Annotated in this window: 49 protein-coding genes, 1 tRNA gene and 2 pseudogenes (1 of these 52 only partly in view); 25 read left to right on the forward strand and 27 right to left on the reverse strand. The window is 67.9% G+C overall.

Annotation, left to right across the window (positions count from 1 at the left end; all coding sequences use genetic code 11):
• Positions 1-281, forward strand: the final stretch of a protein-coding gene (locus tag Q0938_RS08770; protein WP_299361032.1) for an ABC transporter permease. Its footprint begins 550 nt before the window's first position; only the last 281 of its 831 coding nucleotides appear in the window; its start codon lies off the left edge, out of view; its stop codon occupies positions 279-281.
• On the opposite strand, the gene Q0938_RS08775 is transcribed toward Q0938_RS08770, so the two are convergent.
• On the reverse strand, positions 278-1,657 hold the full coding sequence (locus tag Q0938_RS08775) for an MATE family efflux transporter (protein ID WP_299361034.1): 1,380 nt from the start codon (positions 1,655-1,657) through the stop codon (positions 278-280). The genes Q0938_RS08770 and Q0938_RS08775 overlap by 4 nt on opposite strands.
• Positions 1,658-1,763: 106 nt before the next feature.
• A complete protein-coding gene (gene fmt / locus Q0938_RS08780) occupies positions 1,764-2,657 on the reverse strand; it encodes a methionyl-tRNA formyltransferase (RefSeq protein WP_299361037.1) in 894 nt (297 codons plus the stop codon).
• A gap of 98 nt (positions 2,658-2,755) precedes the next feature.
• Between fmt and Q0938_RS08785 the strand changes: the two genes are divergently transcribed.
• Complete coding sequence (locus Q0938_RS08785) at positions 2,756-3,349, forward strand: thioredoxin family protein (protein ID WP_299361040.1); 594 nt, start codon at positions 2,756-2,758, stop codon at positions 3,347-3,349.
• A 57-nt stretch (positions 3,350-3,406) separates the two neighbouring features.
• On the opposite strand, the gene Q0938_RS08790 is transcribed toward Q0938_RS08785, so the two are convergent.
• Together Q0938_RS08790 and def are read right to left on the reverse strand one after the other, a co-directional pair.
• Positions 3,407-4,114, reverse strand: coding sequence for a glutathione S-transferase N-terminal domain-containing protein (locus Q0938_RS08790; protein WP_299361043.1), 708 nt, complete (start codon positions 4,112-4,114; stop codon positions 3,407-3,409).
• A 129-nt stretch (positions 4,115-4,243) separates the two neighbouring features.
• Positions 4,244-4,771 (reverse strand): peptide deformylase, encoded by a 528-nt coding sequence (gene def / locus Q0938_RS08795; RefSeq protein WP_299361046.1) that lies wholly within the window; start codon positions 4,769-4,771, stop codon positions 4,244-4,246.
• 76 nt (positions 4,772-4,847) lie between these two features.
• Here def and Q0938_RS08800 point away from each other — a divergent pair, with 76 nt between their 5' ends.
• Positions 4,848-6,032 (forward strand): MalY/PatB family protein, encoded by a 1,185-nt coding sequence (locus tag Q0938_RS08800; protein ID WP_299361049.1) that lies wholly within the window; start codon positions 4,848-4,850, stop codon positions 6,030-6,032.
• Positions 6,033-6,052: 20 nt separating this feature from the next.
• On the opposite strand, the gene rfbA is transcribed toward Q0938_RS08800, so the two are convergent.
• Genes rfbA through rfbC form a run of 4 tightly spaced genes read right to left on the reverse strand, consistent with a single transcriptional unit; the run spans position 6,053 to position 9,408 of the window.
• On the reverse strand, positions 6,053-6,922 hold the full coding sequence (gene rfbA / locus Q0938_RS08805; protein WP_299361051.1) for a glucose-1-phosphate thymidylyltransferase RfbA: 870 nt from the start codon (positions 6,920-6,922) through the stop codon (positions 6,053-6,055).
• Positions 6,919-7,800, reverse strand: coding sequence for a dTDP-4-dehydrorhamnose reductase (rfbD, locus tag Q0938_RS08810; RefSeq protein WP_299361054.1), 882 nt, complete (start codon positions 7,798-7,800; stop codon positions 6,919-6,921). The genes rfbA and rfbD overlap by 4 nt, the downstream gene beginning before the upstream one ends.
• A gap of 19 nt (positions 7,801-7,819) precedes the next feature.
• On the reverse strand, positions 7,820-8,857 hold the full coding sequence (gene rfbB, locus Q0938_RS08815; RefSeq protein WP_299361057.1) for a dTDP-glucose 4,6-dehydratase: 1,038 nt from the start codon (positions 8,855-8,857) through the stop codon (positions 7,820-7,822).
• Positions 8,854-9,408 carry a dTDP-4-dehydrorhamnose 3,5-epimerase gene (gene rfbC, locus Q0938_RS08820; protein WP_299361060.1) on the reverse strand — a complete coding sequence of 185 codons (555 nt, stop codon included), beginning with the start codon at positions 9,406-9,408 and terminating at the stop codon, positions 8,854-8,856. Before rfbC ends, rfbB begins: the two co-directional genes overlap by 4 nt.
• A 121-nt stretch (positions 9,409-9,529) precedes the next feature.
• Between rfbC and rsmD the strand changes: the two genes are divergently transcribed.
• Positions 9,530-10,087, forward strand: coding sequence for a 16S rRNA (guanine(966)-N(2))-methyltransferase RsmD (rsmD, locus tag Q0938_RS08825; protein WP_299361062.1), 558 nt, complete (start codon positions 9,530-9,532; stop codon positions 10,085-10,087).
• A 58-nt stretch (positions 10,088-10,145) separates the two neighbouring features.
• Here rsmD and Q0938_RS08830 read toward each other — a convergent pair whose 3' ends face one another.
• From Q0938_RS08830 to Q0938_RS08850, 5 genes are all read right to left on the reverse strand, one after another.
• Positions 10,146-11,231, reverse strand: coding sequence for a glycine betaine/L-proline ABC transporter ATP-binding protein (locus Q0938_RS08830; RefSeq protein WP_299361064.1), 1,086 nt, complete (start codon positions 11,229-11,231; stop codon positions 10,146-10,148).
• On the reverse strand, positions 11,224-12,108 hold the full coding sequence (locus tag Q0938_RS08835; RefSeq protein ID WP_299361067.1) for a proline/glycine betaine ABC transporter permease: 885 nt from the start codon (positions 12,106-12,108) through the stop codon (positions 11,224-11,226). Before Q0938_RS08835 ends, Q0938_RS08830 begins: the two co-directional genes overlap by 8 nt.
• A 91-nt stretch (positions 12,109-12,199) precedes the next feature.
• Positions 12,200-13,189 (reverse strand): glycine betaine ABC transporter substrate-binding protein, encoded by a 990-nt coding sequence (locus Q0938_RS08840; protein ID WP_299361179.1) that lies wholly within the window; start codon positions 13,187-13,189, stop codon positions 12,200-12,202.
• Positions 13,190-13,498: 309 nt separating this feature from the next.
• Positions 13,499-14,035 (reverse strand): molybdopterin adenylyltransferase, encoded by a 537-nt coding sequence (mog, locus tag Q0938_RS08845; protein WP_299361069.1) that lies wholly within the window; start codon positions 14,033-14,035, stop codon positions 13,499-13,501.
• Positions 14,036-14,146: 111 nt separating this feature from the next.
• The gene (locus Q0938_RS08850; RefSeq protein ID WP_299361072.1) at positions 14,147-15,376 is read right to left on the reverse strand and encodes an argininosuccinate synthase; all 1,230 of its coding nucleotides are present in this window, start codon (positions 15,374-15,376) and stop codon (positions 14,147-14,149) included.
• Positions 15,377-15,520: 144 nt separating this feature from the next.
• On the opposite strand from Q0938_RS08850, the gene ilvA reads away from it, so the two are divergent.
• A complete protein-coding gene (gene ilvA, locus Q0938_RS08855; RefSeq protein WP_299361074.1) occupies positions 15,521-16,792 on the forward strand; it encodes a threonine ammonia-lyase IlvA in 1,272 nt (423 codons plus the stop codon).
• 145 nt (positions 16,793-16,937) lie between these two features.
• Positions 16,938-18,182, forward strand: a complete 1,245-nt coding sequence (locus tag Q0938_RS08860; protein ID WP_299361076.1) for a SpoIIE family protein phosphatase — start codon at positions 16,938-16,940, stop codon at positions 18,180-18,182.
• A 96-nt stretch (positions 18,183-18,278) separates the two neighbouring features.
• Here Q0938_RS08860 and Q0938_RS08865 read toward each other — a convergent pair whose 3' ends face one another.
• Positions 18,279-18,935, reverse strand: a complete 657-nt coding sequence (locus Q0938_RS08865; protein WP_299361079.1) for a L,D-transpeptidase — start codon at positions 18,933-18,935, stop codon at positions 18,279-18,281.
• A 251-nt stretch (positions 18,936-19,186) separates the two neighbouring features.
• Between Q0938_RS08865 and Q0938_RS08870 the strand changes: the two genes are divergently transcribed.
• Complete coding sequence (locus Q0938_RS08870; RefSeq protein ID WP_299361082.1) at positions 19,187-19,702, forward strand: CAP domain-containing protein; 516 nt, start codon at positions 19,187-19,189, stop codon at positions 19,700-19,702.
• A gap of 35 nt (positions 19,703-19,737) precedes the next feature.
• On the opposite strand, the gene Q0938_RS08875 is transcribed toward Q0938_RS08870, so the two are convergent.
• Positions 19,738-20,493: a response regulator gene (locus Q0938_RS08875; protein ID WP_299361085.1), complete on the reverse strand. Its 756-nt coding sequence runs from the start codon at positions 20,491-20,493 to the stop codon at positions 19,738-19,740.
• Entirely contained in the window at positions 20,490-21,029 is a 540-nt protein-coding gene (locus Q0938_RS08880; protein WP_299361181.1) for a MarR family transcriptional regulator, read from the reverse strand. Before Q0938_RS08880 ends, Q0938_RS08875 begins: the two co-directional genes overlap by 4 nt.
• Positions 21,030-21,181: 152 nt before the next feature.
• Between Q0938_RS08880 and Q0938_RS08885 the strand changes: the two genes are divergently transcribed.
• Both Q0938_RS08885 and Q0938_RS08890 read left to right on the forward strand, forming a co-directional pair.
• Positions 21,182-22,054 (forward strand): branched-chain amino acid aminotransferase, encoded by an 873-nt coding sequence (locus Q0938_RS08885; RefSeq protein ID WP_299361088.1) that lies wholly within the window; start codon positions 21,182-21,184, stop codon positions 22,052-22,054.
• 86 nt (positions 22,055-22,140) lie between these two features.
• Positions 22,141-23,307, forward strand: coding sequence for a GNAT family N-acetyltransferase (locus Q0938_RS08890; protein WP_299361091.1), 1,167 nt, complete (start codon positions 22,141-22,143; stop codon positions 23,305-23,307).
• Between the two features lie 99 nt (positions 23,308-23,406).
• On the opposite strand, the gene Q0938_RS08895 is transcribed toward Q0938_RS08890, so the two are convergent.
• The 3 genes from Q0938_RS08895 to Q0938_RS08905 are packed head-to-tail and all read right to left on the reverse strand — an operon-like array spanning position 23,407 to position 26,257.
• Complete coding sequence (locus Q0938_RS08895; protein WP_299361093.1) at positions 23,407-24,798, reverse strand: phosphomannomutase; 1,392 nt, start codon at positions 24,796-24,798, stop codon at positions 23,407-23,409.
• 29 nt (positions 24,799-24,827) lie between these two features.
• Positions 24,828-25,853, reverse strand: a complete 1,026-nt coding sequence (locus Q0938_RS08900) for a hexose kinase (protein WP_299361094.1) — start codon at positions 25,851-25,853, stop codon at positions 24,828-24,830.
• On the reverse strand, positions 25,850-26,257 hold the full coding sequence (locus Q0938_RS08905; protein ID WP_299361099.1) for a metallopeptidase family protein: 408 nt from the start codon (positions 26,255-26,257) through the stop codon (positions 25,850-25,852). The genes Q0938_RS08900 and Q0938_RS08905 overlap by 4 nt, the downstream gene beginning before the upstream one ends.
• Before the next feature lie 87 nt (positions 26,258-26,344).
• Between Q0938_RS08905 and gltX the strand changes: the two genes are divergently transcribed.
• Positions 26,345-27,673 carry a glutamate--tRNA ligase gene (gene gltX, locus Q0938_RS08910; protein ID WP_299361102.1) on the forward strand — a complete coding sequence of 443 codons (1,329 nt, stop codon included), beginning with the start codon at positions 26,345-26,347 and terminating at the stop codon, positions 27,671-27,673.
• A 10-nt stretch (positions 27,674-27,683) separates the two neighbouring features.
• On the opposite strand, the gene Q0938_RS08915 is transcribed toward gltX, so the two are convergent.
• Positions 27,684-28,850 carry an HPP family protein gene (locus Q0938_RS08915; RefSeq protein WP_299361105.1) on the reverse strand — a complete coding sequence of 389 codons (1,167 nt, stop codon included), beginning with the start codon at positions 28,848-28,850 and terminating at the stop codon, positions 27,684-27,686.
• A 112-nt stretch (positions 28,851-28,962) separates the two neighbouring features.
• On the opposite strand from Q0938_RS08915, the gene Q0938_RS08920 reads away from it, so the two are divergent.
• Positions 28,963-29,039, forward strand: a tRNA-Met gene (locus tag Q0938_RS08920).
• A gap of 261 nt (positions 29,040-29,300) precedes the next feature.
• On the opposite strand, the gene Q0938_RS08925 is transcribed toward Q0938_RS08920, so the two are convergent.
• Positions 29,301-30,236: a hypothetical protein gene (locus Q0938_RS08925; RefSeq protein WP_299361108.1), complete on the reverse strand. Its 936-nt coding sequence runs from the start codon at positions 30,234-30,236 to the stop codon at positions 29,301-29,303.
• 168 nt (positions 30,237-30,404) lie between these two features.
• Complete coding sequence (locus Q0938_RS08930) at positions 30,405-30,929, reverse strand: ATP-binding cassette domain-containing protein (protein ID WP_299361110.1); 525 nt, start codon at positions 30,927-30,929, stop codon at positions 30,405-30,407.
• Positions 30,930-31,679: 750 nt separating this feature from the next.
• On the opposite strand from Q0938_RS08930, the gene Q0938_RS08940 reads away from it, so the two are divergent.
• Positions 31,680-32,087 (forward strand): hypothetical protein, encoded by a 408-nt coding sequence (locus Q0938_RS08940; RefSeq protein ID WP_299361113.1) that lies wholly within the window; start codon positions 31,680-31,682, stop codon positions 32,085-32,087.
• On the forward strand, positions 32,084-33,184 hold the full coding sequence (locus Q0938_RS08945) for an ankyrin repeat domain-containing protein (protein ID WP_299361116.1): 1,101 nt from the start codon (positions 32,084-32,086) through the stop codon (positions 33,182-33,184). Before Q0938_RS08940 ends, Q0938_RS08945 begins: the two co-directional genes overlap by 4 nt.
• Positions 33,185-33,597: 413 nt before the next feature.
• Here the strand turns inward: Q0938_RS08945 and Q0938_RS08950 are convergent.
• Positions 33,598-33,735 (reverse strand): annotated as a pseudogene (locus Q0938_RS08950) (acetyl-CoA carboxylase subunit alpha / propionyl-CoA carboxylase subunit alpha); the annotation flags it as partial.
• 38 nt (positions 33,736-33,773) lie between these two features.
• On the opposite strand from Q0938_RS08950, the pseudogene Q0938_RS08955 reads away from it, so the two are divergent.
• The 6 genes and pseudogenes from Q0938_RS08955 to Q0938_RS08980 form a co-directional block, all read left to right on the forward strand.
• Positions 33,774-34,082: pseudogene (locus Q0938_RS08955) on the forward strand (ATP-binding cassette domain-containing protein); the annotation flags it as partial.
• Positions 34,083-34,666: 584 nt separating this feature from the next.
• Positions 34,667-35,110, forward strand: coding sequence for a VOC family protein (locus Q0938_RS08960; protein ID WP_299361118.1), 444 nt, complete (start codon positions 34,667-34,669; stop codon positions 35,108-35,110).
• Between the two features lie 2 nt (positions 35,111-35,112).
• Positions 35,113-35,541: a VOC family protein gene (locus Q0938_RS08965; RefSeq protein ID WP_299361121.1), complete on the forward strand. Its 429-nt coding sequence runs from the start codon at positions 35,113-35,115 to the stop codon at positions 35,539-35,541.
• Positions 35,542-35,753: 212 nt separating this feature from the next.
• Positions 35,754-36,563, forward strand: a complete 810-nt coding sequence (locus Q0938_RS08970) for a class I SAM-dependent methyltransferase (RefSeq protein ID WP_299361123.1) — start codon at positions 35,754-35,756, stop codon at positions 36,561-36,563.
• 199 nt (positions 36,564-36,762) lie between these two features.
• Positions 36,763-37,104 (forward strand): metalloregulator ArsR/SmtB family transcription factor, encoded by a 342-nt coding sequence (locus tag Q0938_RS08975; protein WP_299361125.1) that lies wholly within the window; start codon positions 36,763-36,765, stop codon positions 37,102-37,104.
• Positions 37,101-37,577, forward strand: a complete 477-nt coding sequence (locus Q0938_RS08980; protein WP_299361127.1) for an SRPBCC family protein — start codon at positions 37,101-37,103, stop codon at positions 37,575-37,577. Before Q0938_RS08975 ends, Q0938_RS08980 begins: the two co-directional genes overlap by 4 nt.
• A 580-nt stretch (positions 37,578-38,157) precedes the next feature.
• Here Q0938_RS08980 and Q0938_RS08985 read toward each other — a convergent pair.
• Positions 38,158-38,658, reverse strand: a complete 501-nt coding sequence (locus tag Q0938_RS08985; protein ID WP_299361129.1) for a DUF6647 family protein — start codon at positions 38,656-38,658, stop codon at positions 38,158-38,160.
• A gap of 127 nt (positions 38,659-38,785) precedes the next feature.
• On the opposite strand from Q0938_RS08985, the gene Q0938_RS08990 reads away from it, so the two are divergent.
• Positions 38,786-39,079, forward strand: coding sequence for a winged helix-turn-helix domain-containing protein (locus tag Q0938_RS08990; protein ID WP_299361132.1), 294 nt, complete (start codon positions 38,786-38,788; stop codon positions 39,077-39,079).
• A 169-nt stretch (positions 39,080-39,248) separates the two neighbouring features.
• On the opposite strand, the gene Q0938_RS09000 is transcribed toward Q0938_RS08990, so the two are convergent.
• A complete protein-coding gene (locus tag Q0938_RS09000; protein WP_299361134.1) occupies positions 39,249-39,923 on the reverse strand; it encodes a D-Ala-D-Ala carboxypeptidase family metallohydrolase in 675 nt (224 codons plus the stop codon).
• Between the two features lie 73 nt (positions 39,924-39,996).
• A complete protein-coding gene (locus Q0938_RS09005) occupies positions 39,997-40,299 on the reverse strand; it encodes a DUF6127 family protein (RefSeq protein ID WP_366942743.1) in 303 nt (100 codons plus the stop codon).
• On the opposite strand from Q0938_RS09005, the gene Q0938_RS09010 reads away from it, so the two are divergent.
• From Q0938_RS09010 to Q0938_RS09025, 4 genes are all read left to right on the forward strand, one after another.
• Positions 40,183-40,542: an arginase family protein gene (locus tag Q0938_RS09010; RefSeq protein ID WP_366942741.1), complete on the forward strand. Its 360-nt coding sequence runs from the start codon at positions 40,183-40,185 to the stop codon at positions 40,540-40,542. The two genes, Q0938_RS09005 and Q0938_RS09010, sit on opposite strands and share 117 nt — an antisense overlap.
• Positions 40,543-40,833: 291 nt before the next feature.
• Entirely contained in the window at positions 40,834-41,883 is a 1,050-nt protein-coding gene (locus Q0938_RS09015) for an ATP-binding cassette domain-containing protein (protein WP_299361139.1), read from the forward strand.
• Positions 41,873-42,547 (forward strand): methionine ABC transporter permease, encoded by a 675-nt coding sequence (locus Q0938_RS09020; RefSeq protein WP_299361140.1) that lies wholly within the window; start codon positions 41,873-41,875, stop codon positions 42,545-42,547. Before Q0938_RS09015 ends, Q0938_RS09020 begins: the two co-directional genes overlap by 11 nt.
• Positions 42,548-42,566: 19 nt before the next feature.
• Positions 42,567-43,337, forward strand: a complete 771-nt coding sequence (locus Q0938_RS09025; protein WP_299361142.1) for a MetQ/NlpA family ABC transporter substrate-binding protein — start codon at positions 42,567-42,569, stop codon at positions 43,335-43,337.
• A gap of 244 nt (positions 43,338-43,581) precedes the next feature.
• Here Q0938_RS09025 and Q0938_RS09030 read toward each other — a convergent pair whose 3' ends face one another.
• A complete protein-coding gene (locus Q0938_RS09030; protein WP_299361145.1) occupies positions 43,582-44,520 on the reverse strand; it encodes a DUF2460 domain-containing protein in 939 nt (312 codons plus the stop codon).
• 119 nt (positions 44,521-44,639) lie between these two features.
• On the opposite strand from Q0938_RS09030, the gene Q0938_RS09035 reads away from it, so the two are divergent.
• Positions 44,640-45,719: a nitronate monooxygenase family protein gene (locus Q0938_RS09035; RefSeq protein ID WP_299361148.1), complete on the forward strand. Its 1,080-nt coding sequence runs from the start codon at positions 44,640-44,642 to the stop codon at positions 45,717-45,719.
• Positions 45,720-46,007 lie beyond the last annotated feature (288 nt).

The following is a 46,007-nucleotide window of genomic DNA, read 5'->3' on the forward strand; positions in this document are numbered from 1 at the left end:
CGCAGAAGTTCGACCAGATGGCGGCCATCACCAACTTCATCGTGACGCCGCTGTCGTTCCTGTCCGGCACGTTCTATTCCGTCGCGATGCTGCCGGAACCGTTCCGGACGCTGTCGCACTGGAACCCCGTCTTTTATCTGATCGACGGCGCCCGCTACGGGTTCACCGGGGTCAGCGACGCGCCGCCGCTGCGCGGCCTTGCCGTGTCGGTCCTGTCCGTGGCGGTGGTTGCGTGGGTGGCCTGGCGCTGGCTGCGCAGCGGCTACCGGATGAAGGCCTAGGCCCCGGCCCGGGCGGGCGCGGTGCCGACCGCCACCCAAGCGGCGCCGCGACGCCAGAACCGGGTCATCAGCAGCACGGCGGCGGCTGTCAGCCCGATGACCAGCCCGGCCCACAGCCCCGCCGGGCCCATGCCCAGCGGAAAGGCCAGCAGATACCCCGCCGGCAATCCGATGATCCAGTAGCTGACCACCCCCAGCGCCATGGGCACGCGGGTGTCCTGCACGCCCCGCAGCAGCCCCAGCGCCATGGCCTGCAGCGCGTCGACCACCTGAAACGCGCCCGCATAGATCATCAGGGCGGCCGCCAGCGCAACGATGCCGGGCGCGCGCGGATTGTCGGCGTCCAGATAGAGCCCGGTCAGCCATTCCGGCCACAGCACGAACACCCCCATGGTCAGCACCGCGAACCCCGTCGACAACAGCGTGGCCGCCGCGGCCGCCGCCGAGAGGCCGGGGCCGTCGCCGCGTCCCTGCGCCGCGCCCACGCGGATGGTCGCGGCATTCGACAGCCCCAGATGCACCATGAAGGTAAGCGAGGCGATCTGCAGCGCGATCCCGTGCGCCGCCAGCGGGTCCGGCCCGAACCATCCCATCATCAGGTTGGCGCCGGTGAACATCCCGATCTCGGCCACCAGCGTCAGCCCGATCGGCAGGCCCAGCCACAGGATCTCGCGAAACGCCGGCCAGTCCGGTCGCCAGAACCGGGTGAACAGCGCAAAGCGCCGCGCCTGGGGCAGCCAGCTGGCATACAGCGCCAGCGCCAGCAGCTGCAGCCAGTTGACCGCCAGGCTGGCCAGGGCGGCGCCGTACACGCCCCACGCCGGAAAGGGGCCGGGGCCAAAGATCAGCAGCCAGTTCAGTGCCGCGTTCAGCGGCAGCCCCGCCAGCGTGACCCACAGCACCAGGTTGGCCCGCCCGAGCGCCGCCAGATAGCTGTTCAGCACCATGCCGCCCAGGACCGCCGGCATCGCCAACCCCATGACCCGCAGCCAGTCCTGCGCCAACCCGGCGATCTGCGGGTCCTGGCCCAGGGCCGACAGGATCGGTCCAGACCCCCACAGCAGCGGGAACGTCAGGGCAGAATGCAGCCCGGACAGCCAGAGCGCCATGCGCGTGGCCCGGCGCACATCGGTGTGGTCGTCCCGCGACAGGGCGGCGGCGATGCGGCCCATCAGGCCGATCGCGTAGCCGCCCCCGCCCATGACCAGGATCAGAAACACCGAGGTGGCCAGCACCAGCGCCGCCAGCGCATCGACCCCGTAGCGGCCGATCATCAGCGTGTCGATGACGCCGATCGCCATGCGCGCTAGGTGACTGCCGATCAGCGGCAGGCCCAGCACCAGGGTCGGCACCAGATGAGGACGCAGAGGCGGCATGAACCCCTGTCTCACGCCGGTGCGACCCGGGCAAGAACGATGATCCGCCGGTCGTCGGCGCCGGCCGTCCTCGGCGCGGCGCCTGCGCCTTGCGATCCGGCCCGCGTCAGTCCAGCCGGTCGGGCAGATCCAGGCCGCGCAGCAGGTCACCGGCCTGCATCGGGCGGCGGCCCTGGCGCTGCGCCTCGGTCACCTCGATCGCGCCCTGGCCGCAGGCCACCACGAACCCGCCCAGCACCTGGCCGGGCGTGCCGCCGGCGTCCCGCAGGCGAGAGCGCAGCAGCTTGACCCGTTCGCCGGCGATCTCGCACCAGGCGCCGGGAAACGGCGACAGGCCGCGGATCTGGCGGTCGATCTCGACCGCGGGGCGGGACCAGTCGATGCGGGCCTCGGACTTGTCGATCTTGGCGGCATAGGTCACCCCGTCGCCGGCCTGCGCTGTCGCGGGCAGCGGCAGCCGGTCCAGTGTCCGGACGATCAGCGATGCGCCCAGTTCGGCCAGACGGTCGTGCAGGTCGCCGGTGGTGTCCTCGGGTCCGATCCGGGTCCGCGCCTCGGCCAGCACCGGACCGGTGTCCAGCCCCGCCTCCATCTGCATGATCGCGACGCCGGTTTCCTCGTCGCCCGCCATGACGGCGCGATGGATGGGTGCGGCGCCGCGCCAGCGGGGCAGAAGCGAGGCGTGGATGTTCAGGCAGCCCAGCCGCGGCGCCTGCAGCACCTCGGGTGGCAGGATCAGCCCGTAGGCCACCACCACGGCCACATCGGCCTGCAAGGCGGCGAAGGCGGCCTGATCCTCGGGCGATTTCAGCCGCGCCGGGGTCCGCACCGGCAGCCCCAGCGCCGTCGCGGCGCTCTGCACCGGCGAGGGACGTGGCTGCTGCCCGCGCCCTGCGGCGCGGGGCGGTTGGGAATAGACCGCGATCACCTCGTGGCGCGCGGCGATGACCTGCAGCGCCGGGACCGAAAAGGCCGGCGTTCCCATGAAGATCACGCGCATGGCATCCCCCGTTGCTGACAATTGACGCGCCGCCGTCTTTGCCCGACGCTGATGGAAGGGGAAAGGCCACCGCGGCCGAAGATCAGGGGGAAACGCCCATGCTGAACCGTCTCCGCGCGATCGTCCGGGTCGCCGTCGTCACCTCGTCGATCGCCGTTCTCGCCGCCACGATGGCCGCCGCCGCCACACTGGACGATGCGGGCCTGCACGAAGAGCCCTGGATCCACGAAACATTCAAGGACCTGCGCGAGGATCTGGCCGATGCGAACACCGCCGGAAAACGCCTGCTGATCCTGGTCGAGCAGCGCGGCTGCATCTACTGCAAGCAGATGCACGAAGAGGTGTTTTCCCAGCCCGACATCGCCGCCAGCCTGACCGATGATTACTACGTCATCCGGCTGAACATGTTCGGTGACGTCGAGGTCACCGACTTTGACGGAACGGCGCTGCCGGAAAAGGACATGGTGATGCGCTGGGGCGTGATGTTCACACCCACGATGATGTTCATGCCCGAGGAGGTGCCGCAGGACACGACCGCCGCAAAGGCGTCAGTGGCCACGATGCCGGGCGCGTTCAAGGAAGGGACGACCCGCGCGCTGCTGACGTGGGTCAAGGAAAAGCACTATGAAAGCGGTCAGAACTTTCAGAAATTCGTGGCCGAGCAGGTGAACCCGGACGCCCCCGCTCAGTAGGCGGCGCGGGATCGTCCTGGCGCTGCCTCCCGCGATCTGCCGGTGCTCCGCCGCGGGTCAGCGCTGGTCGGGCTGGCCGAACAGGTGCTTGTGCGACTCGCGACTGCTGGTCTGGTTGCGCAGTTCCGCGGCGAGACCATAGCCCTGCTGCACCGCCGGGCGCGCGCCGACCCGGTCGAGCCATGCCTGCATGTTCGGGAACCGGGTGATGTCCTGCTGCTGGCCCTCCCACAGCACGGCCCATGGCCAGATCGCCATGTCCGCGATGGAGTAGTCGCCGGCCACGTATTCCCGATCCGCAAGCCGCCTGTCGAGCACGCCGTAGAGGCGCGCGACCTCGTTGCGGTAACGGGTCTGGGCATAGGGCAGCACCTGTGGCGGGTCCATTTCGGGCGCGTAGCGCAGGAAGTGGTGTGCCTGCCCGGCCATCGGCCCGACGCCGCCCATCTGCCAGAACAGCCACTGGTCCACCTCGACGCGTTCTCGTTCGGTGGTGCCGTGAAAGCGCCCGGTCTTGCGGGCCAGGTATTGCAGGATCGCGCCCGACTCGAAGATCAAGATCGGCCGACCATCGGGGCCGTCCGGGTCAACGATGGCCGGCATCCGGTTGTTCGGCGAGATCGACAGGAACTCCGGCTTGAACTGGTCGCCGGCGCCGATGTTCACCAGGCGCAGGTCGTAGGGCAGGTCCATCTCGTGCAGCGCGATGGACACCTTCCAGCCGTTCGGGGTGGGCCAGTAGTGCAGTTCGATGGGTTGGGTCATGGGGTCCGCCTCGCCTCTCGGGTCCCCCTTGATCTGCCGGTGACGCGGCGGGTTCAAGTCGTTGCGCCCGCGCCTTTGCCGGAGCGGCGCCTGCCATGGCGTCCCGGCGCGAGGGCGCCGCCGGCCCGGTCAGGCCCGCTCGCGCTCCATCTCGCGTTTCAGCTTGACCATCTTGCGCGTGATCATCTGCCGCTTCATCGCACCCAGGTGATCGATGAACAGGCGTCCGTTCAGATGGTCCAGCTCGTGCTGGGCGCAGGTCGCCCACAGCCCGTCGAAGTCGCGCTCGTGAATGCGGCCGTCCAGCCCGGTCCAGCGCATCCGCACCTCGGCGGGGCGGGTCACGTCGGCGTACTGGTCCGGGATCGACAGGCAGCCTTCCTCATAGGTGTTCAGTTCATCCGAGGTCTGGACGATCTCGGGGTCGATCAGCACCATCGGCTGCGGCGCGGCGGCGGGGTCCTTGGTGCAGTCCATGACGAACAGCCGCGACAGCACCCCCAGCTGCGGCGCCGCCAGCCCCACGCCCGGCGCGTTGTACATGGTGGCCAGCATGTCCGCCGCCAGCGTCTCGATCTCGGGCGTGACCCGACCTAGGGGCGCGCAGACCTTTTTCAGGCGCGGATCGGGATGGATCAGGATCGGGCGGATCGTCATTCCGGCGATTTAGGCCAAGCCTTCCTTGCGCGCAACAGATCGGTATGCTCGCGGCGCTGCAACCAGAGGAATGCCCATGACCGGACCCGATTTCGACGCGCTGATCGAACGCCGCGGCACGCTCTGCAACAAGTGGGACGACATGCCGGCGGTCTTCGGGATCGCCGATCCGGACGTGCTGCCGATGTGGGTTGCGGACATGGACTTCCCCGCGCCCGACGCGGTGCGCACGGCGCTGGAACGCACCGTCGCGCACGGGATCTATGGTTACCCGGGTCAGAACCGGCCCTACCTGGGCGCGATCCGCTGGTGGATGGGGACGCGGCATGGCTGGGATGTCGCGGCAGAGGAGATCCTGTCCGTCCACGGGCTGGTCAACGGCACGGCCCTGGCGGTCGACGCGTTTACCAGTCCGGGTGACGGCGTGATCCTGATGACCCCCGTCTATCACGCCTTCGCCCGGGTGATCCGGGCCAGCGGCCGGCAGGTCGTCGAACTGCCGCTGGCGATGGACGAAGGCCGCCATGCGCTGGACTGGGACGGATGGGCGGGGCGTCTGACCGGCGGCGAACGGATGCTGATCCTGTGTTCGCCCCATAACCCGGGCGGCCGGGTCTGGTCCGCCGGCGAACTGCGCCAGATCGCCGATTTCTGCCGCGACCGCGACCTGATCCTGGTGTCCGACGAGATCCACCACGACCTGGTCATGCCCGGCGCGCCCGCGCACACGGTGACCGCACGGGCGGCGCCGGACAGTGCGGATCGGCTGATCACGCTCACCTCGGCCACCAAGACCTTCAACATCGCCGGCGCGCATCTCGGCAATGCGATCATCGCCGATCCGAGGCTGCGCGAGCGGTACAAGGCGCGGATGATGGCGCTGGGCATTTCACCCGGACTGTTCGGGCTGCCGATGGTGACCGCCGCCTATTCCCCCGAGGGGGCGGCGTGGGTGGATGCGCTGATGACCTACCTTGCCGGCAACGCCCGCGTGTTCGACGAAGGAATGGCCGACATTCCGGGGGTGCGATCCATGCCCCTGCAGGCCACCTATCTGTCCTGGGTGGATTTCGGCGGCACCGGCCTGGCCGCAGCCGAGTTGCATGACCGGATCGAGGGTCAGGCCCGGATCGCCGCAAGTCATGGCGAAAGCTTCGGCAGCGGCGGGCAGGGCTGGATGCGGTTCAACATCGCGACGCCGCGGGTGCGGGTGCACGAGGCGGTCGCGCGCCTGCGCGAGGCGTTTCGCGACCTGCAGTGATCTGCCCGCGGCGGCTCCGGTCAGTCCAGCAGCCGGGCCAGATAGCGACCATATTCGTTCTTGCCGAACCTCTCGGCCTGGGCGCGCAGCTGGGCGGGAGTGATCCAGCCCTTATCATAGGCGATCTCGTCGGGGGACCCCGCCTGCATGCCCTGGCGCTGTTCCAGGGTGCGGACCAGATTGCCGGCATCCAGCAGGCTTGCATGGGTGCCGGTGTCCAGCCAGGCATAGCCGCGCCCCATCCGCTGCACGTTCAGCCGTCCCTCGCGCAGGTAGGTTTCCAGCAGGGTCGTGATCTCCAGTTCGCCGCGGTCCGACGGCTGCACCGACCGGGCCCGCGCCGGCGCGCTGCCATCGAGGAAATAGAGGCCGGTCACCGCGTAGCTGGACGGCGGCACCGCGGGCTTCTCGATGATCTGGATGGCGCGGCCGTCGCTGTCGAACGCCACCACCCCGTATCGTTCGGGATCCGCCACGTGATAGCCGAACACCGTCGCCTCGTCGCGGCGATCCGCGTCGGCCAGAAGCTCGGTCAGGCCGTGGCCGAAGAAGATGTTGTCGCCCAGCACCATCGCCGAGGGCGCACCCGCCAGGAACTCCTCGGCCAGCAGATAGGCCTGGGCCAGGCCTTCCGGCCGGGGCTGGACGATCCAGGTCAGCTGCAGCCCCCACTGGCCGCCATCGCCCAGCAGCCGCTGGAACTGCGCCTGGTCGTCCGGCGTGGTGATGATCGCGATCTCGCGCAGGCCGGCCAGCATCAGCACCGACAAGGGATAATAGATCATCGGCTTGTCGTACACGGGCAGCAGCTGCTTCGAGACGCCCATGGTGATCGGATAAAGCCGCGTACCGGACCCGCCGGCCAGAATGATGCCCTTGCGCCGGGTCATGCGGTTTCCTTCAGTTCCCTGAGCACCCCGGACAGACCGGTCCGCCAATCCGGACGCACGATGCCGAAATCACGCACGATCCGGCTGCAATCCAGCCGCGAATTCAGCGGCCGAGGTGCAGGGGTGGGATATTCGATCGTGGGAATCTCAATCACCCGGCAGTCCAGCCCCGCCCGGGCGAAGATCTCGCGCGCGAACCCGGCCCAGCTGACGTCGGGGGCGCCGGCGAAGTGACACAGCCCGCCCTTGTCGCGGTCGGCCAGCATTGCCTGCGCCATCGTCAGCAGCGCAGCGGCAATGTCGGCGGCGGGGGTCGGGCCGCCGATCTGGTCGGCGACGATGGTCAGCGCCTCGCGTTCGGCGCCCAGCCGCAGCATGGTCTTCACGAAATTGCTGCCATGCGCCGAGAACACCCATGAGGTGCGCAGCACCGCCCATTGCCCGCCCGCCGCGGCAACTTCCCGTTCGCCCCCCAGCTTGGTTGCGCCATACACTCCCAGAGGCCCGGTCGCATCCTCCTCGGACCACGGTCGCGTGCCGGATCCGTCGAAGACATAATCGGTCGAGATGTGCAGAAAGGGGATCCCCAGCGCGGCACAGGCCGCGGCCATCGCCCCCGGTGCCTCGGCGTTGACGGTCCGCGCGGCGTCCGCCTCCGACTCGGCCTTGTCCACCGCCGTCCAGGCCGTCGCGTTGATCACCGCGGCGGGCCCCGCCTGCACGATCACGTCGAATGCGCGGCCCGGATCGGCCATGTCGACCTCGTCGCGTCCGACGAAGCGCGCATCCGGCCGCAGGCGCGCCAGTTCCCTGCCGACCTGCCCGGTCCTGCCAAAGATCAGCAGCCCGTCCATGTGCGTCCCCTTCGTATCGCGCATCGATCCACTCGCGTGCCGTTCACCCTGTGCCCAGACGCTTGCCAACCCCGTCACGGGCCAGCAGCGGCTGCCACCAGTCCGGGTTGGCGAGATACCATTCGACTGTCCGCCGCAGCCCCTGTTCGAGCGTGACCGAGGGTCGCCAGCCCAGTTCGGTCCGGATCCGGGTCGGGTCGATGGCATAGCGGCGGTCGTGTCCCGGCCGATCGGTGACAAAGGTGATCAGCCGCTCATGCGGGGCTTTCGCGGGGCGCAGATCGTCCAGATGCAAGCAGATGCTGCGCACGAGGTCGATGTTCCGGACCTCGTTCTCGCCACCGATGTTGTAGCTGCGCCCGACCCGGCACTGTTCCAGGCACAGCAGCAGCGCGTCGGCATGGTCCTCGACATACAGCCAGTCCCGCACGTTGCCGCCGTCGCCATAAACCGGGACCGGCCGGCCATGCAGTGCGTTCAGGATCGCCACCGGAACCAGCTTTTCCGGGAAATGGAACGGCCCGTAATTGTTGGAGCAGTTGGTCAGCACCACCGGCAGGCCATAGGTTTCGTGCCACGCCCGCACCAGATGGTCGCTGGCCGCCTTCGACGCGGAGTAGGGGCTGCGGGGGTCATAGGCCGTGTCCTCGGTGAACCGGCCGGTCTCGCCCAGGCTGCCGAACACCTCGTCCGTCGAGATGTGATGAAAGCGGAAACCGTCGGGGCGGCCTCGGCAAATCCAGTGGGCGCGTGCGGCCTCAAGCAGGTTGTAGGTACCGGTGACGTTGTTTTCGACAAACGCGCCCGGACCGTCGATCGACCGGTCCACATGGCTTTCCGCGGCGAGATGCATGACCGCGTCCGGCTGGTGCCTGGCAAACACGCGGTCCAGCGCCGCGCGATCCCGGATGTCAGCATGTTCGAACGCGTAAAGCGGGCTGTCCGCGACCGATGCCACGTTGGCGAGGTTGGCCGCATAGGTCAGAGCGTCGAGATTCACGACCGCGTGGCCCCGCGCGATGGCCAGCCGCACCACGGCCGAGCCGATGAACCCGGCGCCGCCCGTCACCAGGATCTTCATGCCTGCACCTCGAATGGCGACGTCCAGTCCGCAAAGGCAGGAGCCGCGCGGTCCTTGTCGGACAGGATCGGATCGGTGATGCCCCAGTCAATGTCGACACTGTCCCAGCGTACCGCGCCATCGCTCTCGCGGTCGTAATAGGCGCTGCACTTGTAGATGATCTCAGTGTCATCCTCGTGCGTGACGAAGCCGTGCAGGAACCCGGCCGGGATCCAGAGCTGGCGCCCGTTCTCGTAGCTCAGTTCGACGCCCATGGCCTTGCCGAACGTCGGACTGCCGCGCCGTGCGTCCACCGCGACGTCGAACAGGCGACCCCGGCCGCAGCGTACCAGCTTGCCCTGCGCGTGCGGGGGGGCCTGGTAGTGAAGGCCGCGCAGCGTGCCGGCCCGCGCCGACAGCGAATGATTGTCCTGAACGAAGTCGGGCAGGTGCACCCCTGCGTTTTCCAGCGTCCGTCGGTTCCAGCTTTCCGCAAAGAACCCCCGCCCATCGCCGTGGCGCTCGGGGGTAAGGATCAGCAGGTCCGGCGAGGCGGTCCGTTCGATCTGCATGCGTCGCTCCGCTCGGTGCCGCCCTTCATGCCACCAAACAAGTGCGGGGAAAAGACCTGCGGCTTTGCAACGACTTCCCGGTGTCGTTAAGCCCAACGGGGCGGATTGTTGGAGAGACTGGATGCGGATCGTCGGGGGCAGGCTGCGCGGCCTGAAGCTGGCCGAGGTCGGTGCGGGCGATTCGGCATCGCATCTGCGTCCGACGACGGACCGGGTCCGCGAGGCGGTCTTCAACCTGATCCAGAACAGCGGCCGCCACAGGCTGGAAGGGGCAAGGGTGCTGGACCTGTTCGCGGGAACGGGCGCGCTGGGGCTGGAGGCGCTGTCCAGAGGCGCGACGCGCGTCGCCTTCGTGGACGACGGGGCGACGGCGCGCGCCCTGCTGCGGGCGAATGTCGAGAAGGCGCGGGCGATGGGCGTCACCGACATCTGGAGGCGGGATGCAACCAGCCTTGGTGCGAACCGCGGCGCTGCCTACGATCTGCTGTTTCTCGATCCACCCTATGGCCAACGGCTGGGCGAAGCGGCGCTTGCCTCGGCGCGGGACGGGGGCTGGATCGCCCCGGGCGCCCTGATCGTGTGGGAGGAGGACACCCCGCCGGTCGAACCGGCCGGGCTGACCCGCATCGACCAGCGCCGCTATGGCACAACCCTGATCACCCTGCTGCGTGCGGCCTGAGACGGACCGGCGGCGAGGACGGGCAGGGTCGCACTGGCGGCCGCAGGTTCAGCCGGTTTCAGGCGGCGACCGCGTCGTCTTCCAGCGGTTCGCTGTCGTCCGGGGCGATCATCTCGGCCACGATCTTGGCCAGCGTCACCACGCCGAGATGACGCCCAGTGTCGTCGACCACGTTCGCGCGGTTGATGTCGGCATTGGTCAGGGCGCGCGCGGCTTCGTCCAGCGTTGCCGTGCGGGGCAGGGCGACCGGGGTGTCGACCGGCGCGCCGCGGCGCATGATCGTGCCCACGTGGATCACCTTGCCGCGGCTCACTTCGCGGACGAAGTCGGCGATGTAGCCGTCCCTGGGCCGCAGGACGATGCTTTCGCCGGTGCCCTGCTGGATCAACTGGCCGTCGCGCAGGATCGCGACCTTGTCGCCCAGCCGCAGCGCCTCGTCCAGATCGTGGGTGATGAACACGATTGTCTTGTGCAGTTCCTGCTGCAGATCCAGCAGGATCCCCTGCATCTCCATCCGGATCAGCGGGTCCAGTGCCGAGAAGGCCTCGTCCATCAGCAGGATCTCGGCGTCGTTGGCCAGCGCCCGCGCCAGCCCGACGCGCTGCTGCATCCCCCCGGACAGCTGGTTGGGATAGCGGTCCTCAAAACCGTCCAGGCCGACCCGGCTGATCCAGTGGCGGGCGATCTCGTTGCGCCGCGCCTCGGCTACGCCGCGGATGCCCAGCCCGTAGCCGACGTTCTGCATCACCGTGCGGTGCGGCATCAGGGCAAATTTCTGGAACACCATTGCGGTCTTGCTGCGGCGGAACTCCAGCAACTGCGCCTGCGACATCCGCGCGATGTCCTGGCCTTCGTACAGGATTTCGCCCGCAGTGGGATCGATCAGCCGGTTGATGTGGCGGATCAGCGTCGACTTGCCCGAGCCCGACAGCCCCATCACGACCGTGATGCGCCCGGACGGGATGGTCAGGTTGATGTCATTGAGGCCCAGCACATGGCCGTGCGCCGCGTTCAGCTCATCCTTGCCGAGGCCGTTGCGGACCGCATCGACATGCGCGGCGGCGTTCGGGCCGAAGATCTTGTAGAGGTTGCGGATCTCGATGTCGCTGCCTTCACCTCGGCTCTGCAGACGGGATTCAACCATGAATGGCCTCCGTGTGTTTCTGCAGCCGCTTGCCGTACGCCTGCGTGGCCCTGTCGAAGATGATCGCGATGGCAACGATGGCCAGGCCGTTCATCACGCCCAGGGTGAAATACTGGTTGTTGATCGCCTGCAGGACCGGTTGCCCCAGCCCGCGCACCCCGATCATCGAGGCCACGACGACCATCGCCAGGCTCATCATGATGGTCTGGTTCACGCCCGCCATGATCGTCGGCAGGGCCAGCGGCATCTGCACGTCGGTCAGCTTCTGCCAGTTGGACGCGCCGAAGCTGTCGGCCGCTTCCAGCAGATCGGGGCGCACCTGGCGGATCCCCAGATCGGTCAGGCGGATCATCGGCGGAATGGCATAGATCACCACCGCGATCACGCCGGGCACCTTGCCCAGACCGAAGATCATCACGACCGGGATCAGATAGACGAAGGACGGCATGGTCTGCATCAGGTCCAGCACCGGCGTGACCACCGCGCGCAGCCGATCCGATCGCGCCATCAGCACGCCAACCGGGATGCCCACGGCAATCGCGACCAGGGTACACACCGCCACCATTGCGATGGTGCGCATCGTATCCTCCCACATGCCGAAATAGCCGATCGCTAGGAGGGCCAGCGCGGTGCCGAGGGTGATCTTGAACCGCCGTCCGATCAGGTGGACCAGGCCGGCGAGGACCGCCAGCACCAGGATCCAGGGGCTGGTGATCAGCAGGTTCTCGATGAAGACCAGCAGATCCTTGAGAGGCTCGAAGATCGCCTCGAGCGTGGGCCCGTATTCACGGGTGAATTCGCGAAATCCGCCGTCGATCGCCTGCCGCATGCTGCGCAGGTCGCCGCGGCTCATTTCCGGAAACTGGACGAAGTCCATGGAAACCGACCTTTCGGTTGGTGAGGGAACGGGAGAGCGATGGGCGTTCGCCGGGGGCAGGTTCAGGCCCCCGGCGCGCAGTCAGAACGCCTTACAGCGCGGCCTTGACCTTTTCGGCGACCTCGGCCGGGACCCACTTGGTCCAGATCTCCTCCTGCGTTTCCAGGAAGTGATAGGCGCCGTCCTCGTTGCTGGCCTGGTTGTCCGACATCCAGGACAGCATCGTGTTCACCGTGTCGTTCGACCAGGACCGGGCGTTGACATAGTCCAGGGCGACGCCCGCCTTGTCGGCGAACTGCGCGGTGACGGCGGTGAACACGTCCGACCGCGGCCATTCGGACAGGGTCGGCTCGGCACAGTCATCCGTGACGATGCAGCTGTGCCACATCTCGGGGTCGTGCTCGACGCCGAGGTCAAGCTTGACCATGTCGTACTTGCCCAGAATGGCGGTCGGCGCCCAGTAATAGCCCAGCCAGCCCTCGCCGCGCTCGAACGCGCGGGCGATGGAGCCGTCCAGCCCGGCCGCCGAACCCGGGTCGATCAGCTCGAACCCCTTTTCCTCGCCATTGACGGCGCGGAACTGGTTGCGGGTGATCAGCTGGCAGGCCCAGCCCGACGGGCATCCGAAGAAACCGCCCTTGCTGTCGTCCTCGGCCCCCGGGAAGAGTTCGGGCCGCGCCAGCGCCTGTTCCAGCGTGGTGATCCCTTCCTTTTCGGACAGCTCCCTGGGGATCCAGAAGCCTTCGATGCCGCCGTCGGTCAGGATCTCGGAGGTCAGTTTCAGCCGCCCCTCTTCGACGGCCTTCTCCAGCGGCTCGCGCACGGCGTTCAGCCACAGCTCGGGCGCCATGTCGGGTTCGGCCTTCTCGTTCATCGAGGTGAAGGTCGGCATGGTGTCACCGGCGACGAGCGAGACGGTGCAGTCATACCCTTCTTCCAGGATCACCTTGTCGACCCAGGCGGCCAGGCCGGCCGACGCCCAGTTCATCTCGGCAACCGAAACCGTGCCGCACTCTTCCTGAGCCGCAGCATAGGTGGTGGACGACAGGACTGCGGTGCAGGCGGCCGCGACGAATTTCATGTTGAGCTTGCTCAAAACACGTCCTTTCTGTGACTGCCGATCAGCGGCATCACATGGGGTTGTTGATTGATTTTCAGGATCTCTCACCTGACGGGTGCGAGAGATTATACCGAAACGACTCGAGAATTGAACCCCTTGACGCGGATAGCGTCGAAACCGGCTCAATCCTAGTACAGCCATCTGGATGAACGCCGCTCATCACAGATGGGCGCGATCCGGCTGATGGCGCCGCTCAGGCGGTCCGTAGGCGGGTGATTCGTCTCTGCCGTGCCGGGCCCCGAATCGACCCGCGGCCCGGACTGGCGCGGGTCATTTCGGGCGGAACGCCCGGATCCGTGCTTCGTCGGTTTCGATCCGCGCCGCCCCGATCAGGTCCAGGCAGAAGGGAACGGCCGCGAAGACCGCATTCATGCAGGTGGCGATCGCCGCCGGCTTGCCCGGAATGGTGATCATCAGGCATGATCCGCGGATGCCGGCGGTCTGGCGCGACAGGATCGCGGTCGGCACCTCGGCCAGGCTGGCCCGGCGCATTTCCTCGCCGAACCCGGGCAGTTCCTTTTCCATGACGTCGGCCAGTGCCTCGGGGGTCTGGTCGCGCGGGGCAGGGCCGGTCCCGCCGGTGATCAGGATCAGGTCGGCGCCGTCGCCGTCGACCAGCTGGCGCAGCGTGGTCGCGACCCCCTCGCGCCCGTCGGGGACGATATGGCGGGCGATCTCCATCGGAGAGGTGATGGTGGCGCGCAGCCAGTCCTCGGCGGCGGGGCCGCCCTTGTCCTCGTACTCGCCGCGACTGGCGCGGTCGGATACCGTGACGATCGCGATGCGGGCAGTGGTGCGTTGGGTCATGCCGCGGGCCTTTCGGTTTGGCGCCATTCTGATGGATGCGCGATCCGATGAAAATAGCCGCGCCGGCCGGCCCTGACACCGCCCGCCGCAGACCAGCGTGGACGCCCGCGCTCAGCCGACCCGGCTGTTGCGGGCGGCCAGCAGCTTGAGGCGCAGCGCGTTGAGCCGGATGAAGCCCGCCGCGTCCTTCTGGTCATAGGCGCCGGCGTCATCCTCGAACGTCACATGGGCTTCCGAATACAGGCTGTGATCGGACCAGCGGCCGACGCAATGCGCCGAGCCCTTGTACAGTTTCAATCGGACGGTCCCGGTCACATGCTCCTGCGACTTGTCGATCAGCGCTTGCAGCATCTCGCGTTCGGGGCTGAACCAGAAGCCGTTGTAGATCAGCTCGGCATAGCGCGGCATCAGGCTGTCCTTCAGGTGGCCGCTGCCACTGTCGAGCGTGATCTGCTCGATGCCGCGATGCGCTTCCAGCAGGATGGTGCCGCCGGGCGTCTCGTAGATGCCGCGCGACTTCATGCCCACGAACCGGTTCTCGACGAAGTCCAGGCGGCCGATGCCGTGCTTGCGGCCATGCTCGTTGAGCTTCGTCAGGATCGTTGCGGGCGACATCGCACGGCCGTTGATGGCAACGGCGTCGCCGCGCTCGAACGTCACCTCGATGTATTCGGGGGTGTCGGGGGCATCTTCCGGCCGCACCGTGCGGGCGTAGACATAGTCCGGCGCCTCCTCGGCGGGGTTCTCCAGCGCCTTGCCCTCGGACGAGGTGTGAAGCAGGTTCGCGTCGACGCTGAACGGCGCCTCGCCGCGCTTGTCCTTGGCGATGGGGATCTGGTTCTGCTCGGCGAACTCGATCAGTCTCGTCCGGCTGGTCAGGTCCCATTCCCGCCACGGCGCGATCACGCGAATATGCGGGTCCAGCGCATAGGCAGACAGCTCGAACCGGACCTGGTCATTGCCCTTTCCGGTGGCGCCATGCGCCACCGCGTCGGCCCCGTGCTGGTGGGCCAGTTCGACCAGGCGCTTGGCGATCAGCGGGCGTGCGATCGAGGTGCCCAGCAGGTACAGCCCTTCGTAGACCGCGTTCGCACGGAACATCGGGAACACGTAGTCGCGGACGAATTCCTCGCGCAGGTCCTCGATATGGATGTCGGCGGGGGCGATCCCCAGCAGTTCGGCCTTCTGCCGGGCCGGCTCCAGTTCCTCTCCCTGGCCCAGGTCGGCGGTGAAGGTGATCACCTCGCAGCCGTATTCCGTCTGCAGCCATTTCAGGATGATCGAGGTGTCCAGCCCGCCGGAATAGGCAAGCACGACTTTCTTCGGCGCGGCTGCGGTCATGTTCAGTGCCCCTGGTCGGTGAAGTTGCCCGCGAATATGGCGAAACGCCGCCGCTCACAAGACCGGTGCCGGCGGCGTCGAAAACGCGGGACCCGATGCGGGCCGAGACTTGCCAACCCGGCGCAATCGCGCCAAGGCGGCGGCATGAGCGATTTCATCGATGCCGTCGCCCGCGCCGAAACGGCGCTGCGGGCGTTGTTCGACCCGACCCCCCTGCAGCGCAACGACCATCTGTCGGCGCGCTACGGGGCCGATATCTGGCTGAAGCGCGAGGATCTGACGCCGGTGCGCAGCTACAAGCTGCGCGGTGCCTTCAACGCCATGCGGCTGGCGGGCGCGGGCGGACCCGAGGGACAGGGCCACTTCGTCTGTGCAAGCGCCGGCAACCACGCCCAGGGCGTGGCCTTTGCCTGCCGCCATTTCGGGGCACGCGGCACCATCTTCATGCCGGTCACCACACCCCAGCAGAAGATCGGCAAGACCCGGGTCTTTGGCGGCGACGCCGTCCGCATCGTCCTGACCGGCGACTATTTCGACCAGACCCTGCGCGCCGCGCAGGAGTTTGCGGCGGACGAGGGCGCGATCTTCCTGGCACCGTTCGACGACGCCCGCGTGATCGAGGGGCAGGCAACCGTCGCGCAGGAAATCTCGGCGCAGATCGAGGCTGCGCAAATGGACGGTCCGCCCGATCTGGTGGTGTTGCCGGTCGGCGGCGGCGGTCTGGCCGCGGGGATGACCCGCTGGATGGGCGAGGTGATGCCCAATACCCGCTTTGCCTTTGCCGAACCGGCTGGCGGCGCCAGCCTGCGCACCGCGCTGCTGGCCGGCGCGCCGGTGAAGCTGCCGCGGGTGGACAGCTTTGTCGACGGCGCGGCGGTGGCCCGGATTGGCGACCTGCCGTTCCAGGCGCTGGCCCGGTTCTCGGCCGATCAGGTCTATCTGGCGCCCGAGGACCGGATCAGTGCAACCATGCTCGACATGCTCAATGTCGAAGGCATCGTGCTCGAACCCGCCGGGGCGCTGGCGATCGACGTCCTGGCCGACCTGTCGGCGCAGGGTGCGTTGCAGGGGCGCCGGATCATCTGCGTCTGTTCGGGCGGAAATTTCGATTTCGAACGCCTGCCCGAGGTCAAGGAACGCGCCCAGCGGTTCCGGGGCGTCAAGCGGTACTACATCTTGCGGCTGCCCCAGCGGCCGGGCGCGCTACGCGACTTCCTGTCCCTGCTGGGACCCGATGACGACATCGCGCGTTTCGAATATCTGAAGAAGTCGGCCCGCAATTTCGGGTCGGTCCTGATCGGGATCGAAACCTCCGATCCGGCGAACCTCACCGCCTTGTCGGCCCGCCTGGTGGAGGAGGGGTTCGACTGGCGCGACATCACCGGCGACGACCTGCTGTCGGAATTCCTGATCTGACCGCCTGGTCCCCGCGGGCACCTGGCGATGCGGTCAGTGCGACCGGCCGTTAACGCTGTTGTCAGAATCGGCGTCATCATTAACGGCAGCTTCATTGCCGGCCTGCTACCCGGCTGGGATGAGGCAGGTGAATCGATCCAGGCAGATGCGCGGGGGGCTTGTCGCGCCGGCGCCTCGACCGGCGCCGGGCCGGGTGATCCTGCTGGTGGACCGGAACCGGGACGATCGGCGGCGGGTCTGCCTGCAGCTGAAGGCGGCGGGGTACCGGGTCAAGCAAGCCAGCACCGCCGCGCAGGCGCTGGCGCTCTGCCGGGAAAGCCGGCCCCACATCCTCGTGACGGACTGGGACGTGCGCGGAATGACGGGCCCGGAGCTTTGCCAGACGTTTCGCGATCTTCCCGGTGCCGGCTATGGCTATGCCATCATGCTCGCCGCGCAGGGCGACGCGGCGGATGCGGTGCGCGCCCTGTCGGCGGGCGCGGATGATTTCCTGACCAAGCCCGCGAACGAGGCAGAGCTGCTGGCCCGCATCGCGGTGGGCGAGCGGGTGCTGGACATGCAGGAACGGCTGGTCGCCGCCAACCTCAAGCTTCAGTGCACGCTGGACGAGCTGCACAAGGCCCAGGAGGAAATCGAATCCGATCTGCGGGAGGCCCGCAAAATCCAGCAGGGACTGGTGCGCGAACGGCAGGCGCAGATCGGCGCCTTCGAGCTGTCACTGCTGATGCGTCCGGCCGGCCATCTGGGCGGGGATCTGGTCGGCTTTCGCCGGGCGGGCCCGGGGCGGTTCGCGGCCTATGCGATCGACGTGTCGGGCAGTGGCGTGACGGCCGCGCTGCTGACCGCGCGCCTTGCCGCGTATCTGTCGGGCGCCGACGCCGAAATCGCGGGCCAAGGCATCCTGCCCGGTCCGCGTCAGGTCGTCGAAGGGCTCAACCGCCTGATGATCGCCGAGGTGCAGACCGACGCCTACCTGACCATGGTCTATGTCGATATCGACGCGGACTCGGGTCTGATCCGGCTGGTCCAGGCCGGCCATCCCTATCCGATGCTTCAGCGCGCTGATGGCCAGGTCACGCCGGTCGGATTCGGCGGGATGCCGGTGGGGGTGTTTCCCGACACCAAGTTCGAGGAGGTCGAGTTGCAGCTTGAACCGGGTGACCGGCTGTTCATCGCCTCGGACGGGATCACCGAGGCGGTCAGCCTGCACGGCGAGCAGCTGGGGGACGAGGGGCTGATCGCCGCGATGCGCACCAATGCGCCGCTGCGCGGCCCGATCTTCCTGGAGTCGCTCTGCTGGTCGATCTCCGAATATACGGGTGGCGCCTCTGCCGACGACATGTCGGCGGTGCTGCTGGAGTTCGGACCCGAAAGCCCCGCCGTCGGCTGAAGCCCGCGCCGTTCGGACCGGCATCCGGCGGCGAGGCCCGCCGGAGGGCGCCGGACTGCATGAGGGCCGCCGGCAGGCAGCCCCCGGGGCTGGGCCTCAGATCAGCAGCACCTGGGTACCGATGTTGGCGAAGCCGAACAGTTCCTGGATATGTTCGTTGTAGAGGCCGATGCATCCGTTCGATGACTTGCGGCCGATCTTGCGCGTGTCGTGTGTCCCGTGGATGCGGTAATACTGCCAGCTCAGCCACAGCGCGTGGGTGCCCAGCGGATTGTCCGGTCCGGGTGGCACAAAATCCGGCCAGTCGGGGTTGCGCTTCTTCATGTCCGGGGTCGGCGACCACGACGGGCCTTCGACCTTCTTGATGACCTCTGTCCGGCCGCGCCGCGTCAGGTCCTCGCTGACGGGGATCGAGGTCGGATACAGGCGGAAGGTCATCCCGTCCTCGGACCAGTAGCTGAGCGCGCGCGAGGTCATGTCGACGAGGATCGCGCCGTTCGTCAGGTCCGAGAAATAGGGTCGCCAGTCCTGCATGCGGAAGCTGGAGATATTGCGGCGGCTGTCCTGCGAGTCGTACTGCACGACGCCGGCATCCGGCGTGGCCCCGGCACCCGGGGTGCCCTGCAGCGGCTGGCCGGTATAGGGATCGATCGCCTGGGCCAGGGCGGGGGCCGCCAGGGCCGTGGCACCCAGCGCCGCGCCTGCGGTGAGAAAGCGTCGGCGGTTGAGGGCAGAACGGGGTGGCTTGATCATCTGACTCTCCTCATGGTGCGGCCATTCTGGACGTGGCCTTCGCGGAATCCGGCTCCGATCCGGAAATATGCCCGCGCGCGGCGATCCGACAATTCAATCTCGCGTCATGTTCGCGGAATGGCCGCAGAAAATGCAAAGCTGACGCATGCATGCCACGCCCTGGGGACGCCGCACCCCCTCACGCATTCTTGGCTTTGCGCCCCGGACGTTGCCCCGCTATCTGCTGGCGAAAATACATGGGGGACCGATCGATGACCAAGCACCTGTTCCTGGCCGCCGCCGCTGTGCTGGCGCTTGCTGCCTGCCAACCCGTGCAGCAGCAGCCGCAGCTTGGGCCGGACGGCAATCCGATCCCCGTCGCGTACCGGATCACGCCCCGCGATCAGGTCGAGATCCCGAACCGGATCCTGACCGAGATCAACCTGCTGCGCGCCCAGTCGGGCCTGAGCCCGGTCGTGCTCAGCCCGGCTCTGGCGGCCGCATCGACGGCCCACGCGCGCGACATGGCGGCGCAGAACAGGGCGTGGCATTTCGGGTCGGACGGTTCCTCGCCGCTGGATCGCGCGGCCCGGTTCGGCTATACGGGGCGCCTGATCGGCGAGAACATCTCCGAAACCTACGAGAACGAGATCGCGACGCTGTCCGCGTGGATGCAGACCCGCGATACCCGTGACGTGATCATGGATCCGTCCGCGCTGGAAATCGGGATCGGCTGGCTGCAGGAACCCAGCAACAAGATCTGGTGGGTGCTGAACGTGGGCGGCTGAGCCGCCGGTCCGGGCCTGCGACCGAACCTTCGGCGTCAGTCGGGCACCAGCATGTACCCGGTTCCGCGCACGGTCTGCAGGTAGCGGGGCTCGCGCGGGTCGGGTTCCAGCTTGCGTCGCAGGCGGGTCATCTGCACGTCGATCGCGCGTTCGGAATTCTCGCCGCCGCTGTCGGGATCGCGACCGAGATCCTCGATCAGTTCGGCGCGGCTGACCGGTTCGCGTGGCGTATCGGCCAGCCGCCGCAGCAACGACTGCTCGCTGCCCGTCAACCGGACCGGCGTGTCGCCATGCATCAGTTCGCCCTTTGCCGCGTCATAGCGCAGCTTGCCGAGGGTCAGGAACTTTGGCAGGCGGATCTCGGCTGCAGGCACCCGGCGCAGGATCGCACCGATGCGCAGCAGCAGTTCGCGCGGCTCGAACGGCTTGGTCAGATAGTCGTCCGCGCCCCGTTCCAGCCCTTCGATCCGGTCCTCGATCTCGCCCCGCGCGGTCAGCAGAAGGATGGGCGTCTGCAGATTGCGCCGCAACGACCGGGTCAGGGCGAAGCCGTCCTCGCCCGGCATCATCACGTCGATCACCAGCAGGTCGAACTCCAGCCCCGCCAGCAACCGGCGGGCCTGCGCGGCGTCGGCTGCGGTGCTGACCAGATAGCCGTTCCGCATCAGGAAGCGCCGCAGCAGCGTGCGGATGCGTTCGTCGTCGTCCACGACCAGGACATGGGCGTCCGGGGTCTGCGACGGGGCGGGCGCGTCGGGGACCGGGTGACCGGTGCGGGTCGGCTCGGTCATCCCCGCTCCTCCGGCAGGTCGCGCAGGGTCTGGAACTGGCGCAGCGTGTCGCGGTCCATCATTGCCTCGAGCACTTGCCGGAACCCGGCCACGGCCTGCGGCCCGGCAGTGCGGTAGGCGGCCCGCATCCGGGCCCGCTGACTTTCCGACAGCTGCCGCTCCAGCGCAGCGCCCTTGGCGGTCAGCTGCAGCTCCCGCTCGCGGCGATCCCGGCTCCCGACGCGGCTGTCCACCAGCCCGTCCTCGATCAGGGTGCGCAGGACCCGGTTCAGCGACTGCTTGGTAACCCCCAGCACGTCCAGCAACGCCGTCACCGTCAGACCCGGATCGCGATGGATGAAGTGCAGCGCCCGATGATGGGCACGGCCATAGCCGATCTCATCCAGGATCAGGTCGGCGTCCGAGGTGAAGGCGCGATACGCGAAGTACATCGCCTCAATGCCGCGGCGCAGTTGCTCGTCAGTCAGGAACAGCAGGCTTTCGCCGCCCGGCGGCACGGCACTGCCCTGTGTCCTCAACGCCATCCGACCCGGCATCTGCATCCAACCCTCCCGTTCCGTCTGTCCGATCAATAGGACAGGCTTGTTGACTTTCCAAGAATCAATCGCTACCGCTCGCCACGCAAACGCAACTTTCTGTGCTGTTGCGGCAGCACGGCGAAACAATACGAAAACCGAGAGGACTGGGCATGGCCGGAAGCTATGAGGATCGCGACGGCAAGATCTGGATGGATGGCGAACTGGTCGACTGGCGCGACGCCAAGGTGCATGTCCTGACCCACGCGCTCCACTACGCCAGCGCGGTGTTCGAGGGCGAGCGCTGCTACAACGGCAAGATCTTCAAGGGCCACGCCCACTCCGAGCGGCTGATCAAGTCGGGCGAGCTCTTGGACATGGAGATCCCCTACACCGCCGACGAACTGGACGCGGCGAAGCGTCAGGTCCTGGACGCCAACGGGTTCACCGACGCCTATATCCGGGCGCTGGCGTTCCGCGGCGCCGGTCCCGACATGGGGGTTGCGGCCAGCAACAACCCGGTGCGGGTGGCCATCTGCACCTGGGAATGGGGCAGCTATTACGGCGACGCCAAGTGGCAGGGCGCCAAGCTGGACATCGCCAAGTGGAAGCGGCCCAGCCCCGAAACGATCCCCTCGGCCGCCAAGGCGGCGGGGCTGTACATGATCTGCACCATGTCCAAGCACGCGGCCGAGAAGAAGGGCTGTTCGGACGCGCTGTTCATGGATTACCGCGGCTATGTGGCCGAGGCGACCGGCGCGAACGTGTTCTTCGTCAAGGACGGCGAGGTGCACACCCCGTTGGCCGACGTGTTCCTGAACGGGATCACCCGGCAGACGGTGATCGGCCTGCTGCGGGATCAGGGCGTCCGCGTGCACGAACGCCACATCCTGCCCGAGGAAGTCGCCGAGTTCCAGGAATGCTTCCTGACCGGATCGGCCGCCGAGGTGACGCCCGTCGCCCAGATCGGCGAGGACTGGCATTTCCAGGTGGGCCAGACCACCCGCAAGATCGCCCAGGATTACGAGGCGCTGGTGCGCGCCTGACGCCGGGTCGGCTGGCGGACGGAATGTCGTGCGCCAGCCGACGGCGGCACGTTGTCTTTCCATGGCGGCGCATTATCTGAGGGGACATGGCCGATCTGACCGTGTCCGTCCTGCCCGGCATCGAGGGCGTTTCCGCATCCGACTGGGACGGCTGCGGCGATGGCCCCGATCCCTTCACCTCGCATCGGTTCCTGCTGGCACTGGAACGGTCCGGATCGGTGGGCAAGCGGACCGGTTGGCTTCCCAGCCATCTGGTCGCCCGGCTGGGCGGCGTCGTGGTGGGGGTCGCGCCCGCCTATCTGAAGACTCACAGCCAGGGCGAATACATCTTCGATCACGCCTGGGCCGACGCCTACATGCGCGCGGGGGGGCAGTATTACCCCAAGCTGCAGTCGGCAGTGCCGTTCACCCCCGCGACCGGTCCGCGGCTGCTGGCCCGCGAACCCGCGATCCGTTCCGCCCTGCTGCAGGCGATGCAGCGCCTGACCGAGCAGGCGGGGCTGTCCTCGGCCCATGTGACCTTCTGCACCGCGGCCGAGCGGCGGCTGGGCGAGGCCGCCGGTTGGCTGGGCCGGACTACCACGCAGTACCACTGGGAAAATCGCGGCTATGGCAGCTTCGAGGACTTCCTCGGCGATCTCAGCAGCCGAAAGCGCAAGGCGATCCGCAAGGAGCGCGAGCGGGCCCAAGGCTTCGGCGGCACGATCCGCCGCCTGACCGGCGACGACATCCGCCCCGCTCACTGGGACGCATTCTGGACGTTCTATCAGGACACCGGCAGTCGCAAATGGGGCCGCCCCTACCTGACCCGCGCGTTTTTCGACCAGTTGCACGAAACCATGCGTGACGACGTGCTGCTGGTGCTCGCCGAGCGCGACGGGAAGCCGGTCGCAGGGGCGCTGAACCTGATCGGCCGCGACACCCTGTTCGGTCGATACTGGGGGTGTATCGAGGATCACCCGTTCCTGCATTTCGAACTCTGCTACTATCAGGCGATCGACTGGGCGATCGGACGCGGGCTTGCCCGCGTCGAGGCCGGCGCGCAGGGCGAGCACAAGCTGGCCCGCGGCTACATGCCGAGCGAGATCCACTCGCTGCACTGGGTCGGCGATCCGGGGTTCCGCGCCGCTCTGGCCGATTACCTGGCCGACGAGGGCGCGGTGGTCGGCGACGACATGGCCGAAACCGCGGCCTTCGGACCGTTCCGGCGGAAGCAGGCGGGGTCTGAGGCGTCGGGGCCGGACGGGTTCTGACGCAGGTCGATGCCTGGAATGCCGTCCCTCAGCACGAGTACCTGATGGGCGTGCCCGACACGGTAGGGGACTGAAGCCTCGCGGTCCGGCCCGGCCTGATCAGATGCGGTCGCCTTCCAGCAGTGACGAGATCTGCTTCACCTTGGCATCCACCAGTTCCGGGTCCCCGCGGCTTTCGACGTTCAGCCGCACGACCGGTTCGGTGTTGGATCGGCGCAGATTGAATCGCCAGTCCGGGTATTCCAAGCTGATCCCGTCGGTGTCGTCCCGCGCAATCGCGCCGGTCTGCAGGGTGTCCAGAACGCGGGCGACCGCGGCGCCTGGATCGGCCAGGCGGAAATTGATCTCTCCCGACGACGGAAAGGCGGTCATCCGGTCGCTGACCAGATCGGCAAGGCTGGTCCGTCGCCTCGACAGAAGCTCGACGATCTTCAGCCACGGGATCATGCCGCTGTCGGCAAAGGCGAAGTCGCGGAAATAGTGATGGGCGGACATCTCACCGCCATAGATCGCGCCGCTGTCGCGCATTACCTGCTTGACGAAGGCGTGGCCGGTGCGGCTTTGCACCGCCCGGCCGCCGGCCCGGGCGATCACGTCGCGGGTGTTCAGTACGACCCGCGGATCGTGGACGATTCGCTCGCCCGGGTGCTGCGCCAGGAATGCCGCTGCAAGCAGGCCGACGATGTATTCCCCCGGGATGAAACGCCCGGTCGCATCGAACAGGAAGCAGCGATCGAAATCCCCGTCCCAGGCGACGCCCAGATCCGCGCCGTGGGCGCGGACCGCCACGGCGGTCATGGGCTGGTTCTCGGGCAGCAACGGGTTCGGGATGCCGTGCGGGAAGCTCGGGTCCGGATCGTGGTTGATGCGGATGAACCGCAGGGCTGCCCCGCGCCGCGCCAGTTCCGCGGCGATGGCATCGAAGGCCGGCCCCGCAACGCCGTTGCCGGCGTTCACCAGCACCGACAATGGCTGCAGGGCAGGGGCGTCGACAAAGTCGCAGACCGCCGCCGCGTAGACCGCGCGCAGGTCGGCCCGGTTCGTGACCGTTCCGGTGCGCGTCACCCGGGGGAACGCGCCAGATCGTGCCAGGTCGGCGAGGGCGGGAAGTTCGGTGGCGGGGTCGAGAGGGGCGGCGCCGGCGCCCACCAGCTTCATGCCGTTGTAGTCGGCGGGGTTGTGCGACGCGGTAACCTCGATTCCCCCGTCCGCACCGGTGTGGGCGGTGGCAAAATACATCTCCTCGGTCCCGGCAAGCCCGAGGTCCAGCACGTCCGCCCCTCCCTCGTTCAGACCGCGGATCAGCGCGGCGGTCAGACCGGGCGAGCTTTCGCGGCCATCCCGCCCCACGACCACCCGCGGGTGCGTGCCGGAGGAGGGGCGCGCTGCAAAGGCGCGGCCGACCCGCCACGCCACGTCGTCGTCCAGTTCCGTCCCGAGCCTGCCGCGCAGGTCATAGGCCTTGAAGCAGGTGATGTCGCGCGCGGTCATGGCGGAGGCTCCGGAGAGGGTCGGTCGGGTCAGATCGGGGTCACGACACGTTGCGCAAACAGCCGTTCGACATCAACCGCGTGGCACAGCTCGGTGGCCGGAGTCAGGCAGGTGGCCGATGCGGCGGCCGCCCCCAGCGCGAGCGCGTCCGGTGCATCCCAGCCGCGCGCCATGGCCAGCGCGAACCCGCCCACGAAGCTGTCACCGGCGCCGACCTTGCTGACCACGGTCACCGGCGCCGCCTCGGCGTGCCAGCTTCCGTCCGCGGTGGCGATGATGTTGCCGTCCGCGCCGCGCGCGATGATGACCGCCTCGGCCGCCCCCGACGCGGCGAGCGCCCGCGCAAAGCCGGCGGTGTCCGCCCGCATCGACAGGGAACTGCCGAACAGAGCCTCGGCCTCGGCCGCGTCCATTCGCAGCACGGTCACCGGCGCCCCGCGCGCCGTCGCCACGGCGGCCAGTGCCGCCCCCGAGGTATCGACGACCAGCCGCAGGCTGCGCTCGCGCAGATGATCCGCCAGCAGCGAGGCAAACTCGGCCGGCACACCGGGCGGATTCGAGCCTGAGAGCACGACGAGTCCGCGATCCGGCACCGCCCCAGCAATGGTCTGCAACGCCGCCGCCACCTCGTGATCGGTCCAGTCCGGCCCGGGCAGGACAAAGCGGTACTGGCCCCCGGTTTCCCGGTCCGTGACCGACAGCGACTGCCGGGTGTCACCCGGCGTGTCCATCCGCACCAGGTCCAGGCCGGTCTCGCGGATCAGCGACTCGTTCCGGGCGCCGGTCGGCCCGCCGAGAGCCACGAAGGCCGTGGACCGCCCGCCCATCCGGTCGATCGCCCGGCTGACATTGATCCCGCCGCCGCCCGGATCGACCAGCGGCGCATCGCAGCGCAGCTTCAGTTCCGGGACGACGCGGGCGGCGGATGTCGCCAGGTCCAGTGCCGGGTTCAGCGTGACGGTCAGGATCGGATCCTGGGTCTGGGGACCGGTCGCGCGCAGCTGTCCGGCGCCGGGCTGGTCCGGGGCGGACGCACCCGCGCCCGCTGTTGTCATTCCCACCACCTGTCGATCCGTGCCACGTCCTCGTCGGACCAGCCGAAATGGTGGGCCAGCTCGTGCACCACCACATGCCTGACCAGCTCGCCCAGCGTGACGTTGCCGCGTTCCGCCCACTCGTCCAGGATGGCGCGGCGGAACAGCCAGATCGTGTCGGGGAAGTGCTGCGGTTCGCTGGGCGCCTTGGCGGTCAGGGGTATCCCGTCGTAAAGGCCGGTCAGGTCCATCGCGTCGTCGATTTCCAGCTCGTCGAGAACCTCGTCGTCGGCCAGCTCGTCGACCTTCAGGATGATATCCTGTGCGTGACCCGCGAACTCGACCGGCAGCCCGGCGATCACCTCGCGCGCCATCGCCTCGATCTCGGCGGAGTCGGGCGCTGCCCGCTCTGTCCAGTCGGTCATCCCCGGTCTCCTCGCCGCGCCTGTCTTGGGCCGATATGGACAAAAAACGGCGGCTGTGAAAGACCGGGCGCAGATTTCGAGGATCCGATGACCACGATCACCCGCTTTGCGCCGTCGCCCACGGGGCACATACACGTCGGCAACCTGCGCACCGCGCTGATGAACCACCTGATCGCCCGCAAGGCGGGGGGAACGTTCATCTTGCGGCTGGACGACACCGATCGCGAACGGTCCCGCCAGGAATATGCGGACGGGATCATGCGCGACCTGGAATGGCTGGGGCTGACCTGGGACCGGGTCGAACGCCAGTCCGACCGGCTGGACCGCTATGCCGCGGCGGCCGACGGGCTGCGCGAGCGGGACCGCCTGTACGAGGTGTTCGAGACCCCGACCGAGCTGGACCTGAAGCGCAAGAAGCAGCTGAACATGGGCCGGCCCCCGGTCTATGACCGCGCCGGGCTGAACCTGACCGACGAAGACAAGGCGCGGCTGCGCGCCGAGGGGCGCGAGGGCTACTGGCGGTTCCGTCTGGACCACGAGCGGATCGAATGGCCCGACGGGATCATCGGCGATGTGTCGATCGACGCGGCCAGCGTCAGCGATCCGGTGCTGATCCGCGCCGACGGGCAGGTGCTGTACACCTTTGCCAGTTCGGTGGACGACGTGGACATGGGCGTGACTGACATCGTTCGGGGCGCCGATCACGTCACCAACACCGCGACCCAGATCCAGATCATGGGCGCACTGGGGGGCACGCCGCCCCGCTTTGCCCATCACAGCCTGCTGACCGGGCCGCAGGGCGAAGAGCTGTCCAAGCGGCTGGGCACGCTGTCGCTGCGCGACCTGCGCGAAAACGGCGTGGCCCCCGAGGCGCTGCTGTCGCTGATGGCCCGCCTGGGGTCGAGCCAGCCGGTCGAGTTGCGGATGAGCCTGGACGAGCTGGCGGAAGGGTTCGAGCTGAGCCAGTTCGGCGCCTCGCCCACCAAGTTCGACGCCGAGGATCTGTGGCCGCTGACGCGAGAGCGCAACCAGCATCTGCCCTTCGATGCGGTTCGCGACCGGATTGCCGGCATGGGGGTGCCCGACGAACTGGCCGAACGGTTCTGGCGGGTGGCCAGTCAGAACATCACCCGTCTGGACGATCTGGCCGAGTGGTGGGTGATCTTCAGCCAGGGGGCAGAGCCGGTGATCGACGCCGAGGATGCCGAGTTCGTGGCGCAGGCGCTGTCGCTGCTGCCGCCGCCGCCCTATGGCGACAGCAGCTGGGCGGACTGGACCGCAGCGGTCAAGGAGGCGACCGGGCGCAAGGGCAAGGCGCTGTTCATGCCGCTGCGCAAGGCGCTGACCGGGCAGGCCCACGGACCGGAGATGGCCGACCTGATGCCGCTGCTGCAGGTGGTGCGCGCCCGTCCCTAGCGAGCCTGGCTCAGGCACCGGCAGATCGACGGCCGGTGACGCCGCGCGCCGTCCCGGTCGGCGGCAGCCCAGACACCCCTGGACCGGGGGGCGGCGGCGCCCCGTCGTCCGCCACCGCCCAGCCCTCGTCGTTCTGCAACAGCAGCGCCACGACATTGGACCGGGTGATCACGCCTGCCATTCGCGGTCCCTCCATCACACCGATCAGCTGCGGCCCGTCGTCTGCAAGCGCATGCAGAAGCACCCCGACCGGCAGCTCGGCCGGCACCTTGGCGATGTCCGCCCGCATCAGGTCAGCCGCGGTTGCCCTCTTCGGATCAATGCTGGCGCTGGTCAGAGCGGTGATGATCTCGCCCGGCTGGATCACGCCAAGCGGCCGTCCCTGCGAATCGACGACCGGCAGCGACGTGATCGCGTTGGTGCGGAACCGGGAAATCAGCTGTGGCAGCCGGTCGGCGGGTGCGGCGGTGATGGCCGGCGCCGACATGATGTCGCCGCAGGTCATCGCCTGGAAGCGGTGCTTTGCAACTTCGTCCGTTGCGGCCGCGACCAGCCGCGCGAGATCGGCCGCGCCCAGGTTCGCGCCCTGTCTGAACCGGACCAGCAGATGTTCCAGTTCCCTGGCCTGCAGTCCCAGGCGCTGGACGGCGTCGACCTCACCGGCGGTGCGCAGCGGATAGACCCGCCCGGTCAGCCGCGCCCAGAGCATGCCACCCACGACGACCGCGACCTGCAGCACCGCGAGTGGGATCAGCAGCGCCAGCGGCTGCCCGGCCGCGGCCTCGGTCGCGCTGAGCAGTGCCACCGCACCGCCGGGGGGATGCAGCGCCCGCGCCCACACCATCAGCAGCACCGCCAGCGCCACGGCGAGGGCTGCCGACCAGGGCAGGGGCGCGATCATGATCGCAAGCTGGCCGGCAAGCACCGCCATCATCGATCCCACGATCACCGACCACGGCTGCGCAAGGGGGCTGTTCGGCATCACGAACACCAGCACCGCGCTGGCGCCCAGAGGCGCGATCAACTCGGGGGCCAGGCCGCTGACCGACCCCGCCGCGACGGCGAACAGCACCCCCACGGTCACCCCCAGCGCCGAGCGCAGCGCGTCGGCGCCATCCGGCCAGGGCATCGCAGGGGCAAGACCGCGCAGGGCGCGGAAGGGTCGAGGAAGGTCCATACGCCGCTTCCTGCCGCGTTCTCGGTGATTTGGGAAGCAGCCTCGGCCCGCCGCCGCGCCGGCAGTTTCGCCTTGACGCCCCACGGGCCGCGCCTTACATCGCGCCCACCGTGGCGGAGTAGCTCAGTTGGTTAGAGCAGCGGAATCATAATCCGCGTGTCGGGGGTTCAAGTCCCTCCTCCGCTACCATCGTTTTCCAGATTTCTCAGGCACTTCCTCCTGAATCGTTGTGTGGGCCGAGACGCAGACGGCATCTCGGGGTGGCGCCGGGGTGGCAGAGCTTCGCTCCTGATGGTCCCCACCGGCCCGCGGCATCGATCAGTCTCGTGATCCCGGTATTCCATGTCCACCCCGAGCGGAGGGATGCTGGCGTCCCTCGCTCCTCTGCAGATCAGCCGGTCGTGAGGGCGCTATGTCCGAATTCGCCGCTGGTCCGAGTCAGCACGATCGTTACCAGGCGGTCGTGCAACTCGGCCCTCCGCTGCGGAGCCGTGCCTCGTGCGGGAGCGCTCGGCTGCCACCCGGGCCGATGCGCCGTCTGACCAGGCGCGAGATGCTGTCGATCGCCGCCGTCAGCAGACCGGCGGCAACCGGCAGGACCATCGCCCGGTCGAGGCGCAGCTCGGCGACTGCGCTGTCGATGAAAAAGCCGAGTGTGGCGATACCCAGCAGGCCCATCACGGCCGTTTCGCGGACGATGATCTCCCAGCGGTAAAGGCACAGCGCCAGAAACGGGCCGAACAGCCGCGGAGCGAGTTCGTAGCCCCAGAGCGTGGCTCCACGCGGCGCGTCGGGGCGGAGTTGCCCGGTCATGGCCCCGGCCTGGCGGCCGACCAGATGGGCGATGATCGCGCCATTGTGCAGCGCCAGCGCCAGCACCGCCGGCAGCATCGAGGGGCCGAGTATCTGCAGGAACAGATAGGCCAGCATGTATTCCGGGAACGACCGCAGAATGACCAGGACCAGGTGACCTGCGACCGCCCCGGCCCGGCCCGCCACCCGCGCCACGATCACCCCGAAGGAGAAGAAGGCGAGCATCCCTGTCAGGGCCAGCGCGATCTGGGCGCAGATGATGGTTGCGGCGATCCCCGACAGCATCTCGGTCGTGAGAAGCCGGCCCAGCCAGTCGGCGAAGCCGGCCCAGTCTCCGGTCCGCAGCGGTGCGGGCACGATGTCGGTGGTCAGGAAGCGCCAGAGCGCGCCCTCACCCATCGGCGGGCTTTTCAACGTGGCGAGCGACACGACGGCTGCCAGCACCCAGAGGAGCGCCAGCCGCCACCGCATCCACAGCCGGATGGAGGCGATCAGCGCGACATAGATCGCCATGACCGCCGAGGCAGCCCCGTAGTCGCCCTGTCGAAAGAAGCTGTCGAGCTGGAAGCCCAAGGTCGGCAAACCGATGAAGCCCAGCACTGCGCTGGAGCGCCCAGAACAGCTCGTGGACCGAGCGCAGCGCGATGCAGACGGCCCGGATGCCGCGATGGTGGTAGAAGGGGGCGAGGATCAGCCCGCCGATCCCGCCGACCGAGACGCCGGCGATGGCGAAGGCCAGCGTCAGCCAGAGCGCCCGCCAGATGTCCTCGACGCCGGCGAAATCGGGGGCGAGAAACCCCGTCGCCATGCGCCGCAGCGCGTCCCACGGATCGTGCCCCGGAAGAAGGCGCGCGCGAGCGCGGTGCGCTGCTTCTGCCCGCCCGAGAGGCCCTCGACCGGGCGCTCGGCCTCGGGCTCCAGCCCTACATCCGCCAGGATCGGCAGGATCGCCGCGCGGTCCGCCCGCCGGACCCGGACCAGATTGGTCAGGTTGTAGAGCGCGCCATGGTCGTCCAGCCGCCCCATCAGGGTGTTCTTCACCACCGACAGCTGCGGCACCAGCGCATCGTCCTGCGGCACCAGGGCGACCCGCGTGCCCGTCGCGACCAGCCGATCGTGGATGGTGCCGAGCAGCGTCGTCTTGCCGGCACCCGAACGGCCAAGCAGCACCACCCGCTCGCCGGGGGCCAGCGCGAAGCTGATCCCCGACAGCACCACCGTCGCGCCGTATCCGAGCGACTCCCGGTCGATGAGGGGCAGGGTCATTCGAGCAGGTCGAGGCCGCGGGCCGTGGCCTCGATCGGTGCGTAGTCCTCGTTCGTCGCGGGAATGAACTTCTCCCGCGGAAAGCTCGCCAGGAGGTCGGGGTCGCTCATCCCCAGCAGCGCCGCCTGGCGAGGCGGGCCGCGTCCCGGTCTTTCCGGCCGATGCTCAGGCTCCGGCCACGCCCGAGGTCTTCGCGGAAGAGCTGGACCGCCCTTTCGGTATTCTGTTCCACCCGCCGGAAAACCCTGAACACATCTATGTCGCGGCGGCCAATCAGGTCGTCCGCTATCCTTACGCCGAAGGCGACCGGAAAGCCTCGGGCGAGGCCGAGGTCATCGTCCCCGATATTCCGACGGAGCGACACTGGACGCGCGACCTCGCCTCACCGTTGCGGCGGATCAAACAGGACCCGGGCGACGGCGAAGGCAATAGCCACGGGGCGTGATGCGGCCCATGTCTTCGGACCTGGGGCAATCCTCGGACAAGGTGTGATCAGCGTTGCCAGGGCGGCGATGATCCAGAGATGTCTAGCTCCCTGCGCGGTACCGACCGGCAGAACGAAGCGCTTGCCTTTTGATCCTGTCCGGCCTTTCCTGCGTGACCGGCTCAGAGACATTGCTCTTGCCGCCGGTGCGTGGGCAGGGCGTGACGGAGCGCATACCCGTGCGCAGTTGCCGCGGCCGGTCACTGGGTGATAGAAATGTGCGATTGCTGTGGGACTGCACGGGAACCTATGCACAGGCTCCTCCGATGAGGGCGACGTGGCTGGCGCTATCGTGCCTAGCCGGTTCTGCCGCCTTAGCCGAGGGCGACCCGACCCGGCGAGCCGATCGACTGGAGACATTGCGGCTCGACGCCCAGACCGGGTTTTCCGTGGATCGCTACGAGGTTCTGACCGGCCGGTACTATCGCTGGCGGATCGAGAGCGACGGGCTGGAGGAGTACCGCTTGCTTGCCCCCGATCTCTTTGCAGAAAGCTGGATCGACCAAGTCGTGATTGAAGACAAGGAGGTGACCCCGGTGGGGCTCTACGCGGTCGAGTTCGACGACGAGGGAACCATCGACATTTGGTTCATCCCCCAGCGTCCGGGAGAGTACGAGTTCTACGTCAAAGGGCTGGCGGAGCAGGGGTTCCGCGGCTCCTTCTTTGTCCGATGAGAGATGCTCTCGCACTGGTCCTGCTGATGCTCGCCGCGGAAGCGGCTGGCCAGCCGGCGACCCCGGTATGCGAGGCCCTCTCGCAACAACTTGCGCAGTCTCCCGCAGCGCTCGAGGGGCGGGTGCTGAACGAGACACTGTTCGAGGCGGCGGCGCTCGATTGCGCCGAGATCGCCTCGGCCATGCTGGCGCGCGGGGCATCCGTGGCGGCGCGCGACCGCTCTGGCGGGACAGCGCTGAGCGTCGCAGCCGATGCGGGCGCGGAGCAGGTCGCGACGCTGCTGCTGTCGCACGGCGCGGACGTTGAGCACCGGAACCTCGAAGGCTCGACGCCGCTGCTCTCGGCGGCTCTCGCCGGGCGGCGGCGCATGGTCGATCTTCTTGTCCAGGCAGGCGCCGATCCGGGTCCCCCGAACCTTCAAGGCGTCACGCCGGTGATGGCCGCGGCATTCGAAGGGGATCTACGCATGCTCAAGCCCCTGCTTGCGGCAGGAGCCGATCCCCGGGCAGTTGACTCGCAGGGCAAGGGCGCTCTGGTCTACGCCGCGGGCAGAGCGTTCCCGCCGATTGTGACGGCTTTGCTCAACGCGGGGGTCGCGGCCGACCAGATCTTTGGCCACGATCTGACCGCGCTGATGTGGGTCGCGGGTCACGCGAACGACGCCCCGCAGGACGACGGCGTCGAGGTGGCGCGGATGCTGGTCAAGGCGGGTGTGGGGATCGACCGGCAGGACGACCGTGGCCGCACCGCGCTCATGATCGCGGCCGAGCGGGGCCATGCGGCGATGGTGGGTTTTCTGGTGGAGGCGGGGGCCGATCCGCATCTGCGGGACAGCGACGGCCTGAGAGCGGCCGACCTTGCCGCCGACGAGATCGTGCTCGTGCAGGCGGCTGTGAGGTCGCCCGCGCTCACGATCGACCTCTACAAGGGCGTACGCGGTTCGTTTCGCGACTGGGACGGCCAGCTCCGCCAGCCGGTCTTGCTCGCCACTGCGAACGCCGTGATCGCGATCGCGCCGATCGACGGGTTCGAGCATCGGACGGACGTTCTGGACAGCCTTGGCCTGGATCGTACCGAAACGGACTGTTCACGATAGAGCGAACCTGCGCGCGCAGGAGCCGCTGCCACACCGCCGTCACCAAGGGCGATGCTCTCACATGGAAGCCTGGAGCCTTGGATTGCCTTGCTCCATGGTCTTTGTCTTTAGTCGTGATCCCGACCTAGTCATCTCACCGGTGCTGCTCGGCTTTGCCCGCCCCCGACCTCGACGGCGGCCACGTCGGCCCCGTCCACCAGCGATCAAACCTGAAGGGTCACCGACACCGGCGCAGTTACGACGTCTTCGACTGCTGCTGACGGCATCTCCGCCGTCGCGGCGGGACTCGGACCGGCGGCAAGCATCCCCGCGGGGAGCCCGATCTCGACGCGCCGGCAGTCGGTCTCGATCGCGAAGCGCAGGAGTGGGGCGGTCGCTGCAGGTGTCACGCGCGCGCCCCCGCCGATCCGGAACTACGCCCGCGCGCGGCCAGCGCGTGCGAGAGCCTCCTCGCGCGTGGCGCCGGTTATGACTAGCTTCGCCATCCGTGAGTCAAAGCTGCCCGGCACCACCGAACCGGCGACGACGCCGCTGTCGAGCCGGACACCGAGCCGGCCGGGCGCGTCCCCCTAGGTCCCCGGTCCCGGCGTCGGGCGGCCAGCAGCAGCAGCTCGCCATAGCGCGGGCGCTGGTGATCCGCCCGCGCGTCCTGCTGATGGACGAGCCCACCGAGGGTATACAGCCCAATATCATCGCCCAGATCGGGCGGGTCATCACCGCCCTGCGCGACGCGGGTGAGATGGCGATCGTGCTGGTCGAGCAGTATTTCGACTTCGCCTGGGACGTCGGGGACCGCTTCGCCCTGATGGAGCGCGGACAGGTCGTGCTGGAAGGCGAGCGCCGCAGTCTCGCCCGCGACGATCTGCACCGACGGTTGGCCGGTATAGCCGGGGATTGAGCGAGCTGTCCTCGCATTGTGAAGTTAAGCAGCGATCTTTCGGATCCTTGGGGGCTGGCGACGCGACCGGTCGCGGCTGTCCACATTGATCACGAACGCGCAGCGGCTGCAGCTCGACGCTCGCACGGACTCAGGTTCAGGGCTGCCCCACGAAGTCGAGCACGGCAGAAGAGAAGTTTCCGGCTCCAGAAAGGGCACACCGCGGGCCACGCCTTCGATCGTGTGGATCTCGGCGTTTGGCATGCGACATCCCCACGCTAAGGCGGAGAGCTGCCTGACGGCGGTGCACAAAGCGCCTTGAGGGATGTCCCTCCGACGTTTGGCCCGGCGAGGCCGCACCAGTCTAGCGGTCGACGTGGTATCAGCATCGCGCCAAACGGCCGCCCTGGCCGCTTGCGCGCCGCCGGTCTGGCGCCGCCGTTGCCACACGCCGTGCGCCTCCCTCCTGCTGCCGCCTGGACACGCTCGAGCACGGCCTTTCGTGGTCGCTGGAGGTTCGGAGCAGGAGCACACGCTGCTTCTCTGCCGACCTGAACTGAGGCAAGCTGATCGAAGCAGCGCCGTCGCACTGGGGACGCGAAAGGATGCCCAGCCTTCTCGTCAACATCGACGTCCCCGACCTCGCCCGGAGGATCGCGCTCTACAGCAATGCCTTTGGGCTGGTACCCGGCAGGCGCATCGGGGCGCATGCCGTTGAACTCCTGGGGGGCGGTGTCCCGATCTATCTCCTGGAACGGCAGGTCGGATCGTCCATCGGTCCGGGGGCGGGCGGTGGCACGCGACGCTATGACCGGCACTGGACCCCGGTGCATCTCGACCTGATTGTCGATGATCTGGAGGCTGCGATCGACAGGGCAGTCGAGGCGGGGGCGGTGCAGGAAGGGAGGACCCTGACCGCTCCCTACGGCGAACTGGCGATGTTCGCCGATCCCTTCGGGCATGGGTTCTGCCTGATCCGGTTCAACGAGGGGGGATACGACGCTCTCGACGGCACGCCTGTGGGGCCAAACCTTCGGCAAGGAGCCTGACCATGGAAGTTCAGAAACTGCACCGCGGCCGCCTCATCGACCACATCCAGCTTGTGGTCGAGGATCTTCGGGCCTGCCTCCGGTTCTACCAGGCGGTGCTGGATGCCCTGGAGATCCCAATGGGCGGGATCAGTTCCGACTACTTCTGGGCGGACGAACTGTTCGTCTCGACGAAAGAGAGCGAGGCCGCTCAAGGAAAGCCCACCGGCCGGCACCACTTGGCCTTCCAGGCCGCCAGCCCGGCGATCGTCGACGCGTTCCACAAGGCCGGACTGGCGGCGGGCGGACGGGACAATGGCCCGCCCGGTGAGAGGCCCTATCATTCCGGATACTATGCCGCCTTCCTCCTGGACCCCGCCGGCAACAACATCGAGGCCGTTTATCACGGCGCTGCGCAGCGCAGCGCCACCTCGGTTGAGATCACGTTCTGACGTCGCCGCAGTCGAGGTGACACGGCGGCGATTTCCTGGTCCCATGATCCAAGGGCCGCCCGTCCAGTGCCTCCGCATTCATGGCCGTTACGGATCTGCAAAGCCCATCGATCCGGGACAAGGGACGGTCTCCTTCTGACGCCCGACAGGGTGTATGATGCCGTCGGTCCACGCCACTCTCGCGTGATGATTTCGTCTCCGGAGGTGCCCCGATGGCCACGGCCTCGCGTCATGACGCCTGGGCGGCAGGCGACAGCTACGACGCCTACATGGGGCGCTGGAGCCGGCCGATTGCCGGGCGGTTCGTCGACTGGCTCGACATGCCGGAGGGTCTCGCTTGGCTGGAGCTCGGCTGCGGCACCGGGGCGCTGACGGAAGCCATCCTTCGCCGAAGCGCCCACGCCCATGTGCTCGCACTCGATCCCTCCGAAGGGTTCCTCGCGAAGGCGCGGAAGAACGTCCATGATCCGCGGGTCGAGTTCCGCCTCGGGAGCGCCGCCGACCTTGCCTCATTGCCGAGAGCGTGCTGCGATGTGGCCGTGGCCGGACTGGTGCTCAACTTCATTCCCGATCGCGTGCCGGCACTCCGCGAGTTGAAGCGGATCGTCCGCCCGGGCGGCACGGTCGGCTTCTACGTCTGGGACTATCCGGGCGGCGGCATCGCCTTCATGCGTGCCTTCTGGACAGCAGCAGTAGCACTTGACCCCGTGGCCCGCGAGCTGGCGGAGGACCGGCGCTTTCCGTTCTGTACGCGCGAGGGCCTCGCCGCCTTGGTCGAGGAGGCGGGCCTTCCGGCGCCCGAGATCGCCGCGATCGAGTCTCCCTCGATTTTCCGGAACTTTGATGACTACTGGACGCCGTTCACCTTGGGCGCGGGCCCCGCGCCAGGCTATTGCGCCAGCCTTGCGCCCGACGCGCGCGAGCGCCTGCGGGCCAGGCTGTCAGAGAGCCTGCCACGACAGTCGAACGACACCATAGCCCTCAACACGAGAGCCTGGGCGGTGAAGACGCAGGTGGCGTGAATGCGATAGTGACATCGTTGCGGCTTATCCGATCGTCAGTGAAACAAGCCAAGGGCTCGTGGAATGTTCAGCCAATTGTCATCAGCCCGGCCGGAATCCCCGCTCCCCTTTCGCACGATCAGTGCGCAGGCCGAGCAAAACTTAGCGGATCAGCATAGTTTCATCTTCTCGCCAAGCTGCATTCATGATAGTTAGACGTATGGCTAAGCATGATCCTGATCTGTCGCTGCTCTTCCATGCCCTCGCGGATCCGACCCGGCGCGCGATCCTGGCGCGACTGGCAGAGGGACCGGCACCGGTGAGCGATCTCGCCAGACCGACGGGCCTGCGGCTGCCAACGGTGATGCGGCACCTCGCCGTCATGGAGGAGGCGGGCCTGATCGCCACCGCGAAGGACGGCCGGGTACGCACCTGTGCGCTCGTGCCTGAAGCCCTGACCCCGATGCGGACATGGCTGGACGATCAGCGGACGATCTGGGAGGCGCGGCTGGACCGGCTGGACGACTATGTAACAACGCTGATGAAGGAGCGTGAGACATGATACCCGACCTTGATCCCACGACCGACCTGAGCTTCACCCGCCGGCTGGCGGTGCCCCGGCAGCTTGTCTGGGAATGCTGGACGGAGCCCAGACACATCCCGCATTTCTTCATCCCCGCGCCCCACAAGGTAACGGCGGTGGACATCGATCTGCGGGTCGGCGGCAGGTTCAACACGACCTTCGAGGTGGAGGGTAACGTGATGGACAATACGGGTGTCTATTTGGAGGTGGTGCCGGGTCGGAAGCTGGTCTTCACCGATGGCTATGCCGAGGGCTGGAAGCCTGCGCCCGAGCCGTTCCTGACGGCAATCCTGCTGCTGGCGGACGCCCCGGAGGGTGGCACGACCTATACGGCCATTGCGCGCCACCGCAGCCCCGAGAGCCGGAAGACGCACGAGGAGATGGGTTTCATCGATGGGTGGGGCACAGTCGCGACGCAGCTCGAGACCTATGCAAGGAAGCTGATAGAATGAGCGGACGCTTTGCCGCGCTGGCCGTCGAGCGATAGCTGGCCTCACTGGTTTCGGCCCTGTACTTTGTGAAGAGCCGATAGTGCGCGGGCGAAGGGATTGTCTGCGGTTTGAGTCACGGGTGGCTCCGAAAGGTGGTTGCGAGGAGTGGAGGGTTGTCGGGCGAGTCAGATCCGGCGTTGGCTGCTTCAGTTCGCCTGACCCCATGCACGCTATCCACTTCAGGGAAGGGAGCGTACTCACGAATGACTTCGGCGGCTGTGTATTTCTTATCCTGGTTCTAGCCCACCGCACCGTTGGCGGGGAGCAACAACGCTGTCGGCAAGCAGGACCCGGAGGTAACGCTGGCGCGGGTGCTGAACCGTTCCCCGTGGAGTGGGGCGGGCAGTTCCGGTATCCTTCCATGCCGACGTGATCGGCCCATACCCGACCTTTATAGTCCCGCTGTAGCGCTGCGCGGCGGCAGAGATCGCCGTCCCTCAAGCGCTGGCAGGACTAAGGTTGGCCCGATCCGGATTGAAGGCCACGAAGTTACCCACGCGCTGGAACTTGGCGCGTTTCGGTACCTCGGTCGAAGCCAAGCTCAATGGGTGCAGACAGTTCCGACCAGCAGCGTTGCGGCGTCGATGCCGAAGGTGCTCTCAAGGCTCTCGCCGAACCGCCCGAGCCAAGCCTCTTGGGCGCGGTAGGCGAGTGCCTCGCGCTCACCCGGGCAGGCGAAGCGCATGCCGGCGGTGGATTGCATGTGGTGGACCATCTCGTGCACGAGCACCGACAGTTCCGCAGGGGTGCGGCCGGTCCATTCCTCGTTGAGGTAGATCGTGGCGGCGACGTCGTCGTAGACGGCGACGACCTCGCCCGGGGCGACGGTCGCCTCCGGGCCGTAGCGCATCGCGACGAGCTCGGCGTGCGACAAGCTGGCGAGGGCGGGGACGTCCGCAGGCGCAGGCAGGTCGAAGTTCACTGCGAGCCAGAGGACGATTGTGTCGATTAGCTGCGGCCCGTCGTCTAGCTCGGCGGCGACCGGTGCCGTGCCGGCAAGGCAGAGGGCGATAGTGGCAGACGCATTAACGAGGAATCGCATGGCAGGCCCCTCCCAGAGGGCATACCAACAGCCTGCTGGAGGCGACGCCTCAGGTCATGAAAGCGCCGTAAACGAAGTCTGAAATTGTGCTACAATTTAGGGTTAACGCAGATCTCAGGATCTCGCCATGGTTGCTCCAGAGATCATTCGCTTCGGTGGCTTCGTTTTGAATCGCTCGCGCGGCTGTCTCGAAGACGAGCAAGGCGCGGAGAGGTTCCTGCGGCCAAAATCCTACAGGGTGCTGCAGGTGCTCTGTGAACGGCGGGGCGAGCTGTTGAGCAAGGACGAACTCGTCCGCGAAGTGTGGCCGGAGGTGATCGTGTCTGACGATTCCCTCGCCCATTGCATCAGCGACAGCCGCTCAGCCAGATCGTCGCGATCGCGAGGGCGGCGAGCTGCAGCCTCCAACATCTGGCGTTGAGCATCATTGGCCTTCTCCGTGGTTTCAAGGCGTTCGGCGAGGCGTCCCGTGCGTTCTCCGGAACGCCGGATTGCGAGGAGGAACAGGAGCACTGTGAGCGCCATGGCGCCGTAGCGCAGCGCCACCCGCATCCACTGGATGGTGACGAACCCGGCGAGGAGCGCGGCGATCACCGCCGCCCCCGCTTCCAGTCGTCGAGCCGCGCATAGATCGTGACCGCGATGCCGCCGAGCGCGACGGCGATGAACACCCACCGCAAGGTGTCGAGGTACGGCACCAGCGGCAGAATAGCAGTCTGGGTCTCCGCCAGCACCTGCTGGGCCACCTCCACCCCGGCTGCGCCGAGAGTCGCGACACCCGCCGCGCCGCCACCCTTCATGGTGCGGCTCTCGGCCAGCACTTCGCGCGCGGGCGGCGTTTCTTCGGCGAAGGCGGTCGCCCAGACCGGGAACCGTTCGCCCCACTGCCGTGCGGGCCCGAGATCGACATGGATGAACCCCGATCGCGGGTAGAAGCCGAAGCCGAGGAACCCGACCTCGCGCGCCGCGGCCTCGAACGCCACCGGGTCGTGGTTCACCATGGCGATGTCGAAGGCGGTGCCGTCGAGGTGCTTGGAGCGGGTCGCGCCGCCCACAGCGCGGTTGTGCTCGGGGCTGCGATAGGCCGAGCGTACGATCAGCGGTTTGCCCAGCCGGTCGCGCAGCGCCTGCAGCTTATCGAGCGCAGGCTCGTTGACCAGCAGCTTGCCAGTGCCTCGGCAGGCGATTTCGGCCGGGCTGAAGTTCGGCCAGCGCCAAGTGCTTTCGGGAACGTCGCGCCAGTGGCGGTGGAAGGTCGTCGTCATGGGATCCTCCGAAAACGAAAAACCCGCCTCGAGGGCGGGTCATTGCGGGCTGATGAATGGGGATGGGGCGCGGCTACGGGCCGCCGCGGAAGATCTTGAGCTTGATGGCGATGCCTGCGAGCAGCGCCAGCATGACGCCGGTTGTGATCATGCGGACGGCAGTCTGCATCGCGGTGCGCCGCACCAGGCGGATGCAGTCGACCAGGGAGCGCAGATCGCGAATGTCGAGCGCGGCTTCGAAGGCAACACGGACGCCTTGATGCGCCGGGCGCGTGAATGGTCCGTCGGGATCGTCCCGGACCGGGCGTTGCAGACCGGATCGGATGCTGCGATCGACGCTATCCGCGCGCTTTCTGCGCGCGTTGACCAGATCTATCTGAGTGTGGACCTTGACGTGCTGCCACATGCGCAGATGTCGGCGGTCAGCGCGCCGGCGGGCCGAGGCATCCCGTTGCACGTCGTCGAAAACCTCATCGATGCGGTCTTTCGCTATGGCCCGGCAGTTCCCGTTACCGACATCGTCGAATTCGCGCCGTTGCTCGACGCCGACGGGCTATCCGGGCGAACCGCAGGGATCATTGCCCGACGGCTTCTGGTGAACCATGATCAGACGCGCTAGCACGCGAGGCGCTGCGCTCATACCCCCGGGGGGGGGGAACCGGATCGCAGGACGCGTAGAATGGCCATGTCGGACGTTGCCGAAAGATCGTCCGCGCCAGCGCCCATTTCTGACAATGTGACGGGATCGATTTCGCAGTAGCCACTTTAAATCGAAATCCACGTCCTGTGGGGCAGGATGCGGAAAGCGTTTCGCATGCGCGCGTGCGACCGGGCGGACGCCCGTCCTTTTCCACCTGCGGCACTGGCCCGGCCATTGAAGCCGCCTGTCAGCCCCGATACCTCAGCGCCCATGACCACCGACCCAGACCTTTCGCCGGCGATCGTTTTCCGGGATGTCGTCAAGACCTGGCCGCAGCGCGGTGGCGACGTGACCGCCCTTGACCGGGTCAGCCTGGACGTGCCGCCAGGCGGCATTACCGGCGTGATCGGCCGGTCGGGGGCGGGAAAGTCCACGCTGCTGCGGCTGGTCAACGGGCTGGAGCGTGCCTCGGCGGGCCGGGTCGAGGTGCTGGGCCGCGACGTAACCTTGACCCGGGGGCGCGCGCTGCGTGCGCTGCGCCGCGATGTCGGCATGATCTTTCAGCATTTCAACCTGCTTGCGAACCGTACAGTGCGCGGCAATGTCGCCCTTCCGCTGGAAATCGCGGGCGCCCCCGCGGCCCAGATCGGCCGGCGCGTGAACCAGCTGATCGAGCTGGTGGGCCTGGCCCCTCTCGCCGACCGCTATCCGGCGCAGCTGTCGGGCGGGCAGAAGCAGCGCGTGGGTATCGCGCGGGCCCTGGCGACCGAGCCGCGGGTGCTGCTGTCGGACGAGGCGACGAGCGCGCTTGACCCCGAAACGACGCAAGCGGTCCTGGCGCTGCTGCGCGACATCAACCGCGAGTTGGGGCTGACGATCCTGCTGATCACGCATGAAATGGCCGTGGTGCGCGACATTTGCCAGCACGTCGCGGTGATGGAGGCGGGCCGGATCGTTGAAACGGGCGCAAACTATGACATCTTTGCCGATCCCAGGCATCCCGTCACCCGCTCGTTCCTGTCGGGCGTCACGGGCACGGCGCTGCCCGGCTTCATCGCGCGGCGGATCGTGCCCGGCGGCTCCGGTCCTGCGATCGTGCGGATTACCTTTGCGGGGGACAGCGCGACCCATCCGGTCATGTCCCGGCTTGGCTCGGAACTGGGCATCGACGCCAGCATCATCGGCGGCGCCATCGAGGAGATTGACGGCCGCCCCTTCGGCAACCTGACGGTGCAAATGCCGGCCGAGGCGCTGCTCCGGGCGCAGGCCTATCTGAAAGCCCATGACCTGCGGACAGAGGTGCTGGGCCATGTCGGCTAACCTGATCCCCATCCTGTGGGAATCGACGCTGCAGACGATCTACATGGTCGTCGTGTCGGGGCTGATCGGCACGGCAATCGGCCTGCCGCTGGGTGTGTTCCTGGCGACCTCGCGCCGGGGCGAGCTGCTGTCCGCGCCCTCGCTGAATGCCGTGCTGGGGCTGGTCGTGAACGCGACGCGGTCGATCCCGTTCATCATCCTGGTCGTGGCGATCATCCCCTTTACCCGGATGATCGCGGGCACCTCCATCGGCACCACGGCGGCGATCGTGCCGCTGACGCTGGCGGCCGCCCCGTTCATCGCGCGCATCGTGGAAACCGCGATCCGCGAGGTCGAGGGCGGGCTGATCGAGGCTGCGCGCGCGATGGGCGCCTCGCCCGGACAGATCATCGCCAAGGTGCTGCTGCCCGAGGCGCTGCCGGGGATCGTGCTGGGCCTGACGCTCGCGATCGTCAGCCTGATCGGCTATTCGGCGATGGTGGGCGCCGTGGGCGGCGAGGGCCTGGGCGATCTGGGCATCCGCTATGGATACCAACGCTTCATGCCGGACGTGATGCTGGCCGTTGTCGTCATCCTGATCGTGCTGGTGCAGGGGGTGCAGTCCCTTGGCGAATGGATCGCCCGCCGGCTGGACCACCGCGCCGCCAAGGACCATGGACTATAATCAACTGAAAGGACAACCCATGCTGCGACTGATCGCTGCCGCCCTGGCGCTGAGCGCCGGAATGGCCGGTGCCGAGGACATCACCGTCGGCGTCACCCCCGGCGAGCACGCCGAGATCATGGAACAGATCGTGCCGCTGGCCCAGGCCAAGGGCCTGAACATCGACGTGGTCGAATTCTCGGACTACGTCGTTCCGAACACGGCGCTGGCCGACGGCGACCTGCACGCCAACAGCTTCCAGCATGTCCCCTTCCTGGAAAACCAGATCAAGGACCGCGGCTTCGACATTGTGGCCGTCGCCAAGACCATCACCACCCCGATGGGCGTCTATTCCAGCAAGCTGAAGTCGCTGGACGAACTGCCCGAGGGCGCCAACGTCGCCATTCCGAACGACCCGACCAATGGCGGCCGCGCGCTGCTGGTGCTGGCTGACGAGGGCGTGATCGAGGTGAGCCCCGACGCCGGCTTGGTGCCAACGGTGCTGGACATCACCGAGAACCCGAAGAACCTGGAGTTTCGTGAGCTTGACGCGGCCCAACTGCCCCGCGCGCTGGAGGACGCCGATACCGCTGTCATCAACACGAACTTCGCGCTGGCCGCCGGGATCAGCCCGCGCGAGGACTCGATCGCGATGGAAAAGGCCGACAGCCCCTATGCCAACGTGATCGCGGTGCGAAAGGCCGACGAGAACGCGCCCTGGCTGCAGACGCTGGTCGAGGTCTATCACTCGCCCGAGATCAAGCAGTTCATCGAAACGAAATACGAAGGCGCAGTCATCCCCGCCTGGTAAGCGCCAGAACGGCCCGCCACCCCGGCGGGCCGTTTTCAACTGGGGCGTTGCACCGCCACGGTGGCCGAGCGTCCAGCCCATCCGGTCAGCCAGCGATGAGGAGGGCGGCCCCCAGCAGCGCCACCGCGGAGCGGGCCGGCACGCGCCCCCAATGCGCGCCTGACCACCGACGCAACGATGATCACGCCGCCGAGCGTGGTCGTGCCGTCGTCGAGATGGGCCTGCAGGGCGGGAGCGAGGGTCTTCATCGGCGCAGTTCCAGAAGCGGAATGGAGGTGATCGAGCCGAGCCGCTCGAGGTCGAGCGTTACGTCGAGCGCATCGGTGTCGAAGCGGACGGGCACGTCGAACTCGAAGCCTGCGGTGATCGCGACGCCGGAACCCGGGGCGGCGGCGAAGGTGACGACGCCGGTGGCGGTGTCGACCGACCAGCCGGAAGGCTGCTCGACCCCGCCGAGCGCGATGCGCACGGTGCCCGCCACTGGCTTGGCGATGGCGCGCGTCCAGGATTGCGCCCCGGAGGCGTAGCGCTTCGAGCCGTCGTAATCGACGAGATAAGGCGGGTCGGTCGCGAACAGCACCGCGCGCTCTCCGTTCATCAGACGGCGCACGTCGGCTGCGCTGGTGCTGTCGCCGCAGAGCAGCCGGTGATCGCCGAGGATCCACAGATCGCCGGTACGCGAGGCCGGGTTGCGCGGTGGTTCCGGGATGGTCACCGGCGGCACGGAGCCCCCGGCGCCACCGTCTTCACCGTCCTCTTCCGGCACGAAGGCCAGCAGCTTGTCGAGCTCGCCGTCGGAGAAACCGACCAGCGACAGGTCGAAATCCTCGGCCAGCAGATCGTTCAGTTCGGCCGACAGCAGCGCCTCGTCCCATGTGCCGAGCTCGGTCAGCTTGTTGTCCGCGATGCGGTACGCCCGCCGCTGCGCCTCGGTCAGGTGGCCCAGCACGATAACAGGCGCCTCGGTCAGCCCGAGCTGGGTTGCGGCCAACACGCGGCCGTGCCCGGCAATCAGCTCCCCGTCCTCGCCAACGAGGCACGGCACGGTCCATCCGAACTCGGCCATGCTGGCGGCGAGCTTCGCGACCTGGTCCGGCCCATGCTGCTTGGCGTTGCGGGCATAGGGCTGGAGCCTGGCCAGCGGCCATTGCTCGATCCGCTCGGGGGCGAAGGCGAGGGACATGAGGTGGCTCCTTGTCGTGCAGGCGACGGTAAAAGGATCGGCACGTCAGGCAGTGCTTTTGTTTCTCGTCGCGGTGGGCCACTCTGACCAGGCGCTACGGACTGACGGGAGGACAGAGCATGTGGCCCGATCGACGGATCCAGGACCTGTTCGGCATAGAGCTGCCAATCATTCAGGCGCCGATGGCAGGCGCCGGACTATCGGATCTGGCCGTTGCGGTGGCCGAAGCGGGCGGGCTCGGATCGCTTCCCTGCGCACTGCTCACGCCGGACCATCTGCGCAACCAGTTCGGCGTCATTCGCCAGCGGACCGCGCGACCGATCAACGTGAATTTCTTCTGCCACCGTCCGGCCACGCCCGATGCCGCGCGGGAGGCGACGTGGCGGCGGAGACTGGAGCCGTACTACCGAGAGTTCGGTCTCGACCCGAACGCACCGGTTCCCGCGTCCAACCGCGCGCCTTTCGACGAGGAGTTCTGTGCGCTGGTCGAGGAGCTGCGCCCGGAGGTCGTCAGCTTCCATTTCGGTCTGCCGGAGCAGCGCCTGCTGGACCGGGTAGTCGCGACGGGCGCCAAGATCCTGTCCTCGGCTACCACCGTTGACGAGGCGCGGTGGCTCGAGGCGGAGGGATGCCACGCAATCATCGCGCAGGGTGCCGAGGCCGGTGGGCACCGCGGCATGTTCCGCACCGAGGACATCGCGACGCAGGTTGGGACGCTCTCGCTCGTGCCGCAGGTCGTTGATGCAGTGCGCGTGCCGGTGATCGCGGCGGGCGGCATCGCCGACGGGCGCGGCATCGCCGCGGCCTTCATGCTGGGCGCCTCCGCGGTGCAGATCGGAACGGCCTATCTGTTCACGCCTGAGGCCACCATCGCGGAGCCACATCGTCGCGCGCTTACTGCCGGCTCTGGGCGGGAGACGGCCCTGACGAACGTCTTTACCGGACGGCCGGCCCGCGGCATCGTCAATCGCATCATGCGCGATGTCGGTCCCATCGCCGCGGACGCGCCGCAGTTCCCGCTGGCGGGCGGCGCTCTCGCACCGCTGCGATCAGCCTCCGAGCCCGAAGGATCAGAGGATTTCATGTCGCTCTGGTCGGGCCAGTCCGCGGGGCTGTCTCGCGCGATGCCGGCTGGCGATCTCACCCGCAACCTTGCTGACCGGGCACTCGAGCTTCTGGTACGGGGGCCGAACCGCTAACAGTCCGGGGGCCGTCGGCCGGCACTTGGACGTGTCTTGCCCTATTCGCAGCTGGACTCCGACGCGGCTGGATCCATCGGCTTCCGGGTGGACTCCGGCATCCACGAGGTATCCACCCCGCGCTGCCGGTCAGGTGTTTGAATTCATAGGGGTTTCAGGCGTCGCGGGTGGCTTCTGGACTCCAGGTGGCTTCGCAAAAAATCGGCCCTGTCGCTGGCGATGTCCCGCGCTTCGCCCGCCAGCATACGCAAGTGCCCGGAAAGGAACCAGAAAGTCCCGGAGCGGGCC

It is taken from the genome of uncultured Paracoccus sp., from assembly GCF_947496875.1.
Taxonomy (GTDB): domain Bacteria; phylum Pseudomonadota; class Alphaproteobacteria; order Rhodobacterales; family Rhodobacteraceae; genus Paracoccus.

Excerpts from the sequence above, each read along its gene's own strand:
- Q0938_RS08775 (WP_299361034.1), bottom strand. The coding sequence starts at position 1,657 with ATGCCGCCTCTGCGTCCTCATCTGGTGCCGACCCTGGTGCTGGGCCTG.
- fmt (WP_299361037.1), bottom strand. The coding sequence starts at position 2,657 with ATGCGCGTGATCTTCATGGGAACGCCGGCCTTTTCGGTCCCGGCGCTG.
- Q0938_RS08785 (WP_299361040.1), top strand. The coding sequence starts at position 2,756 with ATGCTGAACCGTCTCCGCGCGATCGTCCGGGTCGCCGTCGTCACCTCG.
- Q0938_RS08790 (WP_299361043.1), bottom strand. The coding sequence starts at position 4,114 with ATGACCCAACCCATCGAACTGCACTACTGGCCCACCCCGAACGGCTGG.
- def (WP_299361046.1), bottom strand. The coding sequence starts at position 4,771 with ATGACGATCCGCCCGATCCTGATCCATCCCGATCCGCGCCTGAAAAAG.
- Q0938_RS08800 (WP_299361049.1), top strand. The coding sequence starts at position 4,848 with ATGACCGGACCCGATTTCGACGCGCTGATCGAACGCCGCGGCACGCTC.
- rfbA (WP_299361051.1), bottom strand. The coding sequence starts at position 6,922 with ATGACCCGGCGCAAGGGCATCATTCTGGCCGGCGGGTCCGGTACGCGG.
- rfbD (WP_299361054.1), bottom strand. The coding sequence starts at position 7,800 with ATGCGCGATACGAAGGGGACGCACATGGACGGGCTGCTGATCTTTGGC.
- rfbB (WP_299361057.1), bottom strand. The coding sequence starts at position 8,857 with ATGAAGATCCTGGTGACGGGCGGCGCCGGGTTCATCGGCTCGGCCGTG.
- rfbC (WP_299361060.1), bottom strand. The coding sequence starts at position 9,408 with ATGCAGATCGAACGGACCGCCTCGCCGGACCTGCTGATCCTTACCCCC.
- rsmD (WP_299361062.1), top strand. The coding sequence starts at position 9,530 with ATGCGGATCGTCGGGGGCAGGCTGCGCGGCCTGAAGCTGGCCGAGGTC.
- Q0938_RS08830 (WP_299361064.1), bottom strand. The coding sequence starts at position 11,231 with ATGGTTGAATCCCGTCTGCAGAGCCGAGGTGAAGGCAGCGACATCGAG.
- Q0938_RS08835 (WP_299361067.1), bottom strand. The coding sequence starts at position 12,108 with ATGGACTTCGTCCAGTTTCCGGAAATGAGCCGCGGCGACCTGCGCAGC.
- Q0938_RS08840 (WP_299361179.1), bottom strand. The coding sequence starts at position 13,189 with ATGAAATTCGTCGCGGCCGCCTGCACCGCAGTCCTGTCGTCCACCACC.
- mog (WP_299361069.1), bottom strand. The coding sequence starts at position 14,035 with ATGACCCAACGCACCACTGCCCGCATCGCGATCGTCACGGTATCCGAC.
- Q0938_RS08850 (WP_299361072.1), bottom strand. The coding sequence starts at position 15,376 with ATGACCGCAGCCGCGCCGAAGAAAGTCGTGCTTGCCTATTCCGGCGGG.
- ilvA (WP_299361074.1), top strand. The coding sequence starts at position 15,521 with ATGAGCGATTTCATCGATGCCGTCGCCCGCGCCGAAACGGCGCTGCGG.
- Q0938_RS08860 (WP_299361076.1), top strand. The coding sequence starts at position 16,938 with ATGCGCGGGGGGCTTGTCGCGCCGGCGCCTCGACCGGCGCCGGGCCGG.
- Q0938_RS08865 (WP_299361079.1), bottom strand. The coding sequence starts at position 18,935 with ATGATCAAGCCACCCCGTTCTGCCCTCAACCGCCGACGCTTTCTCACC.
- Q0938_RS08870 (WP_299361082.1), top strand. The coding sequence starts at position 19,187 with ATGACCAAGCACCTGTTCCTGGCCGCCGCCGCTGTGCTGGCGCTTGCT.
- Q0938_RS08875 (WP_299361085.1), bottom strand. The coding sequence starts at position 20,493 with ATGACCGAGCCGACCCGCACCGGTCACCCGGTCCCCGACGCGCCCGCC.
- Q0938_RS08880 (WP_299361181.1), bottom strand. The coding sequence starts at position 21,029 with ATGCCGGGTCGGATGGCGTTGAGGACACAGGGCAGTGCCGTGCCGCCG.
- Q0938_RS08885 (WP_299361088.1), top strand. The coding sequence starts at position 21,182 with ATGGCCGGAAGCTATGAGGATCGCGACGGCAAGATCTGGATGGATGGC.
- Q0938_RS08890 (WP_299361091.1), top strand. The coding sequence starts at position 22,141 with ATGGCCGATCTGACCGTGTCCGTCCTGCCCGGCATCGAGGGCGTTTCC.
- Q0938_RS08895 (WP_299361093.1), bottom strand. The coding sequence starts at position 24,798 with ATGACCGCGCGCGACATCACCTGCTTCAAGGCCTATGACCTGCGCGGC.
- Q0938_RS08900 (WP_299361094.1), bottom strand. The coding sequence starts at position 25,853 with ATGACAACAGCGGGCGCGGGTGCGTCCGCCCCGGACCAGCCCGGCGCC.
- Q0938_RS08905 (WP_299361099.1), bottom strand. The coding sequence starts at position 26,257 with ATGACCGACTGGACAGAGCGGGCAGCGCCCGACTCCGCCGAGATCGAG.
- gltX (WP_299361102.1), top strand. The coding sequence starts at position 26,345 with ATGACCACGATCACCCGCTTTGCGCCGTCGCCCACGGGGCACATACAC.
- Q0938_RS08915 (WP_299361105.1), bottom strand. The coding sequence starts at position 28,850 with ATGGACCTTCCTCGACCCTTCCGCGCCCTGCGCGGTCTTGCCCCTGCG.
- Q0938_RS08930 (WP_299361110.1), bottom strand. The coding sequence starts at position 30,929 with ATGACCCTGCCCCTCATCGACCGGGAGTCGCTCGGATACGGCGCGACG.
- Q0938_RS08940 (WP_299361113.1), top strand. The coding sequence starts at position 31,680 with ATGAGGGCGACGTGGCTGGCGCTATCGTGCCTAGCCGGTTCTGCCGCC.
- Q0938_RS08945 (WP_299361116.1), top strand. The coding sequence starts at position 32,084 with ATGAGAGATGCTCTCGCACTGGTCCTGCTGATGCTCGCCGCGGAAGCG.
- Q0938_RS08960 (WP_299361118.1), top strand. The coding sequence starts at position 34,667 with ATGCCCAGCCTTCTCGTCAACATCGACGTCCCCGACCTCGCCCGGAGG.
- Q0938_RS08965 (WP_299361121.1), top strand. The coding sequence starts at position 35,113 with ATGGAAGTTCAGAAACTGCACCGCGGCCGCCTCATCGACCACATCCAG.
- Q0938_RS08970 (WP_299361123.1), top strand. The coding sequence starts at position 35,754 with ATGGCCACGGCCTCGCGTCATGACGCCTGGGCGGCAGGCGACAGCTAC.
- Q0938_RS08975 (WP_299361125.1), top strand. The coding sequence starts at position 36,763 with ATGGCTAAGCATGATCCTGATCTGTCGCTGCTCTTCCATGCCCTCGCG.
- Q0938_RS08980 (WP_299361127.1), top strand. The coding sequence starts at position 37,101 with ATGATACCCGACCTTGATCCCACGACCGACCTGAGCTTCACCCGCCGG.
- Q0938_RS08985 (WP_299361129.1), bottom strand. The coding sequence starts at position 38,658 with ATGCGATTCCTCGTTAATGCGTCTGCCACTATCGCCCTCTGCCTTGCC.
- Q0938_RS08990 (WP_299361132.1), top strand. The coding sequence starts at position 38,786 with ATGGTTGCTCCAGAGATCATTCGCTTCGGTGGCTTCGTTTTGAATCGC.
- Q0938_RS09000 (WP_299361134.1), bottom strand. The coding sequence starts at position 39,923 with ATGACGACGACCTTCCACCGCCACTGGCGCGACGTTCCCGAAAGCACT.
- Q0938_RS09010 (WP_366942741.1), top strand. The coding sequence starts at position 40,183 with ATGCGCCGGGCGCGTGAATGGTCCGTCGGGATCGTCCCGGACCGGGCG.
- Q0938_RS09015 (WP_299361139.1), top strand. The coding sequence starts at position 40,834 with ATGACCACCGACCCAGACCTTTCGCCGGCGATCGTTTTCCGGGATGTC.
- Q0938_RS09020 (WP_299361140.1), top strand. The coding sequence starts at position 41,873 with ATGTCGGCTAACCTGATCCCCATCCTGTGGGAATCGACGCTGCAGACG.
- Q0938_RS09025 (WP_299361142.1), top strand. The coding sequence starts at position 42,567 with ATGCTGCGACTGATCGCTGCCGCCCTGGCGCTGAGCGCCGGAATGGCC.
- Q0938_RS09030 (WP_299361145.1), bottom strand. The coding sequence starts at position 44,520 with ATGTCCCTCGCCTTCGCCCCCGAGCGGATCGAGCAATGGCCGCTGGCC.
- Q0938_RS09035 (WP_299361148.1), top strand. The coding sequence starts at position 44,640 with ATGTGGCCCGATCGACGGATCCAGGACCTGTTCGGCATAGAGCTGCCA.